At 45.0% G+C, this 57671-nt stretch carries 54 protein-coding genes and 1 pseudogene (2 of these 55 cut by a window edge); 27 read left to right on the top strand and 28 right to left on the bottom strand.

The features are described 5' to 3' along the window. The 5 genes from asnS to L4C42_RS01510 all read left to right on the top strand — a co-directional run. Positions 1-272 carry the final stretch of an asparagine--tRNA ligase gene (asnS, locus tag L4C42_RS01530; protein ID WP_353498483.1) on the top strand. Its footprint begins 1129 nt before the window's first position, so only the last 272 of its 1401 coding nucleotides appear in the window; its start codon lies off the left edge, out of view; it ends in the stop codon at positions 270-272. A gap of 205 nt (positions 273-477) precedes the next feature. After that, complete coding sequence (locus tag L4C42_RS01525) at positions 478-786, top strand: hypothetical protein (protein ID WP_353498482.1); 309 nt, start codon at positions 478-480, stop codon at positions 784-786. Between the two features lie 297 nt (positions 787-1083). Further along, on the top strand, positions 1084-2274 hold the full coding sequence (locus L4C42_RS01520) for an amino acid aminotransferase (RefSeq protein WP_418641535.1): 1191 nt from the start codon (positions 1084-1086) through the stop codon (positions 2272-2274). Between the two features lie 99 nt (positions 2275-2373). Next, positions 2374-4263 carry a putative nucleotidyltransferase substrate binding domain-containing protein gene (locus L4C42_RS01515; RefSeq protein WP_353498480.1) on the top strand — a complete coding sequence of 630 codons (1890 nt, stop codon included), beginning with the start codon at positions 2374-2376 and terminating at the stop codon, positions 4261-4263. An 8-nt stretch (positions 4264-4271) separates the two neighbouring features. Then, a complete protein-coding gene (locus tag L4C42_RS01510) occupies positions 4272-4988 on the top strand; it encodes a 3'-5' exonuclease (RefSeq protein WP_353498680.1) in 717 nt (238 codons plus the stop codon). 39 nt (positions 4989-5027) lie between these two features. Here L4C42_RS01510 and L4C42_RS01505 read toward each other — a convergent pair whose 3' ends face one another. Beyond that, positions 5028-5282, bottom strand: a complete 255-nt coding sequence (locus L4C42_RS01505; RefSeq protein WP_353498479.1) for a DUF1289 domain-containing protein — start codon at positions 5280-5282, stop codon at positions 5028-5030. Between the two features lie 291 nt (positions 5283-5573). Here L4C42_RS01505 and L4C42_RS01500 point away from each other — a divergent pair, with 291 nt between their 5' ends. The 5 genes from L4C42_RS01500 (at position 5574) to L4C42_RS01480 (ending at position 9056) form a co-directional block, all read left to right on the top strand. Beyond that, a complete protein-coding gene (locus tag L4C42_RS01500) occupies positions 5574-6032 on the top strand; it encodes an META domain-containing protein (protein WP_353498478.1) in 459 nt (152 codons plus the stop codon). A gap of 216 nt (positions 6033-6248) precedes the next feature. Beyond that, positions 6249-7118 (top strand): patatin-like phospholipase family protein, encoded by an 870-nt coding sequence (locus L4C42_RS01495; RefSeq protein WP_353498477.1) that lies wholly within the window; start codon positions 6249-6251, stop codon positions 7116-7118. A 61-nt stretch (positions 7119-7179) separates the two neighbouring features. Beyond that, positions 7180-7473: a Fis family transcriptional regulator gene (locus L4C42_RS01490; protein ID WP_353498476.1), complete on the top strand. Its 294-nt coding sequence runs from the start codon at positions 7180-7182 to the stop codon at positions 7471-7473. Between the two features lie 30 nt (positions 7474-7503). Next, positions 7504-7692, top strand: coding sequence for a DUF1289 domain-containing protein (locus L4C42_RS01485; protein ID WP_353498475.1), 189 nt, complete (start codon positions 7504-7506; stop codon positions 7690-7692). A 620-nt stretch (positions 7693-8312) separates the two neighbouring features. After that, a complete protein-coding gene (locus L4C42_RS01480) occupies positions 8313-9056 on the top strand; it encodes a hypothetical protein (protein WP_429759026.1) in 744 nt (247 codons plus the stop codon). Between the two features lie 90 nt (positions 9057-9146). Here L4C42_RS01480 and L4C42_RS01475 read toward each other — a convergent pair whose 3' ends face one another. The 7 genes from L4C42_RS01475 to L4C42_RS01445 form a co-directional block, all read right to left on the bottom strand. Further along, positions 9147-10040: a LysR family transcriptional regulator gene (locus L4C42_RS01475; RefSeq protein ID WP_353499489.1), complete on the bottom strand. Its 894-nt coding sequence runs from the start codon at positions 10038-10040 to the stop codon at positions 9147-9149. Positions 10041-10086: 46 nt separating this feature from the next. Continuing rightward, on the bottom strand, positions 10087-11010 hold the full coding sequence (locus tag L4C42_RS01470) for a LysR family transcriptional regulator (RefSeq protein ID WP_418642916.1): 924 nt from the start codon (positions 11008-11010) through the stop codon (positions 10087-10089). A gap of 123 nt (positions 11011-11133) precedes the next feature. Continuing rightward, a complete protein-coding gene (locus L4C42_RS01465) occupies positions 11134-12339 on the bottom strand; it encodes an OmpP1/FadL family transporter (protein WP_418642917.1) in 1206 nt (401 codons plus the stop codon). Positions 12340-12411: 72 nt separating this feature from the next. After that, the gene (locus tag L4C42_RS01460) at positions 12412-13401 is read right to left on the bottom strand and encodes an efflux RND transporter periplasmic adaptor subunit (RefSeq protein WP_418642918.1); all 990 of its coding nucleotides are present in this window, start codon (positions 13399-13401) and stop codon (positions 12412-12414) included. Next, positions 13398-13904 carry a magnesium transporter gene (locus tag L4C42_RS01455; RefSeq protein WP_418642919.1) on the bottom strand — a complete coding sequence of 169 codons (507 nt, stop codon included), beginning with the start codon at positions 13902-13904 and terminating at the stop codon, positions 13398-13400. The genes L4C42_RS01460 and L4C42_RS01455 overlap by 4 nt, the downstream gene beginning before the upstream one ends. A 122-nt stretch (positions 13905-14026) precedes the next feature. Continuing rightward, the gene (locus L4C42_RS01450; RefSeq protein WP_429759022.1) at positions 14027-14923 is read right to left on the bottom strand and encodes a 3-hydroxyacyl-CoA dehydrogenase; all 897 of its coding nucleotides are present in this window, start codon (positions 14921-14923) and stop codon (positions 14027-14029) included. A 128-nt stretch (positions 14924-15051) separates the two neighbouring features. Then, positions 15052-16473, bottom strand: a complete 1422-nt coding sequence (locus tag L4C42_RS01445) for a DUF1254 domain-containing protein (RefSeq protein ID WP_418642921.1) — start codon at positions 16471-16473, stop codon at positions 15052-15054. A 346-nt stretch (positions 16474-16819) separates the two neighbouring features. On the opposite strand from L4C42_RS01445, the gene L4C42_RS01440 reads away from it, so the two are divergent. Beyond that, on the top strand, positions 16820-17914 hold the full coding sequence (locus L4C42_RS01440) for a methyl-accepting chemotaxis protein (protein ID WP_429759020.1): 1095 nt from the start codon (positions 16820-16822) through the stop codon (positions 17912-17914). Positions 17915-18300: 386 nt separating this feature from the next. Here the strand turns inward: L4C42_RS01440 and L4C42_RS01435 are convergent. The 4 genes and pseudogenes from L4C42_RS01435 to L4C42_RS01420 form a co-directional block, all read right to left on the bottom strand. Then, positions 18301-18432 (bottom strand): annotated as a pseudogene (locus tag L4C42_RS01435) (IS5/IS1182 family transposase); the annotation flags it as partial. 346 nt (positions 18433-18778) lie between these two features. Then, the gene (locus L4C42_RS01430; protein WP_353498679.1) at positions 18779-19711 is read right to left on the bottom strand and encodes a class I SAM-dependent methyltransferase; all 933 of its coding nucleotides are present in this window, start codon (positions 19709-19711) and stop codon (positions 18779-18781) included. A 38-nt stretch (positions 19712-19749) separates the two neighbouring features. Continuing rightward, positions 19750-20436 (bottom strand): TIGR01621 family pseudouridine synthase, encoded by a 687-nt coding sequence (locus tag L4C42_RS01425; protein ID WP_353498473.1) that lies wholly within the window; start codon positions 20434-20436, stop codon positions 19750-19752. An 85-nt stretch (positions 20437-20521) separates the two neighbouring features. Continuing rightward, positions 20522-21865 carry a sodium-dependent transporter gene (locus tag L4C42_RS01420; RefSeq protein WP_353498472.1) on the bottom strand — a complete coding sequence of 448 codons (1344 nt, stop codon included), beginning with the start codon at positions 21863-21865 and terminating at the stop codon, positions 20522-20524. 472 nt (positions 21866-22337) lie between these two features. Between L4C42_RS01420 and cls the strand changes: the two genes are divergently transcribed. The 3 genes from cls to L4C42_RS01405 all read left to right on the top strand — a co-directional run bounded on the left by cls (position 22338) and on the right by L4C42_RS01405 (position 25485). Beyond that, the gene (gene cls, locus L4C42_RS01415) at positions 22338-23792 is read left to right on the top strand and encodes a cardiolipin synthase (RefSeq protein WP_353498471.1); all 1455 of its coding nucleotides are present in this window, start codon (positions 22338-22340) and stop codon (positions 23790-23792) included. 116 nt (positions 23793-23908) lie between these two features. Beyond that, the gene (locus L4C42_RS01410; protein WP_429759017.1) at positions 23909-25114 is read left to right on the top strand and encodes a cystathionine beta-lyase; all 1206 of its coding nucleotides are present in this window, start codon (positions 23909-23911) and stop codon (positions 25112-25114) included. A gap of 56 nt (positions 25115-25170) precedes the next feature. Beyond that, complete coding sequence (locus L4C42_RS01405) at positions 25171-25485, top strand: DUF6693 family protein (RefSeq protein ID WP_112461530.1); 315 nt, start codon at positions 25171-25173, stop codon at positions 25483-25485. Between the two features lie 47 nt (positions 25486-25532). Here the strand turns inward: L4C42_RS01405 and L4C42_RS01400 are convergent, their stop codons facing one another. Further along, the gene (locus L4C42_RS01400) at positions 25533-26168 is read right to left on the bottom strand and encodes an SDR family NAD(P)-dependent oxidoreductase (protein WP_429759015.1); all 636 of its coding nucleotides are present in this window, start codon (positions 26166-26168) and stop codon (positions 25533-25535) included. A gap of 145 nt (positions 26169-26313) precedes the next feature. Here L4C42_RS01400 and L4C42_RS01395 point away from each other — a divergent pair, with 145 nt between their 5' ends. The 4 genes from L4C42_RS01395 (at position 26314) to L4C42_RS01380 (ending at position 32834) form a co-directional block, all read left to right on the top strand. Further along, entirely contained in the window at positions 26314-26940 is a 627-nt protein-coding gene (locus L4C42_RS01395; RefSeq protein WP_429759013.1) for a DsbA family protein, read from the top strand. 134 nt (positions 26941-27074) lie between these two features. Beyond that, positions 27075-28838, top strand: coding sequence for an ABC transporter ATP-binding protein (locus tag L4C42_RS01390; protein WP_429759011.1), 1764 nt, complete (start codon positions 27075-27077; stop codon positions 28836-28838). Further along, complete coding sequence (locus L4C42_RS01385) at positions 28832-30619, top strand: ABC transporter ATP-binding protein (protein ID WP_353498466.1); 1788 nt, start codon at positions 28832-28834, stop codon at positions 30617-30619. Before L4C42_RS01390 ends, L4C42_RS01385 begins: the two co-directional genes overlap by 7 nt. A gap of 205 nt (positions 30620-30824) precedes the next feature. Continuing rightward, complete coding sequence (locus L4C42_RS01380; protein WP_429759008.1) at positions 30825-32834, top strand: methyl-accepting chemotaxis protein; 2010 nt, start codon at positions 30825-30827, stop codon at positions 32832-32834. Positions 32835-32895: 61 nt separating this feature from the next. On the opposite strand, the gene L4C42_RS01375 is transcribed toward L4C42_RS01380, so the two are convergent. After that, positions 32896-33462: a sugar O-acetyltransferase gene (locus L4C42_RS01375; protein ID WP_418641541.1), complete on the bottom strand. Its 567-nt coding sequence runs from the start codon at positions 33460-33462 to the stop codon at positions 32896-32898. 219 nt (positions 33463-33681) lie between these two features. Then, positions 33682-36315: a DNA topoisomerase (ATP-hydrolyzing) subunit A gene (gene gyrA / locus L4C42_RS01370; protein WP_353498462.1), complete on the bottom strand. Its 2634-nt coding sequence runs from the start codon at positions 36313-36315 to the stop codon at positions 33682-33684. Between the two features lie 390 nt (positions 36316-36705). Between gyrA and ubiG the strand changes: the two genes are divergently transcribed. The 6 genes from ubiG (at position 36706) to L4C42_RS01340 (ending at position 42757) form a co-directional block, all read left to right on the top strand. Beyond that, the gene (gene ubiG, locus L4C42_RS01365; protein WP_353498461.1) at positions 36706-37416 is read left to right on the top strand and encodes a bifunctional 2-polyprenyl-6-hydroxyphenol methylase/3-demethylubiquinol 3-O-methyltransferase UbiG; all 711 of its coding nucleotides are present in this window, start codon (positions 36706-36708) and stop codon (positions 37414-37416) included. 548 nt (positions 37417-37964) lie between these two features. After that, positions 37965-40253, top strand: coding sequence for a class 1a ribonucleoside-diphosphate reductase subunit alpha (gene nrdA / locus L4C42_RS01360; RefSeq protein WP_353498460.1), 2289 nt, complete (start codon positions 37965-37967; stop codon positions 40251-40253). 89 nt (positions 40254-40342) lie between these two features. After that, on the top strand, positions 40343-41476 hold the full coding sequence (gene nrdB, locus L4C42_RS01355) for a class Ia ribonucleoside-diphosphate reductase subunit beta (RefSeq protein WP_353498459.1): 1134 nt from the start codon (positions 40343-40345) through the stop codon (positions 41474-41476). Continuing rightward, positions 41476-41751 carry a class I ribonucleotide reductase maintenance protein YfaE gene (gene yfaE, locus L4C42_RS01350; protein ID WP_353498458.1) on the top strand — a complete coding sequence of 92 codons (276 nt, stop codon included), beginning with the start codon at positions 41476-41478 and terminating at the stop codon, positions 41749-41751. Before nrdB ends, yfaE begins: the two co-directional genes overlap by 1 nt. Positions 41752-42029: 278 nt before the next feature. Further along, positions 42030-42242, top strand: a complete 213-nt coding sequence (gene cspE, locus L4C42_RS01345; protein ID WP_353498457.1) for a transcription antiterminator/RNA stability regulator CspE — start codon at positions 42030-42032, stop codon at positions 42240-42242. A 305-nt stretch (positions 42243-42547) separates the two neighbouring features. Beyond that, on the top strand, positions 42548-42757 hold the full coding sequence (locus tag L4C42_RS01340; RefSeq protein WP_353498456.1) for a hypothetical protein: 210 nt from the start codon (positions 42548-42550) through the stop codon (positions 42755-42757). Between the two features lie 110 nt (positions 42758-42867). On the opposite strand, the gene L4C42_RS01335 is transcribed toward L4C42_RS01340, so the two are convergent. The 4 genes from L4C42_RS01335 to L4C42_RS01320 form a co-directional block, all read right to left on the bottom strand. Then, positions 42868-43740, bottom strand: coding sequence for a sterol desaturase family protein (locus L4C42_RS01335; protein ID WP_353498455.1), 873 nt, complete (start codon positions 43738-43740; stop codon positions 42868-42870). Positions 43741-43768: 28 nt separating this feature from the next. Beyond that, positions 43769-44788 (bottom strand): DUF2804 domain-containing protein, encoded by a 1020-nt coding sequence (locus L4C42_RS01330; RefSeq protein WP_429759003.1) that lies wholly within the window; start codon positions 44786-44788, stop codon positions 43769-43771. Between the two features lie 187 nt (positions 44789-44975). Then, positions 44976-45215 (bottom strand): hypothetical protein, encoded by a 240-nt coding sequence (locus L4C42_RS01325; protein WP_353498453.1) that lies wholly within the window; start codon positions 45213-45215, stop codon positions 44976-44978. Positions 45216-45406: 191 nt separating this feature from the next. Beyond that, positions 45407-46648: a CinA family nicotinamide mononucleotide deamidase-related protein gene (locus L4C42_RS01320; RefSeq protein WP_418641543.1), complete on the bottom strand. Its 1242-nt coding sequence runs from the start codon at positions 46646-46648 to the stop codon at positions 45407-45409. 164 nt (positions 46649-46812) lie between these two features. Here L4C42_RS01320 and L4C42_RS01315 point away from each other — a divergent pair, with 164 nt between their 5' ends. Then, positions 46813-47388, top strand: coding sequence for a TetR/AcrR family transcriptional regulator (locus tag L4C42_RS01315; protein ID WP_353498451.1), 576 nt, complete (start codon positions 46813-46815; stop codon positions 47386-47388). 58 nt (positions 47389-47446) lie between these two features. Here the strand turns inward: L4C42_RS01315 and L4C42_RS01310 are convergent, their stop codons facing one another. The 5 genes from L4C42_RS01310 to L4C42_RS01290 form a co-directional block, all read right to left on the bottom strand. Beyond that, a complete protein-coding gene (locus L4C42_RS01310; RefSeq protein WP_418641544.1) occupies positions 47447-48949 on the bottom strand; it encodes an arylsulfatase in 1503 nt (500 codons plus the stop codon). A gap of 18 nt (positions 48950-48967) precedes the next feature. Beyond that, positions 48968-49369, bottom strand: a complete 402-nt coding sequence (locus L4C42_RS01305) for a DUF4345 domain-containing protein (RefSeq protein ID WP_353498449.1) — start codon at positions 49367-49369, stop codon at positions 48968-48970. Positions 49370-49475: 106 nt separating this feature from the next. Continuing rightward, positions 49476-49943: a hypothetical protein gene (locus L4C42_RS01300; RefSeq protein WP_353498448.1), complete on the bottom strand. Its 468-nt coding sequence runs from the start codon at positions 49941-49943 to the stop codon at positions 49476-49478. Between the two features lie 113 nt (positions 49944-50056). Continuing rightward, a complete protein-coding gene (locus L4C42_RS01295) occupies positions 50057-50506 on the bottom strand; it encodes a hypothetical protein (RefSeq protein WP_429758999.1) in 450 nt (149 codons plus the stop codon). 93 nt (positions 50507-50599) lie between these two features. Continuing rightward, on the bottom strand, positions 50600-51778 hold the full coding sequence (locus L4C42_RS01290; RefSeq protein WP_418641546.1) for an iron-containing alcohol dehydrogenase: 1179 nt from the start codon (positions 51776-51778) through the stop codon (positions 50600-50602). Positions 51779-52186: 408 nt separating this feature from the next. Between L4C42_RS01290 and L4C42_RS01285 the strand changes: the two genes are divergently transcribed. After that, entirely contained in the window at positions 52187-52702 is a 516-nt protein-coding gene (locus tag L4C42_RS01285; protein ID WP_353498446.1) for a glycine cleavage system transcriptional repressor, read from the top strand. 112 nt (positions 52703-52814) lie between these two features. Here the strand turns inward: L4C42_RS01285 and L4C42_RS01280 are convergent, their stop codons facing one another. The 3 genes from L4C42_RS01280 to L4C42_RS01270 all read right to left on the bottom strand — a co-directional run bounded on the left by L4C42_RS01280 (position 52815) and on the right by L4C42_RS01270 (position 56134). Next, positions 52815-53495, bottom strand: a complete 681-nt coding sequence (locus L4C42_RS01280) for a DNA-3-methyladenine glycosylase I (RefSeq protein ID WP_429758996.1) — start codon at positions 53493-53495, stop codon at positions 52815-52817. A 24-nt stretch (positions 53496-53519) separates the two neighbouring features. Next, positions 53520-54125, bottom strand: a complete 606-nt coding sequence (locus L4C42_RS01275; protein WP_353498443.1) for a DNA-3-methyladenine glycosylase I — start codon at positions 54123-54125, stop codon at positions 53520-53522. Between the two features lie 125 nt (positions 54126-54250). Continuing rightward, entirely contained in the window at positions 54251-56134 is a 1884-nt protein-coding gene (locus tag L4C42_RS01270; protein ID WP_429758994.1) for a methyl-accepting chemotaxis protein, read from the bottom strand. A gap of 387 nt (positions 56135-56521) precedes the next feature. Between L4C42_RS01270 and L4C42_RS01265 the strand changes: the two genes are divergently transcribed. After that, positions 56522-57151, top strand: a complete 630-nt coding sequence (locus L4C42_RS01265) for a CatB-related O-acetyltransferase (protein WP_418641550.1) — start codon at positions 56522-56524, stop codon at positions 57149-57151. Between the two features lie 56 nt (positions 57152-57207). Here L4C42_RS01265 and L4C42_RS01260 read toward each other — a convergent pair whose 3' ends face one another. Beyond that, on the bottom strand, positions 57208-57671 hold the 3' end of the coding sequence (locus tag L4C42_RS01260; RefSeq protein ID WP_353498440.1) for a BCCT family transporter. It continues 1108 nt past the right edge of the window; 464 of the gene's 1572 nt are visible here — the last part of the coding sequence; its start codon lies beyond the right edge, outside the window; its stop codon occupies positions 57208-57210.

Here is a 57671-nt window from a genome sequence, read left to right as displayed (position 1 = left end):
TTGCAGCGATGGACGTTCTCGCACCAGGTATCGGTGAAATCATCGGTGGTGCACAGCGTGAAGAACGTCTAGACGTTCTAGATGACCGTATGCGTGCAATGAATATCGACCCAGAGCACATGAACTGGTATCGCGATCTACGTCGTTACGGCACAGTACCTCACGCTGGCTTCGGTCTTGGCTTTGAGCGTCTAGTGTCTTACGTAACAGGCATGGGCAACGTTCGTGACGTTATCCCGTTCCCACGTACACCACGTAGCGCGAACTTCTAAGCTGTTTCGTAGAACAGTTAGTCGCACAAATTAGCTATTTCAAAGGCCACCTCAACAGGTGGTCTTTTTTATTACTCGATATACCGTTTTAAAGTCACTATTAATGCGTGTTTAGTTTTCGTTTTCGAAGCACTTTTTACATTGGTAAACCATCAAAATCACACTACATTTAGATTAAAGAAAAACAACAACACGAGGTGTTTTGATGGGCAAGTTTACACAGAACGATATCCAATACTCCGGTGAAAGCAACGGCGTACATAAATGGGAGTCCACAAGCGGCCAGCCTTACTATTGGCACCCAGATTGGCTACATGTCGCAGAAGATGAAACAGGATTACACCCTAAACAAGACCTAGATGTTGGCAGTAGTGAAGAGGCGACGAAAGAGCATGCTGCAAGCGCAATACTGAAGCATCTTAATGATTGGGCGAAAAGTAAGTTCGATAAAAATCCCGATATCGAAACTCAAGCCGTTGAGTCGGAGCACCAATTGAAAGGCCACGACGACTAACCCGCTATCACTAACGTGTCTAGCTATAAGATTGGCAGATACTGCCATTCACATTCATCAGCGCAAAGCACGTTAGTGACACCTTTCTCCCCGTATGTTAGCGATAAACCCATACCTTTTCATACACAAACACCCAATTTGTTCCCTTTTCTGTTTCAAATCAAAATAATTTTCTGTTTTCTTCTTTAATGTGGTTGTCAGGTATAGCCTTGAAAGGTATAAATAGGCTGTTGTCACCAAGTAACCGTTTCGTTACCAATGGTTTTTCGCCCCCTTCAATTAACATGGATGAAGAATATGTTTGAAAAAGTTGTTGCAGCACCCGCTGATCCTATCCTCGGTCTAACAGAAGAGTTTAAAAAAGACGCTCGCGCTGAAAAGATCAATCTAGGTGTTGGTATCTACAAGAATGAGCAAGGTGAAACCCCTGTTCTAGCGACCGTAAAGAAAGCGGAAGCAGCACTTTTAGAAACGGAGAAAACCAAATCTTACCTAACGATTGAAGGTACAGCTGAATACAGTCTAGCGGTACAAAAACTGCTGTTCGGTGCAGATGCTGAAATCGTAACTGAAAAACGCGCAAAAACGGCTCAAGCTCCGGGTGGTACGGGTGCACTGCGAGTTGCTGGTGAATTCATCAAGCGCCAACTTGGCGATGCAAAAATCTGGATCAGTAACCCAACGTGGGCGAACCACAACGGCGTATTCAGCGCAGCAGGTATCGAAACCGCGCAATACCGTTACTACGATGCAGAAAGCAAAGACAAAGATTTCACTGGCATGGTTGCGGACCTAGAGCAGGCATCTGCAGGCGACATCGTTCTGCTACACGGCTGCTGTCACAACCCAACAGGTATCGATCCAACAAGTGACGAGTGGGAGCAACTAGCGAAACTTGTCGCAGACAAAGGTCTTATCCCTCTATTTGACTTCGCTTACCAAGGCTTTGCAAAAGGCGTAGAAGAAGATGCACAAGGCCTACGTACATTTGCTAAGTACAATACAGAAATCCTAGTGGCGAGCTCATTCTCAAAGAACTTCGGTCTCTACAACGAGCGTGTAGGTGCCTTCACACTCGTCGCAGCATCAGAAGAGATCGCAACAACGGCTTTCTCTCAAGTTAAGAGCATCATTCGCTCTATCTACTCTAACCCACCAGCACACGGCTCTGCGGTTGTTACTTACATCCTTAACGATGCTGCACTGCGCGCTGAATGGGAACAAGAAGTCGCTGAGATGCGTGATCGCATCCAAGATATGCGCGAACTGTTTGTTGAGACACTAAAAGCAGAAGGCGTTGACGCAGACTTTAGCTTTATCGAGCGCCAAAACGGCATGTTCTCTTTTTCTGGCCTAAGCAAAGAGCAAGTGAACCGTCTGAAAGAAGAGTTTGCTATCTACATCGTTGGCTCTGGCCGTATCAGTGTTGCTGGCATGACCAAATCAAATATGGGACCACTATGTAAAGGTATCGCTGCGGTACTTTAATGTCCTAATATCAAAATATTAACTCAAAGGTCAGCGTAAGCTGACCTTTTTGGTTTCAGCGTGTAGTATTAACAGATACTCCATTTGATAAGGCTCGTCATGGACGCTGAACTGATTGAAATCCAGAACTTTCTGGCCTCTCATCCCCCTTTCGATGAACTCCCTGAAGAAACGCTGATACACATCTCACAGCAAATCGAGATTGGCTACTATCGTGAAGACACCCCAATCATTCATTTTGGTGACGATATCCAAGATCTGTTTATGGTGCGCAGCGGCGTCGTCGAAATCTACCGCCGTAAAGGTGAGCTATACAACCGAATTGATGAAGGCGATCTGTTCGGTCAAATGGGTCTTCTTACCAACAACAAGGTACGTTTCCCCGCCAAAGCCGTCGAAGATACGTTGGTGTACTGCATTCCCGCTGAAGTGTTTCAGGAGCTATATGATGGCTTTGACTCCTTCGCTGACTTTGTTGAAGTAGAAGATACGGTTCGATTGCGCCAAACCGTCTCGAACAATGAGAACACCAACGACCTTACAACATCAAAAGTTCGAACCCTTTTGACCCGAGATGCACCGACTATTGAACGTAGCAGTAGTATCCAAAATGCCGCGCGCGTTATGGCGGATGAACAAGTGTCATCACTGCTCATTATCGACCCTGAAATCGTCGAAAGTGATGAAGATGACTCCTCTCCCGTCGTCGGTATTATTACCGACAGAGACTTGTGCACACGCGTTCTTGCGGAAAACCTAGATCCACAAGACGAAGTCTCCTCTGTCATGTCTACTGACGTAATTTCACTTGATCACAACGCGTACGTTTACGAAGCCATGCTCACCATGCTTCGTTATAACGTCCATCATCTACCGGTGCTTAAAAACAAAAAACCGTTGGGGATCATCGAAACCACCGATATCGTTCGTTACGAATCGCAGAACTCGCTGCTGCTAGTAAGCAGTATCTTCCAGCAACAGTCCATTGAAGAACTCAAAGCACTGTCTGAACAGGTTCGCGACAGTTTCGTGCGCTTGGTGAATGAAGATGCTAACGCCCACATGGTAGGCACTGCAATGTCGGTGATCGGACGAAGCTTTAAACAGCGTATCATTGAACTCGCAGAAGAAGAATTAGGCCAAGCACCGATCCCATATTGCTTCTTAGCACTGGGTTCTATGGGACGTGATGAGCAGCTCATAGTCACAGATCAAGATAATGCCATTATTCTTGATGACAGCTATGATAAAGCCAAGCACGGTAAGTACTTTGAAGCCTTCTCCAAATTTATCTGCGATGGTTTAGCGGACTGCGGTTACACCTACTGCACCGGCGATATCATGGCAACCAATCCCGAGTGGCGAATGACCCGCAAAGAATGGGAAGCCTGCTTTGCTGATTGGATTGATGACCCCAACCCGAAAGCCCTACTCAATGCCTCTATCTTCTTTGATCTAGATGGCGTATATGGCAAGCTAAAATGGGCTGAGCAACTCAACAGCTTCATTGTCAGACGCGCGAGACGCAACAACCGCTTCCTTGCCTGTTTGGCACGCAATGCGCTTAACCGCAAGCCGCCTCTAGGCTTCTTTAAAGATTTTGTGATGGAAAAGGATGGCCGTCATAACAACTCTATCAACCTTAAACGACGTGGTACGGCACCTTTGGTTGACCTTATCCGTGTGCACGCCCTCGCGGTCGGCTCACGCTCAACTAACTCGTTTGAGCGTCTAGATGACATCCACGAGGCAGGGATTTTACCCAAGGGTCGCGCACGTGATCTTAAAGATGCCCTCGAATTTATCTCAATGGTGCGTATCTCACACCAAGCGCTCGACGTCGAGCAAGGTATCGAGCCAGACAACAACGTCGAGCCAGAGAACCTGTCCGACTTTGAAAGACGCAATCTCAAAGATGCGTTCCAAATCTTGAGCAACGGTCAGAACTTCCTGAAGTTCCGCTATCAAGCCAGTAACAACTTTAAGTAGGTCATATGATAAAGAAGCTCCTTAAAGCTCCGGCAGTGCAATGGAACAGTAAGTTCGAACAACTTAGTGAGCGTGCCAAAGATGACAGGCTCAAAGCCTTTTATGCTGCAGGCTTACCGTCACCAGAAACCCCTTTGAATGAAGTGCCTTTTGTTGCCTTGGATTTCGAGACGACAGGACTTAACCCAGAAAAAGATGGGATTCTGTCGATTGGTTTAGTCCCATTTACACTCTCTCGAGTTAAACTCCGTCAAGCCGCTCATTGGACAGTAAGACCAAAAGCTAAACTCGAAGAAGAGTCTGTGGTCATTCACGGCATCACCCACAATGACTTGATTGATGCGCCTACATTGAATGAGATATTGGCCGACGTGCTCAACGCTTTAGCTGGAAAAATCATCGTAGTGCATTACCGCCCCATTGAACGCGGTTTTTTAAACTGTGCATTGAAGAAAATGCTCGGTGAAGGTATTGAGTTCCCAGTTGTCGACACCATGCAGGTAGAGTCGGACTATCAAGAGAAATTAACGGCGGGCATAGTCAATAAGCTCAAAGGTAAGCGTGCGGATTCGGTGCGTTTAGGTCAAACACGTCGCCGCTATGGGTTGCCAGACTACCCACCTCACCACGCTCTGATGGATGCTGTTGCAACAGCAGAGTTGCTTCAGGCGCAAATGGCCTATCAGGACAATGAAACCAAAGTACTTGGTGACTATTGGCTTTGACACCTCGGTCTTGCCTTAATTCTTGGGTTTAGGTGTTAGTTAAAACAAGTCCTGCTGCGGGCTTGTTTCCTCCTCGAGAACTTTATTTGGCACAGGGACTTTACCCTGTGCTAATTTACGACGATATCGCTGCCGACAAAGTTTGATAATATGCAGCTGCTGTGCCGACGTATAAGAAAGCCAATTAAAACGTTCTTCCCGCTTGCGCATACATCCTTGGCAATACCCCCTTTCATCCACCGTACAAACTCGAACACAAGGACTCGGCACGGTAAAAAACTCAAGCTGTTCCATTCACTTTCCTTGCTATCCAATCATTAATCTGGCTGGCAAATATTGCTCTGCCTCGCTATACCTCTGTTTTCGCCCTTCAATTACTCTAGCACCCACCTTACAAAGCTTAAAATTCAGAAAGTAAGAATAGTCTGAATTATCGGTCAGTAGCCATACCTGCAACATGGATATACAATAACTTCCACATCCTAGGTTGAAATCCCACTATACTAAAGATAACCTACTCCTGACAAAAAACAGTGTTTTATTAGATACGCTAGTCAGCAATTTCATTTAGTTGGAGCAATAAATATGAAGATTTTTTCTAAGAAGGTACTCGCAGCTGTTGCGCTTCCAGTTCTTATGACGGCTTGTGCCGCAAACGATGCTAAGCAGGAGGAGCCAATGAAAGCCGTTACCGCTCAGGATCTTCAGCACCATAACTGGAATCTGGTTCAAATTGATGGCAACCCAATTCAAATCGAAGAGCAAAGCGAAGCGCCACGCCTAGAAATCGGTGAAAAAATGACAGCCAACGGCAACGCAGGTTGTAATAACTTCTTCGGTCAAGGTGAGTTGAAAGACGGTCAGTTCCGCATTGAAAAAATGGGTATGACGATGAAAATGTGCCCAGGCGCGGCAATGGACATCGAAAGAACCGTTTCTCAAACCCTTTCTGACTGGAGTGAAATCACTGTCACTCAGAACGGTTTAGAGCTTAAAGGCCAAGCGCATACGCTAACATTTGAGCTAAAAGACTGGGTAAACTAAGCCAAACACATGATCTAGGAGGCCTCGCTTTATGCGAGGCCTTTTTGTATCCCTTCCCTACCCTCGGCTCTTACCCAACCTTTGCTTTACAACATTGGTTTTACAACATTGGTTTTGCCTATTGGAAGAATAACCACATCCAGTTATCTCTCGCACAGCAAAGCACGTATCTTATCGACATATTGAATTGCTATATTGAACCAAACGAGATTACCCATGACCACCAAAGCACTCATTGTCGAGGGAGGCGCCATGCGCGGCATTTTCGCAGCCGGCGTACTCGATGCATTTTTAGAGCAAGACTATCGCCCTTATGACTTTGTTCTCGGCGTCTCTGCGGGTGCTTCCAACCTACTTAGTTACTTAGGCAATGCACCAACTCGAAGCTATCAAGTCATTACTGAGTTGGCGACCAGCAAACAGTTCTACAACCCACGTCGATTTGTTTCTGGCGGCCATTTGGTCGATGTGAAATGGCTCTATGAAGAATCTAATCGCCGATTTCCTTTGGATCTGGAGCGCGTGTTTACATCGGCTCCTTTTATCGCTGCAGCCACCAATATCGCCACTGGCCGTCCCGATTACTACGAAATCACGCCAGACAATATCGCCAAGGCTATTGAAGCCACCGCTTCGCTGCCCCTTGCCTACAAAGAGACTCCTTGTTTTGATGGCGGCTGCTACACCGATGGCGGCGTGGCTGATTCGATTCCAGTACGTGAAGCTTATCGCCGCGGAGCAAGAGACATCACTGTGATTTTATCGCACCCTTTAAGCTATGAAATGCCAAAGCCTAAAGCAGGTTGGCTAATGAAAAAGTTATTCACGAAGCATCCAAACATTGGGCTAGCGCTGGCAAAACGTGCTGAAAACTACAATGACTCGCTGCTGTTTATTAAAAACCCACCCAAAGATTGCGTGGTTCGAGTCATCACCCCAACCGAGGACTTTCCTGTGCAGCGCTTAACGATGAAAAAAGCTCTACTCGATAAAGGCTATGAAATGGGTATGGAAGAAGGGCGAAGCCATGTCAATCATCTGACAGGTAAACTCGAGTATCGACAGGAAGAGTGTCACTTTTGCTAATAATGGATGAGTAAGTATGCCATCATAGTTACTCACCCACTATAAATAGGAAGTTTTCTTGATGCGTAAATCTGATAAGAAAATTGATAATCTAATCAGAGAAGTGTTGACCGAAGTTTGTGAAGGTACGCTAAAAAACTACGAAGGTTTTCTTTGGGTGACTCACACGGTCAAATTCCAGTCCTTCCCACAGAGCTTACAAATTATCTGTGTATTCGAATCGAACCAAGATAGAACCAACTTTTTGACAAGCGATGGCCAGCAACACGTTTCAACTAGCATCCAAAATGCGTTTAATCAGGTTGGCGTACAAATAAAAAACGTGGGTAAGCAAATCAATTACGAAACACGTTAAAAGTTAAATTACGCGAAAGAGACATACGGTATGAAGAAGCAACAAAGTCCCTGCATTGGCGTCTGTAATTTTTCAAGTTCCAAAGGATGGTGTTTGGGTTGCGGTAGAACTCGGGAAGAGTGCCAAAAATGGAAAAACATGAAGCCTTACGCAACAAAGGCACTTCAGAAGGAACTTAAAAAGAGATTGTTGCAAACGAATGCGAGTAGAGATAATTGAAAACTCCCAACTTAAATCTGCCCACATTCGAGTTCGCCAGCCTAACTCGAAAATGACCCAGCACCAATATTTCCGTCATTCCTGCACAGGCAGGAATCTAGTCACCGCGAGTAATTGCTTCGGAGTTAAACGTGGTTTTGCCCCAAACTTTGCTAAAGATGCTGCTCGTCAATATCCTCTCATAATATTTAGCATTGAAAAAACTAATGATAAATCTCCACTGAAAAGTAACCATTTTCAGTGGTTTTAATTTGTTGAGAGCGAATAAAAGAAAGCAGTACAGTCTTAATTCGTGCTTTGTGAGGTATTTTTCAGGAGGGAAACCGCTAACGGTTACTATGGCCACACTAAGTTTATGAATTTACCATACACATTAGAAGGGAAATAACTAGTGAATGAATTTCACTTCAGCCTGAAATCTAAGTAACTTTTTTCAATTAAATCAGAGAGCAATAATTGACTCATCAAGTTAAGTGTCACACGAAGACGCTTGAATAAAAATTGCAAATACTCTTGAGGGGTCATTATGAATCAATATAAAAAATCACTAACGCTCTTAACCTGTGGGGTTCTTCTAGCAAGCACACCATTAACAGTAATGGCAGAAGAAGAGTTTCACGATGCGGATCCACGAAACAGGCATAGGGGCTTCAAATGAGGGTGAGATAAAACTGGCTGTTGGTGGAGGTGGTTCAAATCTTTTTGATACTGACTATCAGACACAAACGAATGTTTTAATTGAATACTACACAGATTCAGAAAATGCCCGACTTCGTTCCGCACACTTTGATGAGCGATTTGGTGGTGTTTACATTGACTACAATCATATTAGCGATGCGATTGACTTCTATTCGGCAGGTTACATGCTTCCGTTGGATGCTGGCGATAACTTAATGCTTTTTCCGTCGGTCAATTACACTTATGTGGATTTCGATACCGATGGTTTAGCGAAAGTGGCTAATGAAGCATGCAATTTCGCAAACTCTTCTGTTGTGAATGCCTGCGGCACCCTTGAAGGACTTGGAGGAGCAAGTGCAACGTTGATTGAACAAGTGATCGGCAATGACGACTCGGCTCACATGGGGTCTGTGAACTTCTATGCTTTAAAGCCATGGAACGCTAACCACTATACTGTAATCAACGCCAATCTTGGGTCTTCGTTTGATGGTGTTGAAATGAATGTCGCTAACTTAATGTGGTTACAAGGTATCAAGACAAAGTTGGGTGACAACATTCTAAATATCTACTTTGAAGTAAAGTACGATGTAATTGAAATTGAGCCGACTGGCTATACTGCGATTAACAATTCAACATTCAAATCTGAAGAGACCACGGGTACCATCGGCTTTGATTTCCGTTTCTAATCACGGTGAAAATTTTCGCTTGCATGTCAATTTCATGTAAGCGAAACCGTTTCTTTGTTATTCACTTTTCTGCCGTGAACATTGAAAGATCTAGGCAAATGACTCTCTGATCACTCCCTTTAGCCACTGGACCCCCATATCTCTTTCCGTTGCGTTGTGATTGATTAAATAAAGCGGGAGAAGATCACAGTTAAACGGCAAGTCAAAACGTTGAACCAAGTTTAGCTCCTTGGTTTTATCATACAGGTACTCAGGAATGACACTGAGCCAGTCACTTTCGGAAACCATAAAAATAAGATTCATTGCAGCTGTTGAACCATATGTCACGTTTACATTAGGCACTTTATCCTGAATAAGCTCCTCAAATGTATTTCTATCAATATCTGGTCGACTCCAACCAACATGTTCTTCATTAAGGAATGTCTGAAGCGTCAGATGTCCATTGACTCGAGGGTGGTCCTTGTTGGCAATCGCAACCATTTTATCTGTCGCCACTTGTTCAACAACAAAAGAGCGATTTTCAGAGTTGACGAATGAAATAAGCACATCAGCCTTACGCATACTTAATGCGTTGTTAAAAATTTCTTCGCGGTTTTCACTTCTATACTTGACGATATTCACATTGGGTGCTGCGCGCTTTGAGATTTTTAATAATTTTTGAAAATACCAGAGGTCGAGGTCTGAATCTCCTGCGATAAAAAAGGTTCTATCACTTGTCTCTGGGTAAAATGTTTCAAATATTTTTTTGGTTCCTTCAAGAGCTGTGAGGTGTGGTGATACTTCTTTGTAGAGTTCCACTGCGTATGTTGTTGGCTTTAACCCTCTTCCCTCTCTGACGAAAAGCGGGTTGTTATACTCATTTCGTAATTTGCTGAGCGCATGACTGACCGCTGATGAAGTAATGTGCATTATTTCAGACGCACCTCGGACACTTCCCGTTTTATAAATTGCAGAGAATGTTTTGAGTAAATTTAAATCAACCATAGTACGACTCTACCGTTTCGAAGCTTTATTTAAGCGTGAATGAGGTTCATTTGACTTTTCCTGCAATCAGCTCTGAGACCATGTTTTTTAGCCAAACATGCAGGCTATGATTGCGGTTTTTTTGCAGCACAGAAATAGAGAATGGGACTTCAATCGTTTTTGAGAAACTCAGGTCTATTCTTTGAAGAAGATCAGGATAGCGAGCAAGATACATTTTTGAACCGACTAAAATCGTGTCTGAGGTTGATACGATATTCACCGCCGTTTGCAAGTCGCCACATCGTAGATCGATAACATATTCTCTCTCCGTTATCATTTCAGCTTGCGATTTAATCTTCATCCCATTTTCAACTTCAGTCCCTATGCAGACAGCAAGATCAAACTGATCGAGCTCTTGTGGCGTGTGGGCTCCATTGGCTAACGGGTGCTGTTTTCGTCCATACACGCAGAGCTCGTCAACAAACAGTTGCTTGCTGTATATCTCTTTAGGTTGGTCTAGGATTTCATGATTCAGTGACATGTGGATATTGCCATTGAGCAGGCCATTCATCGTGCCTGAATCGCAATTGTCGAGGCGGAGTTTTACATTAGGAGCTTCAGATTTTATTTTGGTATAAAGCTCGGTACCAATGAGTTCAAGCGCGGAAGGGTGCAGGGCAATGCGTAGCTCTTCAGTCAAATGAGCAGGGTTAAAAGACTCTTGGGGTTGGAACGTCAATAATAGAGCCTCAAGTGCATTAGGCATTCGAGAGTAAAGGTGATCAGCATACTCTGTTGGGGCTAATCCAGATTTTGTCTTAGTAAACAGAGGGTCGTCTAAGGTGTCTCGAAGTTTTTTCAATGTACGGCTAATAGCCGATTGACTCAACCCTAAACTTTCGGCGGTTTTAGTGGTGTTTCGTATTTGATACAACGAGATAAACACTTTTAGATGATGTATTTCCAACTGTTCTAATCTATTTAGATTCATAAAAACCTACAAAAAATCCGGCCTATTGAGTATAAAGCCAATGTGGGCCAAGTTGACCCACATTGGCGTTCATACGTTAATTTTTATCTGCAATACTTTCTATAGTATGGGCAATATCTTAGATTAAGTTTTGTAATTAAACAGCACACCAAGGTAATGAATCGCGGCATCATATTCACCTTTTAATTGGCTATTTGCAGGCCCATCAAGTGAATAAATGATGTCTGAGCTACCACCGTAATAGTACTCGTAATATAACTGCATGCGTAAATCCGTGGTTATGTCTTTGCTTGTACCAACCCCAAACTTCCACACTTCGCCGGTCGGGACATCAGGAGCCTGTAAAGTTGGATCATCTTGTGGCGAGCTCTCATAAGTGACCCCCGTCTCTAATCGCCATTGAGATTCAAGGTTATAGTGCATACCAAGGCTCAAAGAGTAGGTATCTTCCCATTGTCTGTTAATCGCGGCACTGGTGTTAGGCAAAGTGATGGTTGTTTCTTTAATTTTGCTAAAATCGCTCCAACTTGCGCTCCATAGGGCAGCCGTTTTTGTGGACAGAGCATGATAACCACTGATACTGATAATGTTAGGCATGACGATGTTAAAAGATGCCGGCTTGAGTAGGTTATCGCCTTTAAAATCACCATCCATATCATGACTGATTTCAGAGCGATAAAAAGCGCCAAATCGATGGGCTTCATTGAGCTCGTAAAAAGCACTCAAGGTATAGCCAAACTCGACACTTTCTCCGCTGCCTGTTAACTTTCGCTCATTGTTGCGAGAGGTCATGTTCTGTTCGATTTTACCAAACTCACTGATCAAGCCAACACCCACGGAGAGTTGCTCGTCGATTTTGAACGCAAGACTTGGATTAATCTGTACGGTCATTAACGAAGTATCGGTGACAAGTTGAGCACCCGAGAAGTTACTTCCGTAATCAAGCGCTGAACCACCCGCAGCGGCAATGGCCAGACCGAAGGAAACCGTATCATTGGCTGGTGTTACCCAGTAGAAAGAACCCGCAGGCATAGTCGTTCCAGCTTCGCTATAGTGCTCTCCACCAGCAAAAGCCCCCGTAGAGCCGGTATCGGTGTAGTTGATATCTGAAATAACCCCTTCAAGGTTAAATGCAATCGTGCTTTGCTCAATGTTAGTCATGCTTGCTGGGTTAGCAAAAGCCGTTTCAGCACCTTCGGCAATGGCTTGTGCACCTGCGCCTGCTGTGCTGACACTCATCATGCCCAGTTCAGGAAACACATAGGCGGCAGAATGGATATGCGTGGAAAGTAACGCCGAAATAAGCGCAGTTAAATATGTATATCTCATGGATAAATTTCTCAAAATTTGGGTGTAACTTAGCGCTGTATCGAGTGATATCAGCGCTTAAAATGGGGTTGGTTACAGAGCGTTTAGATACGACTTATACGAATGAAGCCGAACTGTTGCTGCTCCTATTACGTCAATAAAACCAAGTAAAGGGTGAGGCTTACTCGCGGCTATCCATGCTGAACCTGTTGCCCCAATAGGGATGACTTTCCCTTCTGGCTCAAATATTTCGAGTATGATCGTTCGTCCATGAGTACTGGTATTGGAACCGACATGCTGCCTAACACTCTGAGGGCCTTGAATCGGCGACACAGAGGCTTCACCTGTGCCGGCGGTAAAGCTATGAACTCTTGCTCGAAAGACTTCACCGGGGTACGCATCCACATAAAACTCAGCAAACTGTCCTGTTTTTACGTAACGGAAGGTTTGATCGGGAATGCGCATCTCCATAAATTTTCGCGAAGTATCATAAATGTGCATGTTACCGACACGGCTGCCATTAGCGATGTTGACTACCGATACTTGACCATCAAATGGTGCTGTCACGGTTTTACGATCTTGAGTGAATAGAGCTCGCTTTAAATCCGCGTGAAGTGAGGTCAATTTTGCTTCTGACACCCTCAATTGAGATTGATAATCTTCAATATCACGAGCCTTAAAAATAGAGGGAGATTGCTTACTACGCTCTATATCACGTTCCATTTGGGCAATGAGTTCATTTTGTTGAACGATTGCCGATTTAGTTTGCTCAATGATCGCCTCTGAGTCGGTATCAACGAGTGTATAAATGACATCACCCGCTTTTACCATTTGGTTATGGTCGACGTAAATTTGATCAACTTGCTCGCCAATAAGAGGGGATAAAATCGAGTGAGGTGCTTTGACCGTTGAAGAGTAAGAAAAGTCGACAGGAGCCCAGAGCCTTGAAACAATGCCAAGAAATACTAGGATGAAAGCACCGCCCGAGATGATCCAAAACGCGCTTTTTAATGTCCACCTAATAGCCCCTGTTGAGACAAGTATCCACATCAACAAAATATAAGGGATCATAATTTCTTTCATTGTGAGACCTCACTTTTTGTCGTGTTTGTATTTGATGTCACATCATTTGTACGTAGCCCATTTCGAATTATCTGGCTCAAAGAGGCGCTGATATATTTCCAATTTGCAAATGCAATGATGACGGCAACAACCCACCACGCTTTATGAATGAACAAGCCACATAAAGAGAGAGCGGAAACCAATTGGATATGGATGCTCTTATTGTTCTGCTCTTTGTGCACGGCAATTTCGTGCAATTGCCAGAATAGGTAACCGACAAAGCATACAAAAGTAATGGTGACAGCAAAGAGGTAGCCACTAAAGTACTCGCTATTGAGTAGTAGCATTATGGTTTCATTGGGGGTATTTGTGAAAAGTGACATTTCAATGTCTTTTGAGTTAACCCTCCCCATGGGAGCCAGTAAATACGCACCACCAAGCATGACTATCATGAATAATACGAATTTGGTTAATATTATTAATATTGTCGAGATGACAGTGAATATTTTCTTAATGATATTCATATTTTGCCCTTTATACCTAAAGACAGTTTAATTACTTAGTTGATCCATCCGATAATTTATGGTTTTCTCGTTTAGGCATACATTTAGGGATAAACGTCAGTACAGAAGTTTACCCCTAATGATTATCGAATAAAGTCCGCGTCCTTATAAGCAGGATTAGGGTATGTGTAAAAACCCTCATCTCCTTTAACACCTAAATTGTTCTGCTTAACATAGTTTTCATCTAGGTATTTTGCACGAGCGAGTGCAGCCTCGTCGTTGAGTTGCTCTCCCCATAACCTGTTAATATCAGCAGCAAGAGAGAGTCCAACGATATCCATCACGGCGAACGGGCCTCTTTCAACGTTGTGAGCCAGCATCCAGGTTTTATCGACGCTCTCAAAATCCGCCACTCCGTTCACGACTAAGTCAAGTGAAGCATTGATCCACGGAATCATGACAGCATTGATGATGTATCCGCTCTGTTCTTTATGCAGCGGAATAGTCACCATGCCCATTGCTTTGCTAAATTGACAGATAACTTTGTATACCTCAGGGCATGTTGTTGGGTGCCCCATCACCTCACCGATACGGCTGTCCCATACCGTATTACCGAAGTGTAAAGCTAGGAATTTTTTTGGGCGGTCAATGCTATCGACAATCTGGCTTGGAACCAAGGTTGAGGAATTCGTAGTGAAAATGGTTTTCTGAGGGGCAAGCTTAGACAGCTCTTTATAAAATGACTGCTTAATTTCAACAGACTCTGGAATGGATTCACTAATTAAATCTGCATCCTTCACTGCCTCTGATAGATCAGACGTATATTTTAGCCGAGCAAGTGCTTCATCAACTTGTTCTTGAGAGGCGCCACTCGTTGAAACAAATAACTCTGCGTACTCCTTATGGAGTGTTTTGCTCTTATCCAGTCCCTTATCAAAATAATCATAAACCGTGACTTCAAAACCGCTAAACGCGATCTGCCAAGCAACCTGAGAACCAAGAAGTCCAGCGCCAGCAATCGTTACATTGTTAATGTTCATAATATTATCTCTAATAACTCATCAATATAGCTTTAATATGGTGAGTCAATTCATGTGTCTGAAATAAAATAAGCCGATGGACAGTTATCGGCTTATTAATTAAAATTCGAACGGCTTATGGCTCGCGTTTACTTATTCTTTTCAATCGCTGGTGGAATCCATTCACCTGTTAGGATTGATTGCTCTGGCTCATAAAGACGCATGGTTACGCCAATTGCCCCTTTCTCAGGAGAAGGAAGCCAGTTAGACACTTTGTCTGCAGATGGACGCTCATGCTGCATGTACAGAGTTAGAGAACCGTCATCGTTGTAAGTCAGTTCATTGCGATCACCGATAGCAAAGCGGTCAAGCTCGTTATGAACCGCAAAGCCTTCTTCGTCGTACATGGTTACTGACCAGAACGCGCCTACAGGTGGCAGCTCATCTTTCTCAAAGTGAAGTTGATAGTTCTGTTCAGCCACCATCTTGTCGCCATCTGCATCCGCAATCGCCAATGGGTAAACGGCATCTTCTGGGTGGTTAGCACCAAGGCCGATTAGCGCAATCATCGCACGTCGAATGTAGTGGTTACCGTAAACACCCATGGTGTCTGATGGGATCAACCAACCGTTTTGAGGCGTCTCAAACTTAGGCACGTAAGATTTAATGTCGCGCTGACCTTTTGCTGCACCAGCTTCAAGTGTTGCGAGTTCAGACTTAGAGAGGTTATCTAGATCCCACCCAGTGTTTGCAGAGAAGCCGATACGTTCTAAACGCATCAATTGTGAGCCATCAGTAGCATGAGCACCGTACTTAACGATTAGGTCGCTAGCACGTTGGAAGAATTCTTTAGCATCCATTTGCGCAACTTGCTGTAGTGGCGGCGTTTTCATGTCAATGCTAGGGTCGATTGGTGATTTTGGCGCTACGTAGTCTGTACCCCACTTTGAAAGTGGTGTCATCTTAAAGCCGTCTTGGATTTTACCCACTTTGTCGTAATCGCGACCGTCGCTTTCCGTACGTGCGATCATCCAGTTCATTGTGGTTGGAGAAACGATGCGTGTTACGCCTTCTGGAAGTTCACCTTCCCAATCTTCAGAAACGATTGCAAATGCACCACCGTCTGTACCTGATGTACGAGAACCTGGTGAAGCATAGATGTCTGTCCACATGTCGTACATAGGAAGAAGGTGGTAGTGGCCGTTAGTATCTTCAGAAGAGATGATCACAGGCTCTTCAGATACGTCATACCAACCAACAGAGTACAGCGTATCAAAGTTAGGTCGAACTACCTCTTTAAACGATGCGTCTGGGTATGCGCGGAAGTGTTTAAAGCCACCATTCACAGGAACGCCTTTGTTGAGCTGTTGCTCGCGAGTCACATCCATTAGAACGATAGGGTATGCGTAAACGTACGCTTCTGAAGCGATCTGAAGTGCTTGATCTTGAGTCACTTCAGTTGAAAATACTTGTGCGTTCGTGCCAGCGATTGCAGGGGTAGCGGCTAATGAAGCAGCACCTAACGAAAGAGTCAACGTTAAGGCCAGAGCCAATTTATTCTTCTTTAACATATTTAATCTCCGAAGATTTATTTATGATTAATAATTGGTACGGGATTAATTTATGAACTTTTCCTGAGCATTAATAGAATTAGGATCGACTTAGAGTTAGTCGAAAATCGAATAACATCCATCTAGGGCGAAATTTAGATAATACACTCCATTTCTTTCTTGTTATAACCTGTTGAAAAATAATGTAAAAGCATAATTAATATACGCTTTAATTTAATTGTTCACTCTTGGTTTATTGGATGTTTGAATGCTATTAATTCTGTGCATCAAGGTTTGGTATTGTTCTTCATACTAAAACTGCTAAATTGCCTTCCCAAATAACTTTCCTACTTGTGATAGGCATTTTATGTTTGGAATTAAACGATTTAAATTAGAAAATGAACAACTCAAACAAGAGTTAGTAGATTTAAAAAAGAAATACAATGCGGATGTGAGCTCCCTCGAAAATCAGCTTCAAAAGTCCCAACAGCTCGTTCAATCAGTACAGGAAGAGCAACAAGACAGCAATGAAATGCTATCTGATTGTTTGAAAGGCGGAGATATGCTCAAAACTATTCAAACGGGAATGATTGAAAATGCTAGATCGATGGCTCGTGAAAACCTAGAACGTCAACAAATGGATGATATGTTTAAGCAAACACACCAAGCATTAGTCCGTCTAGACAATCGCGCTGTTAGTATCAGCACTCAAGCTTCTCAAAGCTTTGAGTCTGTGAATATATTAGATCACACTGCGGGGGCTATTTCGAGCCTTGTATATACCATTCAAGAGATTTCTGACCAAACCAATTTGCTTGCATTAAACGCTGCCATCGAGGCCGCACGCGCAGGAGATGCTGGACGTGGGTTTGCAGTCGTAGCAGATGAGGTAAGGACCCTTGCGGGTAAGGCAAGCAAAGCCAGTGAAAAAATTGATTCCTTGGTAAAACAAGTTTTAATCCAAGTAAGTACAATTAAAGCTTCTATTGATGAAAACCAAGTTTGTGCAGAAGAAGTTTCAGCATCTTCTGCTCAAATCAGCGCTATTGTGAATGAAGTCGTTGTAAAGTCGGAACATATGAAGCAAGTTATTTATATTGCTTCCACTCGCGCTTTCTTAGATTCAGTGAAGCTAGGCCACGTTTTATGGAAAGTTAACATTTATCGTTTGCTACAAAGTCGAACCTTTAACGAAACGCTCAATACTCATTCAGAGTGTCGCTTAGGTCAATGGTATTATCGTGGAGATGGCAGAGTTTACAACCACCTGAGAAGTTATCAATTGCTTGAAAAGCCTCATAAAGAGGTGCATGACAATGGTCGTAAAGCACTGAATCAAGCAGCATCTGGTGATGTTGAGGGGGTAAAAGCGTCAGTTAAAGCTATGGAAGACGCAAGTGTACAAGTTGTCTTTGGAATCGATCGTTTAATGAATGAAATTATCGAAACTGAAACGATATAACATTCATTTTTACTCATTCAGCCCAACCCTGACAGCTAAAAAATTTTTGCCTCCTTACTTATCAGTTCCAGCCTAAAATAATCCAGGTTGGGTCGATCTCTTTTGTTTAGTAAACGCCCCGTGGGTTTGGGTTCATGGGGCGTTTACAGTGTTGCCTCGTGTGTAGAAAGAAGAACGGCTTTCCAAAGATTTGGAGAGGGACTGTTACCGCCTTAATGAATTCATGGGGGAGCCAAACAAATTGATCAAGTTACAGTGCATCAATGAGTTCCTTTCGAAAGGTGTTGTTGCCTAAATCAGTTGAACCTTTTCCAAGTCGTGCGATCTGATCCTGGCTTTGTTGCGTAATTCAGTATAGAAACAGAGCCGCCCGTTTCGGGTGTTTCTTAGTCAATACGATCAATTTCAGGCATACCTAACCCAGTAAGCTTGTTCAACGCTTTTATCATCGCGTAAGTTTCACCCACCTGAGCATTGTAATCTCTTAAGCTCAATTGCCCTCCATACAAACTTTTAAGGTTTCAAGATACTTTTTCTAATCTGGTAGTACTGTTGTAGAACGACACACCTAAAACACTTTTGTCCAAAAGTGAGCTAGAAACCATGTGAGGCAATGTGAGGCAATGTGAGGCAATGACAGTCAACGGCAGCACCCAAATAACGTTTCGGTAAGCGTGTTAGGTAGATTCCGCATCGAGTGCGGAATGACGAGAATTTGGGCTGTACCGCCAATGTTAAAACGTTGCTATTCCTATCTCACTATTCGAGACATAGAAGCACAAATCTGAACCAACAATATTGTCCATCAACACCTACCTTCTAGTCTTCAGACCAAAAAATAGCACTCATAGAGTGCTATTTTCACTATTTAAACAGCAACACCTTCAAGGCTGCATCCGGGTCTACATCCGCGAACTCTTTAGGATTTGGTAAACGCTCGACAAAACTCAACTGCGGCGCTTCCTCAGCCATGCCTTCAATCAGAAAATCCGGAGTAACCGCTGGCGAGTTAACACACGCCATCACCTCACCATTAGGTGTCATCAGCTCATTTAAACGTCTTAAGATCTTCTTATAGTCTTTGGTTAGCGCAAAACTGCCCTTTTGAAATGACGGTGGATCAATCACGACAATGTCATACGGGCCATATTTTTTGATTTTCCCCCAAGACTTAAAAATGTCGTGGGCAAGAAAGCTCACTTGGCTAAGATCGTGGTTGTTCAGGCGATGGTTGTCGCGCCCTTTGTTGAGCGATGAACGCGCCATATCGACGTTAACCACATGCTCGGCACCACCAGCTATCGCCGCGACTGAAAAGCCACAAGTGTACGCAAATAAGTTAAGAACACGCTTACCTTCCGCTTTAGACTTCACCCACTCACGACCATTTCTCATATCAAGAAACAGACCGAAGTTTTGGTTGCGACCAATATCGAGTTGATACTGACAACCTAGCTCTTCAACCACAGGTTTGTTATTGAGTTCACCCCAAAGCACCTCTGAAGGCGCGCCATCGCTGTATCGGTGTTGCAGTACTATCGCTTTACCTTGCGCCTTTTCCCAAATAGTTGAAACCGCTAACTCCATTAAACCTTGTTGCAGTGTCGTTAGGAACATCTCATCAACAGGCTTAAACAAGTTCACCAACAACTGATTCGCTGCCCAATCACAAGTCAATTGCTCTAAACCAGGGAAACACTTACCACGGCCGTGAAACAAACGGCGAACCTCAGTTGGCGAAGAAGCTAAAGCGGACTTGACTTGTTCGAAGAACACCCCCAACTTTTCGGCCTGCATCACTTGACCTTGTGGCTCTTGATTGTCTTGTGATGAAATCATTTCTTCGGCCATACTAACTCCCACGGTTTAGACCATTGCTCAATTGCACTATTCAAAGCTGCGCTGTTCCATTTACTACCTAGTTTTGCGTTTCTTGGATCGCTGATAAACTCATACGCTTGATTAAAAAGGGTAAAGCGCAGCGCGTAAGCATGAAGATAGCCGCGATCAACGCCTGTGCTCTGGCCATAAATGGGATCACCCACAATCGCAGAGCCCACTGATTTAAGCGCCACGCGAATTTGATGAGTTTTTCCTGTTAATGGCCGACATAAAAATGCCCGCTCACCTTCTTCGCCTGCCGAGGAGAAGAACTGTGTCACTGCCGGGTTATTCTTACTTGCTACCAACTTCCAAGAAGCACGACGAGAACGTTCCATATCCCCTGAGATTGTACCCTGCTTTTTCTTCGGCTTTTTGCTGCCAATCGCCAGATAGAACTTGTCCATTTGACGTTGCTGGAACAGTTGCGAGAACTCGGCGGCCACCTCGGAGCGTTTGGCTAGGATAAGCAACCCCGAAGTCATTTTGTCGAGGCGATGCACCAAAAATAGAGGCGGACAACCAAGGAAGGTCGCCACTTCTTGCACCAGCATGGTATCCCCGTCATCTTTGTGAACACTAACACCCGGGTGCTTGTTGATGACCACAAAATCATCATTTTCAAACTGAATATCGAACATGAAAGGCGTAACTTTGAATTGTTTGGCTCGGATGATACACAAAAGCTGCCCGAAGAGCAGCTTTTGGTTTTCTGATAATAACTGATCAGAGGAAAGGATAAGCAAACACGATTAAGATTGCCGCCGGGCACACAAACTTCACATACCAAGGCCAAATTTTCCAGAACCAGGTCTGTTCAATTTCTGGGTTGCCTTGTCTGATTTCCTCAAGCAGTGAGTTACGGCTCCAAATCCAACCAAGAACCACAGCCCACACCACGCCAAGAAGCGGCTGCATATAAACCGTAGAGGCGGTCGCTACTAAGTCGAACAAAGCATTAAAGTTAGCAGCAATAATAGCGCTACATAGCAAAATAGTGCCGCCCAAGATCTTGGTTGCTTTGTTGCGAGACATCTTCGCTTCTTCTTGAAGGCAAGACACTGGCACTTCTAACATAGCAATAGAGGATGTTAATGCCGCGATAACCATAAGGGCGAAAAACGCAATACCAATGACTTCACCAGCGAGCCCCATGGAATCAAATAACGCTGGCAGTACCACAAACACCAGGTTACCAGAGCTAATAAGCTCACCAAGCTCATTGAAAATCTGCACGCCATTTTCTTTAGCAACAAACATAGCGGGAAGAATCAGCAAACCCGCCATAAACGCGACACCTGTATCGATGATCGCCACCTGCCCCGCCGTTTTCGGAATATTGATGTCTTTACTTAAGTAAGAGCCGTATACCATCATTGCGCCTACGCCAAGTGACAATGAGAAAAACGCCTGGCCCATTGCGTTAACCACAAGACTAGCATTTAAGTGGTTCCATTTCGGCACGAGATACATTTCCAGTCCGTCCATAGCGCCATCTTGGGTAAAGATGTAGCCAATTAGAGCAATGAAAAGCACAAAAAGAACTGGCATCAAACGAGATGACCACTTTTCGATCCCATCGGAAACGCCGCGTCTAACAACGAACACCGTCATCAACATGAACAGCACAGTTAAGCTTACGTTACGAGCTGTGCCGAACGTCACTAGCCAGTCAGCCACACCATTTAGCCCAATAACATCAGCAATCGGCGCAAGACCAAAACCGATTAGCCAGCCAGCTAGAATGGCGTAAAAGCTAAGAATCATGGAAGCAGTGAGCAGCGCGATAACACCGAACATGGCAGCCACCGGCTTATTTTTCACCCATATTTTGCGAAGCGATGCAATTGGGTTTGATTGACCATAACGACCAATTGTCAGCTCAGCGATCAACATTGGAAACGCCAACAGCGCCATCATAAACAGGTAAACCAGCAAGAATGCCGCTCCACCGTTGGTCGCCGTTTGGGTTGGAAAGCCCCACACATTACCTAAACCTACTGCACTCCCCGCCGCAGCCATTATAAAACCAAAGCGGGAAGTGAATTGTCCTCTATCGGAACTTGTCATTGTTTCGTACCAAACCGTCGCCCAGCGACGTGAAATGTAAAGTTGGCTGTCCTTGATACAAATAGCAACGCAAACCATCACTAACTAGCAATCATTGTTCCTTGTGCGAAGTCTTAGCAGCTCCCAAATTAAGACTGTACAATATAATTTACAGTGCATTTTTTATAGGAGTTTTGCGAATGGGTAGCAAGTAAAACAGGTAATCTTTACAATTGGAAGGCCAAAACTATTATCTGGCTATTTTGCATTCTATTTCACTATAGTTCGGCCACTAAACCATCGAATGTCAACGTAATGACCTCCCTAAGCCATACTTTGCTCTAATCAGTTCCATTGCTATAAACTTTTATCTCACGTTTGTTAACTCTTAGTGCTCACAGCAGTGACTAGTTATATTTGACAGACAGTTAACTATTCCAAATACTTGATTCTGAGATTATTATTTCCAAAACTGTCTTTCTATCGAGGCTAAATGGACAAGGTTTATCACTTTCTAACACTCGCAGGCATTGGCTTGTATTGGATACTCGTTGCCGGTGTGACATTGCGGGTCGTGCTCAAGCGGCGTGCAGTCAGTGTTTCTCTTGCGTGGCTAATGGTGATTTATATCATTCCAGTGGTCGGCGTGATTTGCTATTTCATGTTTGGTGAGCTCAACCTTGGCCGTAAACGCGCTGAACGCGCTCGCGTCATGTTTAAGCCCTTTGAAGAGTGGTTTTTTGAACTAAACCATTGTAATGCTCACGTACCCGACAATATGGGTACGCACATTTCTAAGATCGATAACTTGTGCAACAAGCGCATGGGTATTCCCGCTTTGTGTGGCAATGAACTGCAGTTGCAAACCACCCCACAAGAAATCTTGCTCTCGGTCATTGATGATATCGAGAACGCCAAGCACAGCATTCGAATGGTGTTCTACATCTGGTACCCTGGTGGGTTGGCTGACTCAGTAGCGGCGGCACTTATCCAAGCATCAAAACGAGGCGTAAACGTCAAAGTTTTACTGGATTCGGCAGGCAGTCCAACCTTTTTCCGCAGCCACTGGGCAACCATGATGCGCGATGGCGGCATTGAGTTAGTTGAGGGGCTTGAGGTTTCACCATGGCGTATTTTCTTGCGTCGTTTGGATCTGCGACAGCACCGTAAGATCATCGTTATTGATGATGAAGTCGCCTATACGGGCTCTATGAACATGGTCGATCCCGCATACTTCAAGCAAAGCTCTGGGGTTGGTCAGTGGATTGATATTATGGTTCGTATTGAAGGGCCAACCGTCAATGTGCTCTCTGCTATTCACTGTTGGGACTGGGAAGTAGAAACCGGTGACCGCCAACTACCTGTGCAGCCAGAATGCCAAATCGATATTCCAGAGGACTCGAAACCGGTTCAAGTCGTACCATCGGGACCAGGTATGCCAGATCAGTTGATTGGTCAGGTGCTCACCATTGCCATGCATCAGGCAGAAAAGTCCGTGCGCATCACCACGCCTTATTTTGTACCAAGTGCCGATCTATTAGAAACCATCAAAACCACAGCACAGCGCGGCGTTAATGTTGAACTGGTGATACCGAAAAACAACGATTCTATGATGGTGAAATGGGCATCACGCGCTTTTTACACGGATCTGCTTTCCTCAGGAGTGAAAATCCATGAGTTTGATGGTGGTCTTTTGCATACTAAATCGGTGGTGATTGATGAGCTATTTTGCTTAGTGGGTACCGTCAATATGGATATGCGCAGCCTTTGGCTCAACTTTGAGGTAACACTTGCGGTCGAAGACCCAGCCTTCACACTCGAAATGCATCAGCTGCAAAGCCACTACATCGAGAGCGCTGAGTTAGTCGACTACAACAAGTGGAAACAACGCAGTATCTATCACCGTTTCTTCGAACGACTGTTCTACCTGTTCAACCCACTGCTCTGATCATAAGGACAGAAGAAGGCCAAAGACTTGCAACTCTTTGGCCTTCATGGTTTATTGCTGTTATCTAAGCATTAATCTCAAACACATTGCGGTTTGAATACAGACAGGGATCCTTAATGTCAGAAAGCAAAACCACCAAATTTGTCACCGCTGGCCGCGATAAAAAGTGGACAAATGGCGTCGTGAACCCGCCAGTACAACGTGCCTCTACCGTTGTCTTTGATACTGTCGCTGAAAAGCATCACGCTACGGTGAATCGCGCCAATAAGACCCTGTTTTATGGTCGTCGTGGCACCAATACGCATTTTGCTTTCCAAGATGCGATGACGGAAATCGAAGGCGGTGTTGGCTGTGCGCTCTACCCATGTGGCACAGCGGCTATCTCAAATGCGATTCTTGCCTTTGTCGAGACCGGCGATCATATTCTCATGGTCGACACTTGCTACGAGCCAACTCGTGACTTCTGTGACAGCATCATGAAGAAAATGGGCGTAGAGACCACTTACTATGACCCAATGATTGGCCAAGGCATTAAAGATCTTATCCAGCCAAACACCAAAATTCTGTTCCTAGAATCCCCAGGCTCTATCACCATGGAAGTGCAAGACGTTCCAGGTATGGCTAAGATCGCTCATGAGCACGACGTGATTGTTATGCTGGATAACACGTGGGGAGCAGGCGTCAACTTTTCTCCATTTGAGCATGGTGTCGACATTTCGATTCAAGCCGCGACCAAGTACATCGTGGGTCACTCAGATGTGATGCTGGGTACCGCTGTTACTCACGAAAAATACTGGGATCAACTACGCGAGCAGAGCTACCTTATGGGTCAGTGTGTTTCTCCTGATGATGCGTATCTTGGCCTGCGTGGCATCCGCACGCTGGATGTGAGACTGCGTCAACACGCTGAAAACAGTTTAAAGGTCGCTGAGTGGTTAGCCACGCGTCCTGAGGTGGATCATGTTCGCCACCCTGCTCTTGATACTTGCCCTGGCAGCGAGTATTTCAAGCGTGACTTTACTGGCGGTAACGGCTTGTTCTCATTCGTGTTGAAATCGAGCTACCCACGAGCGACTACTGCGCTACTGGATGGCATGAAACACTTCAGCATGGGTTATTCCTGGGGTGGTTTCGAAAGCCTTATTCTCGCCAATGAGCCAAAGAGCTTTAACTCACTGCGCACCGTCGCCAACCCGAACTTTGAGGGGACTCTCGTTCGTCTTCATATCGGATTGGAAAGTGTCGAAGATTTAATAGAAGATCTAAAAACCGGTTTTGAGCGCTATAATTCGGTGATTCAAGAGAAAACCGTTACTCAATAATGTTTGTTTAAATGGCTTTCAGATTGAAAGCCATTTTTTTACTAAAGGAAATCCGAATGAGACTCAAAGCCGACGTCGCCATCTTAGATATTCTCGGTCATTTGTTAATTTGGTTGATATTAAGTTTCATCACTTTTGGTATCGCACTGTTCTTTTTCCCTTATTCTTTCTCCAAGTTCATTCTCAACCGCACCTATGTGGTCGATGATATGGGAAGAGAGCGAAAAATGGATTGCGATATCGATCTGTTTAGCGACCTCGGCCACGTGCTATTGTGGTTTGTGATATCGATACTGACGTTAGGCATTGGCTACATTTTCTATTTCTATCGTGTGTGGAATTATGCGCTCAACAACACCCGCGTAGACTAACCTCATTTTGGAAACACAAAAGGCAGGGATTCTCCTGCCTTTTCTCGTTAGTAGTAACTAACAGTTGGATCAACACATTGATAAATTTGACCGATACTTGCATCATTCAACAATAATTGGTGCACTAAGCGTGCAACTTCGCTGCGATGAATCGCACCATGAACTTCCACATGTTGAGACAATTCCCCTCGCTCTGTCACCTCACCATCTTTAAGTCCGCCCGGTCGTAGAATAGTGTAATCGAGTGAACTACTCGCCAGCCACGCTTCCGCTAACGATTTCTCTCGTACTGCAGATCCAAAGCCTACTCGCGCGCGCTCTGAAAGATACTGCCATGAATCTCCGCATCCTAACGAAGTCACTAATAACAGACGATTAATGCCCTGCCTTTCCAGAGCATCTACTAAATACCTATGTCCAATGTAGTCTACTGGTTTGTCTGACCGAAAACTGCCCATGGTAGACAACACAACAGCGTCCTTTGGCAATTGCGAGACCGCAGCTTCCACTGCGTTAACATCTGTGGCATCACAGGCAATAAGCTGTTGGCAAAGTGAGCCTAGGCTTTCTTCTTTCTGTGGATTTCTCGCTATACCAACAACATTGAAATCCTGACTCGCAAAATAACGCACCGCAGCAAGTCCCAGCCCACTGCTGGCACCAAAAATCACAATTGTTTTCATTTTTCACCCCTTTTGATAATGCGAACAATTTACATCATCATCAAGATAAATCTATAATCTGCATCAAACAACGCGCCTTTGTGCTCAAATCCATCCATGCTAAGGTAAGCACTTAGACATGGACACGTCGATTAGGAAACCCAATATGAACTCCCCTTCTCTCATTCTTTACTACGTTTACGATCCGATGTGTTCATGGTGTTGGGGCTATAAACCTACGTGGGAGGCTATCAAAGCTTCGCTGCACGACGACGTAGAAATCCGCTACGTTTTAGGTGGGCTGGCTGAAGATACTGATACGCCGATGCCCCTTCAGATGCGGACTCAGATAGCTGAGTACTGGCGCAAAATTGAGAGCTACTTGGGAACCGAGTTTAATCATGATTTTTGGACGCTCAACGAACCAAGGCGTGCTACCTATCCAGCTTGCCGAGCGATTATTGCTGCTCGTGCTCAAGATGCCGATTTTGAAATGTACGCGGCGATACAAAGTGCCTACTATCTTGAAGCGAAAAACCCGAGCGATAATTCCGTACTCATCGACATCGCGACCGAAATTGGTCTAGATAGGAACCGCTTTACGCGAGATCTCACCGCTCAAGAAACACAACAAGCTTTGCTCCAAGAGATCGCTTTTGCTCGCAGTATTGGCGGCAACAGCTTCCCTTCGCTATTTCTATCTAAAGGTAACGCAATTGTGGAGCTGCCAGTCGATTACCAACATCCTGAAGTCACTGTGTCACAGGTACGCTCTGTAGTAACCTCTCACTAACTTTTTATAGTTTGACCATCAATATTACAGTCTGCTGCTTTTTAGGGGTGTCACGTGTACACTTATTCATGCATGTGATTTGATGAGCCAAATTATTTCTTCACCCAACTGTTTCACCGACAAGAAAGTCTCAAATGACCAAAACCCAGTTTATTGCGTATTTTTTGCGTCTGAATCGCACCTCTTATCTGCTAGCGATTTTTTTCATTTTCCTCGTTAACTGGTTACAAGTAGAGATCCCACGCTACATTCAATTAGCGATCGATCTTCTTGATGGCATCAGCAGCGAAAGCTATGGCCAATTGCAATATTACGTTTCCATCGTCGTGGTTATGGCCATTGCGATGATCATTACGCGCATACTATCGCGTATTTATGGCCTCAACCCCGGGCGTATAACGGAAGCTGAGCTAAAAAACATCCTGCTGAAAAAACTTAATAGCCTCCCAAATGAGTTCCACAGTCAGTTTGCTTCGGGACATCTGATTTCTATTGTTAATAATGACTTAATGGGGATCCGATTGATGTTTGGTGTCGGATTTCTGCAGCTATTTAATACCCTACTGGCCTTGTCATTAACTCCACTATGGATGTGGCGCATTTCACCGGAGCTGACTCTATATTCGGTGATCCCAATTATCATTGCCTTTGTGATTTTTCGCATTGGTTTTACCAAGATGAAAGATCTGCACATGGAGCATATGCGCCGTCTACAAAAGTATTCTGCTGAACTGATGAGCTACCTTTCCGCCATTGATTTAATAAAAAGTCAGCAAATGGGAGCCTGGGTGCAAACCGAAACCGACGCGCTAAATCAAAAGCTACTCAGATGCCAAATGAAGCTGACTCGCATTCAGGTGTTCTACATGCCCGTGTTGGATTACGCCAACAGTGTTATGAAGATTCTCATCTTAGGTCTTGGTGGCTACATGTTGATGCAGCAAGAGCTGACTCTTGGCGAAATCACCGCATTTTTGACCTACTCAGTACTGCTCTCAATACCGCTAATGGCACTTGGGCGAATCGCAACAATCTATCAGCGCGGTATGGTTGGCATCACCAGCTGTCAAACTATCTTGAACGCCGAAGTGCCAGAGATTGACACCCAAGCCTTGCCAGAAGAAACGCTTAATACCCTTAAAGGCCAGGCTTTCTCGGTTCGCAATCTCACCTACCGTTATTCGCAAGACGATGCTCCTATACTTGATGGCATTAGTTTCGATATTCCACCAGGTAAAAAAGTGGGGGTTTTAGGAAGCATTGGCGCCGGAAAAACGACCCTAGTGAACTGTCTTAATCACCATCTCGATGTACCAAGTAATTCAGTTTTTCTAGGCGATCGCGACATCACCAGTTTCTCCCGAAATGATTTGAGACGCTTTGTAAAAACCATTACTCAAGATCCATATTTGTTCTCGGCAACCATCACAGAAAACGTCAAGTTCGGTAGCGGGAGTCGAACGATTAGCGACGACGATGTTCAAGGTGTACTGGATCTGAGTCAACTCGCTGGCGACGTGGAACGCTTTGAGCAAAAAGCGCAAACCGTGGTAGGCGAAAAAGGCGTTATGCTTTCCGGTGGGCAGAAGCAGCGCTTGAGTATTGCAAGGGCGCTGCTTGAGCCTTGCGATCTGCTTATTATGGACAATGTGCTCTCGGCTGTGGATTACGAAACAGAAAGGAAAATACTCGAAGGTCTGTTTGCTCGATTAGATCATCAATCGGTGCTCGTCGTCTCTCATCGCGTCAATGCCTTGGAATATATGGATGAGATTTTAGTGCTTAGCGAAGGCAAAGTACTCGCCAAAGGCGACCATGCGACTCTTTTAAAAACCTGTGATTACTACAAAGAGACCTGGCTACTACAGCAAACTGAAACGGAGGCAAACCCATGTTAAAAGGGTTAGATGTAAAGTACCTCAAACACTTCTTCCAGTTTGCTCAGCCTTATCGACGTACGGCGTGGATAGGTGTCGCCATGTTGCCGCTCTCCATCGCGTGCAGTTTGCTGTTTCCATGGCTGATTATCCAAGTGATCGATGGCTACCTGTCCCACAGTAACGTTGATGGGTTGCTCACCCCTATCCTCTACTTAGTTGCAGTGCTGATTGTCAGTTACATCGTTGATACCACCTATGCCTACAACTTGCGTAAAACTGGTCAACACACCATTGCCGACATGCGCTCTGTGCTGGTGTCACGAGTGCTTAAACTGCCGCGCAGTTACTTCGATAACACACCAATTGGTATCACGTTGTCGCGGTTAACCAGCGATCTAGAAACCATTGGTGATTCGTTTGTTCAAGCCGTTGTGGGACTAGTGAGAGACAGTCTAAATACCATTGCACTTTTGATCATGATGCTGGTTATCGATTGGAAGCTCACTATGGTGGTATTAGTGGTGATGCCACCTGTGATTTATTTAACCGTCTATGTGCGTAATCGCCTACGCCAAATGCATCAAATTACCCGTTCTGCCCTTGCGAGAGGTATTGGGTACCTGCAAGAAGTGCTGCTCGGTGTAAAAACCGTTCAGTTATATCGCGCCGAGCAAGAAGTAGAGGCCAAATACCAAAGCTATACTGATGAGTTTTTAGCTGCGCAGATGAAGGTGAACAAATACGATGCGATTTTGTTCGCGTTTATCTCTGGCGTCACCTCGATCACCATCGCACTAATGATTTGGTTTGGCTCTGGCCAAGTGCTTGAAGCCTCGCTTACGCTAGGTGTATTGATTGCATTTATCAACACACTTGAGAAAGTGTTCATTCCGATCCGAGACTTCACCTCTCAAATTGCGTCTATTCAAAGCTCCTTTGCCGCTTTTGACCATATTGAGGAGCTATTTGTAGAACCGCTTGAGGAAGAAGGACATACACTGCTACCAAGTGATGAGATAAAGCCAAAGCTCGCAGAGTTCCAAAGCTTAGAGTTTCGCAATGTCAGCTTTAGGTATAAACAGGATGGGCCTTATGTGCTCAACAAGGTGTCTTTTACCCTCAATAAAGGCCATCAAGTCGCATTGGTGGGCTCTACGGGCTCTGGAAAGTCAACCATCATGCGTTTGATCACGAAAACCTATCGCGATTATGAAGGCAGTATTTTGCTTAATGGTATTGAGCTGTCACATATCGCGGCAGAAGATTGTGCTCACCTATTCTCTATGATGATGCAGGATGTTCACCTGTTTGAACAAAGCATTGATTTCAATATTGCGCTTGGTAAGCAAAGCGTCGGACGCGAGCAAGTTGTAGAAGCTGCACGCTATGTTTATGCAGATCGCTTTATCGATCAGCTCCCAAATAATTACGACTTTAAACTCGACAAAAATGGCGCAAACCTATCGGTTGGACAAACGCAGTTGATCTCGTTCGCGCGGGCTATCGCTCAAGGCGGGCAAATCATGATGCTGGACGAGGCCACCAGCTCTGTCGATTCCATTACAGAGGATTTAATCCAAAAAGCAATGAGTCGTTTGTATCAAGACAAAACCGTCATTGCCATTGCACATCGCCTAAGTACCATTAAACACTCTGACATTATTCTTGTGCTCGACAAGGGCGAAATTGTCGAACGTGGCAATCATCAGCAACTCGTCGAATTTAATGGACTATACGCAAGTCTGCTAAATGAATCTAAAGGTGGCAGCCTAGATCAAATAAATGTGATTAATATGTAATCCAATTCCGATGATGTCATTAGTTAAAACTACATTTACTAATGACATCATTAATAAAACCCATCATTCTCATGACCGCAATGCCAGCTTTGGTTACTCTGCCTTATATTTTGTTTTAAATATTTTCTGTCTGTGTGAAAATAGCCGCCTATCCACTAGGACACCCAAAAATATACGTGCAATCTTCTAAATTTAAGGAGTATTTATGAGATTGATGGACTCGATCGCTAAGAAGTTAGTGCTAGCGATCGCCGCTATTATGGTAACGATATCGATATTCGCTTCCTATTTTATTGTTAATCAGCGCTCCGCTTCTGTAGAGAGTCAAGTAACTCAGGAAGTTCAGTTAGTTACTGAGAAAACCGTACGCTCCATTCACGAGTTCTTTCGCGAGCGCTCACGTGTGGTCACAACTTTGGCAGAAAACCCGTTTATTAACAACTGGTTTGCCAACTATACTCAGCGGGGTTCTAACATAGATAGCGACCCTACCTATCAGTCGATAGTTGATACCTTTCAATCTATTTCTAAGCACGATCCACTGATCAAGTCGGTCTTCTACGCTCCAGCCAATACTCATGAATATTTCGATCTCAACGGCCGTTATAACAACCTTGACTATTACACTACCAAGCGACCTTGGTGGTTTGAAGCACTAGAAAAAGACCGTCTTTTCATTACAAAACCACAAATTGATGCTAACGATAAGAGTATTGTTACTTCAATTAAAACCACGGTGCAAGATAATAAGCAGCAGCTTATTGGTGTCTTGGGAATTGATATTCTAGGGACAGAGATTAAGCAAGGCTTGATTGATAAGATGCGCTATCAAGGTGTTGGTACTGGCTTTTTAATTGCTTCGGATGGTGACATCATCGCATTTAACGATACTCAAGACCGTATTGACATGTCGACACTGCCGACGCTCGCCGACATTGACAAAGTGTTTGCCAATACCTCTGGATTTGCCGAGCTTCAAAGTCAAGTCAGCCGCCAGCTACAAACTATAGGTTCTGTATCATTTAACGGTGAGCCGCACCTAGTATTTGTCGAAGCCGTTACTGACCCAACTCTCGAACTTGATTGGCGTGTAGGCTTCATGGTGCCAGAGAGCTTAATTACCGATCCAATTCAAGCTACTTTTTGGGGAACCGTCACGGTAATTCTGTTGGTGCTGATCATCAGTGGCATTGCTATGTTAGTCATTATTAATCGCTTCCTAACTAAACCTTTAAATAATGTTGTCACCGCTATGGACAATATAGCTGTGGGCGAAGGCGATCTAACCCAGCGTTTGGAATACCAACATGATGATGAGCTAGGCAAGCTGAGTCGCTCGTTTAACCTCTTTGTCAACGATATCCAGCAGACCACGCAGCTTAGCCTTCGAACCACTGAGCAAGTCACTAACGACGCGATTGAACTGCATCGTATCGCTGAACACTTTGGCAACACCATCGCTAGTCAAAAAAGCTACATTGAGCAAATCGCCACAGCTTCGACGGAAATGTCACAAACGATCAGTGGTATTGCGGACAATGCACAGACAGCACAACAGCATGCTTCAGATGCGTCAACGAGCTCTCAGCAGAGTCAAACACTGACTCACGACGCAAGCAATCTGATGAATGACATCTACCAAGATGTCTCAAAATCAGAGGAAGTGGTTGCCGTTCTTAATGACAATGCTACCGCCATTACTAGTGTGCTTGAGGTAATTAAAGGCGTCGCCGAGCAGACGAACCTACTCGCGCTCAACGCCGCGATTGAAGCTGCTCGCGCTGGTGAGCAAGGGCGTGGTTTTGCGGTCGTTGCCGATGAAGTTCGTACCCTCGCCCAGCGCACTCAACAGTCTGCTGTTGATATTGAAGGCATCATCGCCACGCTACAAAGCTCTGCGGCTAACGCGGTAGATTCACTACGCATTGGCCGCTCTAAAACCGAGCAAGGCGTGGATATGATTGCTGAAGTCGACAATAAGCTACGCGAAATTCATCAAACGATGGAAATGATCGACTCTCAATCTCAAGAGATCGCCTCCATGGTGAATGAGCAAGCTATTGCCTCTGGCGAAATCAGTCAGCAGACCGTCTCTGTGGATCAGCTAGCCGAAGACAGTGTCGCAGACACACGCAAGATGCTAAGCAAAATCGACAAGCAGCTTGAAATGGTGGAAGAGCTTAAAAAGACGATTGGTAAATTTAAAGTAAGCTAAATCCTTTGCGATGAAACATCAAAAGGGCTCATTTGAGCCCTTTTTCTATACAAGAAAGACTCTAACTCTCCTGCTCATTTTCGTGAATCTTTCGAATAAACTTGGCGGGCGTGCCACCGTAAAGCGAGTCTGGTGGTACATCAGAATTAACCACAGAGTTCGCTGCAATCACTGAGCGAGCGCCAATAGTCACACCTTGGTTTATCACCACATTGCCCCCAATCCACACATCATCTTCGACGGCAATGGGGGTGCATTGTGTCGCCCAGCTGCGGCGTTTTAAGTAGTTTAAGTCGTGACTTGCACAGTAGAACTGGGTATTGGGACCAATCAACACGTTGTTGCCAATGGTGATTTTCGCGCCATCGAGTATGGTGACATTCATGTTGAGGAAGGTTTTCTTGCCAATCGAAATCGTTTTACCAAACTCACAGTAAAAAGGTGAACGAATAATGCTAGATCCATCCATACTCCCCATGAGTTGCTGAAACAGCTCACCACGTTGCGCTTCGTTAGTATTTTGATTGATGGCCTGTAGTAAATCCGCTGCATTTTGACGGATTTTATTAATGCTCTCCGAGCCACCATCAAACTCTTCGCCAGCAAGCATCTTTTCAAATTCGGTCATGTTATCTCTTTAGTTCTTAGTGAGTTATTATGAGCGGCATTGTAGCACTCTCCCACATCGCTTTTCATCCATCTCTACACGCGAGTAGAAAGCTAATCAAACCGAGTTTTCAGAAAGACTTTGGCATAAATACATGTAGCGATATCGATAACTAATTGAAGTGATTAGATCAAAAAAAAACCTGCCATAAGGCAGGTTTTCTATCATTCGAGTATCTGATTACTCTTCAGAAGCGTCGTCCGCTGCTGGTGCTTCAGGAGTATCGGTTGCTGCAGCATCTGCTACCGCGCCTTCGGTACCCTCTTCACCTTCAAGTTCCGCTAGCTCTTCCACTTCATCGATGCGTTGTAGACCCACTACAGACTCATCAGAAGCCGTACGGATTAGTGTTACGCCTTGAGTGTTACGACCGACTTGGCTCACCTCTGCAACGCGAGTACGTACTAGCGTACCTGCATCGGTGATCATCATCATTTCGTCGCCTTCTTCAACTTGGACAGCGCCAACCACAGGACCGTTTCGCTCAGAGACTTTGATTGAAACCACACCTTGCGTTGCACGACCCTTAGTTGGGTACTCTTCAAGCTCAGTACGCTTGCCGTAACCGTTTTGTGTCACGGTTAGAATGTCGCCTTCGTTTGAAGGAACAATCAGAGACACAACTTGGTCATCGTCAGCTAGCTTCATACCGCGAACACCTGCCGCTGTACGACCCATTGCACGGACTTTGTCTTCGCTAAAGCGAACCACTTTGCCCTGCTTCGAGAACAGCATCACATCGCTGTCGCCGTTAGTGATATCCACACCAATCAGCGAGTCATCGTCACGCAGGTTCACAGCGATTAGGCCGTTAGCACGTACGTTAGAGAACTGGTCTAGTGATGTCTTCTTCACTGTACCGTCGCCAGTCGCCATGAAGATGAACTTGTCAGCGCTGAATTCAGACACTGGCAGGATAGCCGTGATACGCTCACCTTCTTCTAGTGGAAGAATGTTAACGATAGGCTTACCACGAGCAGTACGGCTCGCTTGTGGCAATTGATATACTTTCAGACGGTAAGTCTTACCGCGAGTTGAGAAGCACAAGATGTTGTCGTGAGTGTTAGCAACAAGCAGACGCTCGATGTAATCCTCTTCCTTCATCTTAGTCGCACTCTTACCTTTACCACCACGACGCTGAGCTTCGTAGTCGCTTAGGTACTGATACTTTACGTAACCTTCATGAGACAGCGTTACTACTACGTCCTCACGAGCGATCAGCTCTTCCATATCAATGTCATGAACGGCAGCCGTAATTTCACTGCGACGCTCGTCACCGTAGGTCGCTTGAACTTCTTCTAGCTCTTCGGTGATCACTTCCATCAAGCGCTCTGTACTAGAAAGGATGTGCATTAATTCTGCAATCTCTTCTAGAAGTGCTTTGTACTCTTCTAGGATCTTCTCATGCTCTAGACCGGTTAGACGGTGTAGGCGAAGTTCTAGAATCGCTTGAGCTTGTTGCTCAGTTAGGTAGTACAGACCATCACGGATGCCGTATTGGTCTTCTAGCCAGTCTGGGCGAGCCGCGTCAGTACCGGCACGCTCTAGCATTGATGCTACGCTACCTAGTTCCCAACCACGAGAAACCAGACCAACTTTTGCTTCTGCAGGTGTTGGTGCGTTTTTAATCAACTCGATAACTTCATCGATATTCGCAAGGGCTAGGGATAGCGCTTCAAGGATATGAGCACGGTCTCTTGCTTTACGAAGTTCGAAGATAGTACGACGAGTCACAACTTCACGGCGGTGATCAACGAAGCACTTCAACATGTCCTTAAGGTTGAACAGCTGTGGCTGACCATTGTTTAGGGCAACCATGTTGATGCCGAACGTAGTTTGTAGCTGAGTCTGTGAGTACAGGTTGTTTAGAACCACTTCACCTACTGCGTCACGCTTACATTCGATAACAATGCGCATACCGTCTTTATCAGACTCATCACGTAGTGCGCTAATGCCTTCTACTTTCTTATCTTTAACAAGCTCTGCAATCTTTTCGATTAGGCGAGCCTTGTTCACTTGATAAGGGATCTCGGTAACAATGATGGTTTCTCTGCCATTCTTGTCTTCTTCGATCTCTGCTTTAGAACGCATGTAGACTTTACCACGACCCGTCTTGTAAGCATCGATGATGCCTTTACGACCACTGATCAGTGCCGCTGTCGGGAAATCTGGGCCCGGGATGTAATCCATAAGCTCATCAATCGAGATGTCTTCGTTCTTGATGTATGCCAAACAGCCATCGATAACTTCATTGAGGTTATGCGGTGGAATGTTGGTTGCCATACCTACTGCGATACCAGAAGAACCGTTTACTAGTAGGTTTGGAATCTTAGTCGGCAGAACCGCTGGAATTTGCTCTGTTCCATCATAGTTAGGAACATAGTCAACGGTTTCTTTGTCTAGGTCTGCTAATAGCTCATGAGCGATTTTAGCCATGCGGACTTCGGTATAACGCATTGCCGCCGCTGAATCGCCATCAATGGAACCGAAGTTACCTTGACCATCTACCAACATGTAGCGAAGCGAGAACGGCTGAGCCATACGAACAATAGTGTCGTATACAGCACTATCACCGTGTGGGTGATATTTACCGATTACGTCGCCGACAACACGGGCAGACTTTTTATATGGTTTATTCCAATCATTACCTAGCACATTCATCGCGAACAGAACGCGGCGGTGTACTGGTTTTAGGCCATCACGCACATCTGGAAGAGCACGACCCACGATAACTGACATCGCGTAGTCGAGATATGAGCCTCTCAGCTCATCTTCTATGTTTACGGGCGTGATCTCTTTAGCTAGATCGCTCATAGAGCCAATATCCCTCTATATTTTGATCGTATATTGATACGTATAAGGTGACAAAATATAACACAAGAATAGTGGGTTCGGCATCACTTTCCCTTCCCTTTTATTATGTTGTGACCTTGGTTGTGATTCAAACGTCCACAATTTGCACATTTTGAATCTATGGCTCTGAAAAATGGCGAAAAAACACTCAAAATGTTCGAGCTAAGTAGGCCGCAAGCCACAAATGCACCAATTATGCTCACTGGGTAGGTTTTCCCAATTGAAATTGCGGTATACTTCCGCGCCATACCGGTGTGAAAAATGGCCGGAGCTACGTTTGAACAGAACTACGCATGAACGGAGCTAAAGTTAATCGGAACACAGAATTGTCGGAACAGAGAATTGGCACAGATGGATAAGCAACAAAACGTCGATCTAGACGAAATCAGAAAATTTGAAGAGATGGCAAGCCGTTGGTGGGACCTAGAGGGCGAGTTTAAACCTCTGCATCAAATCAACCCACTGCGCCTTAACTATGTGTTAGAAAAAGCCAATGGCCTTTTCGGCAAAACCGTACTCGATGTGGGTTGTGGTGGCGGTATCTTGGCAGAGAGCATGGCCAAGCAAGGTGCTAATGTCACTGGCCTGGATATGGGCAAGGAGCCACTGGAAGTCGCGCGTTTACATGCCCTAGAGACTGGCACTAAGCTCGTCTACGTTCAAAGCACGGTTGAAGAGCATGCTGCCGAAAACGCGGGTAAATACGACGTAGTGACCTGTATGGAAATGCTTGAGCACGTTCCAGATCCAGCATCCGTTATTGCTTCTTGTGCCAAACTCGTCAAGCCTGGTGGTCAAGTGTTCTTCTCTACGCTTAACCGCAACCTACAATCCTACTTGTTTGCCATTGTTGGTGCTGAGAAGCTACTTAAAATTGTTCCAGACGGCACTCATAGCCATGACAAGTTCATCAAGCCTTCTGAGCTTATTAAGATGATTGATGCCACCGAGCTGATTGAAAAAGGCATCACCGGCCTCTCCTACAATCCGCTAACGGATAGCTACAAGTTAGGTAAACGTGTAGACGTTAACTACATCGTCTACACTGAAAAGTCTCTCTAAAGGCTGCAGTGTATTAGTTGGTCATAGACACGAACTAATCAAACACAATATCTAGTACCAGCACCAATTTGGCGAGCGGAAATTGCACGCCAAATTAGTGCTGCAAATCACGTTAACGAGCGGCCACAATTTGTTTACAAAAACAAGACACTTTCGTCGGTTTTGTGTACTGAAATCGCACTTTTAATCCCCTCATCAATAACAGCCAAAACTTGCCAAAGATCAAGGAATTTTTTTTCACATTGTTTAAAACGAAACCGATCTGCTAGCACGTGTTTTTGTACAACTAATACGGGTCTAACTTCCATGGTAAGTATCTACTAACGTATTTTTTTCTTTCCCCTAGTTATCCACAGTTTCCTCAAATCGCCGAACTTGAAAATCTCGCTATATAGCACTATCTTGTAACCCGTAAACCAAATGACCCCTATATCTTGTGTTGGAAGCCAATTTTCATAGGGTGACATTGATCACGAAGCCTTCGCTAAGACTCAACAAAATTTCATAAAAGCGAGGTTTCATATTGTTTTGTTAGGGAACACCTCAGAATGAACCAGCAACTTTCCGTTACTAAACGTAATGGCCGCAAAGAAAGTATTGATCTCGAAAAAATCCACCGCGTTATCGCATGGGCTGCCGAAGGCCTAGACAACGTTTCTGTATCGCAGGTGGAACTTAAGGCTCACATCCAGTTTTACGATGGCATTACAACGTCTGACATCCATGAAACTATCATCAAGTCTGCAGCAGACCTTATCTCTGAAGACGCACCAGACTACCAATACCTAGCAGCTCGCTTGGCTATCTTCCACCTACGTAAAAAAGCGTACGGTCAGTATGAGCCACCAGCGCTGTTCGACCATGTGTCGAAAATGGTTGAAATGGGTAAGTATGACGCGCACCTGCTTGAAGACTACACTAAAGCTGAGCTTGAAGAGCTGGACGATTACATCGACCACACTCGCGATCACGACTTCTCTTACGCTGCGGTCAAACAGCTGGAAGGTAAATACTTCGTACAGAACCGTGTAAGCGGTCAAATCTACGAAAGTGCACAGTTCCTATACATCCTTGTTGCGGCTTGTCTATTTGGCAAGTATCCAAAAGAGACGCGTCTTGACTACATCAAGCGCTTTTATGATGCAACATCGACATTTAAAATTTCTCTACCTACACCAATTATGTCTGGTGTACGTACCCCTACTCGTCAGTTCAGCTCTTGTGTTCTGATTGAGTGTGGTGACAGCCTAGATTCTATTAACGCGACGGCAAGCTCTATCGTACGCTACGTATCACAACGCGCAGGTATCGGTATCAACGCGGGTCGTATTCGTGCTTTGGGTTCTGAAATCCGCGGCGGCGAAGCGTTCCACACTGGCTGTATTCCATTCTACAAATACTTCCAAACAGCGGTTAAGTGCTGTTCTCAAGGTGGTGTGCGTGGCGGTGCGGCGACGGTGTTCTACCCTATGTGGCACGGCGAAGTACAATCACTAATGGTTCTTAAGAACAACCGTGGTGTTGAAGAGAACCGTGTACGTCACATGGACTACGGTGTTCAGTTGAACAAACTGATGTACGCACGTCTTGTTCAAGGCGGCAACATTACGCTGTTCTCGCCATCAGACGTTCCTGGTCTTTACGACGCATTCTTCGAAGACCAAGATGAGTTCGAGCGTCTATACGTTAAGTACGAGAACGATCCGTCAATTAAGAAAGAGACGGTGAAAGCGGTCGAGCTATTCTCGCTACTGATGCAAGAGCGTGCGTCTACCGGTCGTATCTACATCCAAAACGTCGACCACTGTAACACTCACAGCCCGTTTGACTCGAAGGTTGCACCAGTTCGTCAATCTAACCTATGTCTTGAGATTGCACTGCCAACTAAGCCACTGAAAAACGTGGAAGACGAATCAGGTGAGATTGCGCTATGTACGCTATCTGCATTCAACTTGGGTGCGATTAACGAGCTTGACGATCTGAAAGATCTGTCTGACCTAGTGGTTCGTGCACTTGATGCACTGCTCGATTACCAAGACTACCCACTACCAGCGGCATACCGTTCAACCATGAACCGCCGTACTCTGGGTGTTGGTGTGATTAACTACGCTTACTACCTGGCGAAAAATGGTGTTAAGTACTCGGATGGTTCCGCAAACAACCTCACTCACCGCACGTTCGAAGCGATTCAGTACCACCTACTGAAAGCGTCTGTCGAGCTTGCAAAAGAGCAAGGTCGCTGCCCATCGTTCCACGAGACAAACTACGCGAAAGGCTTGATGCCAATCGACACGTACAAGAAAGACATTGATCTCGTGTGTGACGAAGCACTTCATTACGATTGGGATGAGCTACGTGCAGAAATCATGGAGTTCGGTCTACGTAACTCAACACTGACTGCGCTAATGCCTTCAGAGACCTCTTCGCAGATCTCTAACGCAACCAACGGTATTGAGCCACCGCGTGGTTACGTATCAGTGAAAGCGTCGAAAGACGGTATCCTGAAGCAGGTTGTGCCAGATTTTGCCAACCTAAAAGAGAACTACGAGCTACTGTGGAACATCGGTGGTAACGATGGTTACTTGCACCTTGTCGGTATCATGCAGAAGTTTGTTGACCAAGCTATCTCTGCCAACACTAACTACGACCCTAGCGTCTACGATAGTGGCAAAGTGCCAATGAAGAAACTGCTTCAAGACCTGCTAACTGCGTATAAGTTTGGTGTGAAGACACTTTACTACCATAATACTCGTGACGGCGCGAAAGACGACCAGAACGACAAAGCAGCAGTGGTCGAGCAAGACGACGATTGTGCAGGCGGTGGCTGTAAGATCTAATGTGCAAAGCACACATTCAATACAGCATTTAAGATTAGATTTCTCTGCCCTTCCTTGTGAGGGAAGGGCTTAAAAAGGATTGCAGCATCATGGCTTACAGTACTTTTACCCAAACTAAAAATAACGCGCTTAAAGAACCTATGTTCCTGGGTCAACCAGTCAACGTTGCGCGTTACGACCAACAAAAATTCGAAATTTTTGAAAAGCTGATCGAAAAGCAGCTTAGCTTCTTCTGGCGTCCAGAAGAAGTGGACGTTTCAAGCGACCGCATCGACTACAACAAGCTTCCAGAGCATGAAAAGCACATCTTCATCAGTAACCTGAAGTACCAAACGCTTCTAGACTCGATTCAAGGTCGTAGCCCTAACGTCGCTTTGCTACCGCTTGTGTCACTGCCTGAGCTAGAAACGTGGATCGAGACATGGTCGTTCTCTGAGACTATCCACTCTCGTTCATACACGCACATCATTCGTAACATCGTTAACGATCCAGGTGTGGTTTTTGACGATATCGTTGAAAACGAGCACATCCTAAAGCGTGCGAAAGACATCGCACATTACTACGATGACTTGATTCAAGCGACAAACGACTACCACCGTTTCGGTGAAGGTACGCACAACATCAAAGGCGAAGAAGTTAAAGTTAACTTGTACGACCTGAAGAAAAAGCTGTACCTATGCCTGATGTCAGTGAACGCACTAGAAGCGATTCGTTTCTACGTGAGTTTCGCTTGCTCGTTCGCATTTGCAGAGCGTGAGCTGATGGAAGGTAACGCGAAAATCATCAAGCTTATTGCTCGCGATGAAGCGCTGCACCTAACTGGCACTCAGCACATGATTAACCTGCTTCGCAACGGTCAAGACGATTTCTCATTCATGCAAATCGCTGAAGAATGCAAGCAAGACTGTTTCGACCTATTCAAAGAAGCGGCAGAGCAAGAGAAAGAGTGGGCAGAGTACCTGTTCAAAGACGGCTCTATGATTGGTCTAAACAAAGACATCCTATGCCAATACGTTGAATATATCACCAACGTTCGCATGCAGGCCGTTGGTCTTGGTGCCGCTTACCCAGAAGCAACATCGAACCCAATTCCTTGGATCAATGCTTGGCTGTCTTCTGATAACGTACAGGTTGCACCGCAAGAAGCAGAAATCAGTTCTTACCTTGTCGGTCAAATCGACAACGAAGTAAGCGCAGACGACTTTGAGGGCTTCGAACTTTAATGCCAACCATCAAGATAAACTCTATCACCACGATCGAGTCTAACCCTTCCAACACCGTCCTAGAGACAATGGAACAAGCTGGGTTAGAGCCAGAGTATAACTGCCGAGATGGTCACTGCGGTGCCTGTCGCTGCACATTGGTCTCTGGCGAAGTGGAGTACGTAGGGTTTGCGATGGCTTACACACAAGCAAACGAGATTTTGCCTTGTATTTGTCGTGCGAAAACTGACATTCAGCTCGACAATATTGCGCATCAAATAAAGAAGCGTGCTTAGTTCAGCACCTCTCATAAAAGCGGCTCAATCGAGCCGCTTTTTACTTTTAACTACAAATTATTCCTTTACATCCGGTGAAGTAAGCCCCATACTGAGCCCCTTCTGCTGTTTAGCGGTATTAAGTGAAATCTTCAGTTGTAAAAGTAAAACTCTCAGAATCTCTTCGTTATTGTTGTAATCCTCAGTGTTTCCCTATGCTTCATCGATGTATTTAATAAGTCTAAACCCAGCAGTTCATGCAATTTTGCATCAATTTTTTAAGTAATAAGGGACACATCATGTCTAACAAAGTAAACGGCGTAGTAAAATGGTTTAACGAAGAGAAAGGTTTTGGCTTCCTATCTCAAGACGACGGCGGTGCAGACGTATTCGTTCACTTCCGTGCTATCGCATCTGAAGGCTTCAAAACACTTACAGAAGGCCAAAAAGTGTCTTTTGAAGTAGAACAAGGCCAAAAAGGCCTGCAAGCTGCAAACGTTGTAGCTCTGTAATAGTTCAAAAACAAGTGGAGCGGTTGCTGACTGTTCCACTTGTTTGCTTACCGCTCAGTAATTAATCGCTCCCGTACTGCAAGCCTCTCGAAATCTTCTAGCACAGTCCAACCTCTCTAAGTTCTCGCTACACATTTTTCAACAAGCAAGCTCACTGAGTTAATCTATAACACTGAGTGCACTACACCTATATTCAAACCAACTAATAAGGCAAATTATGTCTCGTTCCATCGGCAGAAAGCGCTTCTGGTTTTATCAAAATCGTGAAGCAAGCAAACATACCAGAAATTTAAAATCGGAGATTCATGAAAATAGTATTCAAATCCACCATCGATAACCACATTTGGGAAACCGAAACACATCAACTCAATAGCGATATCTTACTTAGACACTTTCTAAGTAAAGCGAGAACCAAAGACTTACATATAGACTTCAGCTACTGTGAACTTACCCAATGTGGAGTGATCACAGACCGACATGAACAGATTATTGGTCACTTTTCCCTGTTAACCTAGGGCATTCCTCACCCCAGATTCTTTAAGCTTTTCATGTGAATTCACTATAGCCAACTCGTACCGTTAGAAGGTGCCCTCGTTGAGCCGACTTCTATAGTGAGATTCAAACCTTACTTGACTATTTTACCCACATCTCTGTCTGTTGGTGGCGATAAGACAATCGTCATTTTTTGCTTGAAGCTCATGTCTCTTCGAGACAGCGCTCTCACTATTTCATTCCACTCACGAAACGTAACCACAAAAGGGTTAAAACTATTCACCGGCTTACTGATACCATATCGAACCTCTTCAACTTCTGGTTCAAACGTCCCAAAAATACGATCCCAAACAATTAATATGCCAGCATAATTCTTATCGATATACTGAGCATTGACCCCATGATGTACTCGGTGATGGGAGGGCGTGTTAAACACCCATTCTAAAGGGCCAAGTTTACGAATCCACTGGGTATGTACAAAGAATTGAAGCCCCAAGTTAAGCAAAACCACGAACACTACCCATTTAGGTTCGAAGCCAATAATGATGAGGGGCATCCAAAATAACCACATGCCAGCCAGCGGATACATTAAGCTTTGGCGAAACGCGGTGCTGAAATTCATGTTCTCTGAGCTATGATGAACGACATGAGCCGCCCACATCCAACGCACTCGATGACTGGCGCGGTGAAACCAGTAGTAAAAGAAATCTTGTAGCACCATGAGTAACAGGAACATCGTAAGCGACATTTCTATATCAAATAGTTTCCACCCAAACACAAGCAAATAAAGCTTAGCGATGAACAAACCCGCCAATAAGTCAGACAGTTGATGTAGTCCCGCTAGAGAAAAATTACAGACTAACTCTTTAACAGTGTATCGCGCTGATGCTGGTAGTTTGTCGCTTCTTTGCCCAAACCAATACTCCAGTCCCATCATGAGAATAAAAATGGGTGCTAGAGCTATTAATAACAATTCAGGTTTGTCGGCGAGGGTTTCCATACTCATCCTTTTTTCTACTCTCTCGGGTCAACGTTTACCATTTGGCGTAATGATCTTCCGTCAGACCCAATACGTTCTCGATCTGATAGGTCTTTTCGGTTGATAATGAAATAGTCCCAGAAAACATACCTATAAATTGGCGAAAGTTGCTTTTAAGTAACCACAGATTGAGTTGCTCCTTACGCACGGTCTTGGGGCTAAAGCGAAGGTCAATCTGTCCATTAGAATCATAAATTCGCCAGGCAGAATCTGGATTTTGACGGTCAAATTCAAACAGTACAGCAGGAAGAAGTATTCTTTGCCCATCTATCCATAAGGCATTTTCGTTCACTCCAGTTTCATTCACGCCTGCCGCGAGGTTTAACCCTATTCGGGTTCCGTTAGAATCTGCGCTGATACTCGCCCAACGCCAACTTGTCTCACGGCGCATAAACCCCGCAGAAAAGTCATAGCCAGCCCGCGCATTGCTCAGCGACACTGAACTGCCAGCTACACTCAAACTGCCAGAGACATCCAGCGCATTGTGCTTCTGAGTATAGGTCCAGCCTGAGTAACCAGTCGGTGAGCACACCATGATTGGAGCACTGTCATGACTGGGTGGCGTCAGAGTGATGTCCATAGAGAAATGCTTAGACTTAACGACTACACTCCAAACACCTTCTTCGATTTGCAAAGCGAGAGCACCACCGTTAAATACGGCTTTCCCTTGCCAAGGCGACGGCGTCATCGTGTAGCCGAGCCCCAAAGGCCGAAGCCAACTTTGTTCAAGCAACTCATCTCGCTTGATGTCATAGAGATAACAGAAGCTGTTGCCTACATAACGTATATCAGCAATGGCAAACCCAATGACATAATCTGGCGTAAACACGCTAATGAACTGGAACTGTTTGTAGTGGAAATACTTAGCGACCGAACTGCGCTGTTTGTCCATGGTAGAGAAATAGCGAAAACTCTCTACGTCCAGCTGCTCTGGTATTGAAGTGAGATATCCCTGCAATGGGCGACCAGTCTCATCGATTAAGGTTTTAATTTGCTGAATTGACGAGAGTTCCATACTCGAACACCTATAGTGTGGTGATAGATTGTACAAGTATGAGTCAAATTCTATGTTCTAGACGAGCGTTAGAGCAAAAGCACCAAAGCGATCACAGTTTCAATAAAATTCGTTAAGAACAACGTGAATAATGTGGCACAAAAAGAAAGGGCTGACGCATAGGTCAGCCCAAAAGGAATGAATTTTTTTAATCGACTGTCGACAAAATTGAATCGGCGGTACCCATAGATACGCTCTTATCGGCGACATGACGACCACCATCGTCATAAAGCGAGATTCGGAAACCATCGTCGGACAGGATTTCTTCCATAGGAGCCTTCAACCACATAGCTGCTATATCACCATACTTTTTACTGAACGCTTCACCAAGCATGATTTGCTCATTAGCTACTTGATAAAACACTCTTATTTTAGATTGTTGGATCATATCTCCCCCCTCCTGCACACCACCATATTTAGGGTGAACATTGATTCTAATCAATTGGAGAAAAACAGCTACTCTCAAAAATGAGAATTTGAAATTCCCTTTAGAGATCAGTTTATTGTGAGCTAGATCCAATTTTCATATATAAATAACTAAATAGCATATTCAACCAATCGCATTTCAGCACCAATGAATCAAGACAGCTTATCAAGCGGCAGGAATATGTCTTGGGTTCTAGTCAAGAACCCATAGTCAGGAAACATCGGTTGATTGTCTAGGTATCGACGTAGCATGTCGCCAGCTACCGTACTGATCACGGTTTTGACACTCTTTTGGTTATAGCTTCTTTGGAGTTTGAGTGTCTGCCCCCACTCTCCTTTTGGTGTTGAGATCGCAACAGAGAACTGCTCATTCTCTAGTTTACCAGTCGAGATGGCGATATCGGCCGAGCAGTTCCCTTTGGTCGCTCCAGCAAGCGCTAACGTTGCGCCCAATTGTTCGCTATCACGATCTAACGGAGACGCGGTTTTTGAACCTAAGATCCACGTCGCCCCGCAACACTGCGATACTTTCTCACTGTCTTGCAACCAAGATGCTAAACAACCCTTGGTGGAGTGTTCCGAGATAGCGATAATCGGTTTATGCAGCTCAACCAGTTGCCCAATACGATCCAACATAGGTTCATCAACACTAACCACATTGCTGTGTAGCAATTTCTCTATCATGGCGAGTACGCGGGCACCCGTTTCTAAATCATCAGACGGTCCAAACAACTTTACTTCAATGAACGGCAAGTAAGAGCGGTAACCAAGCTCATAATCGGCAGGAAGCTGTAAATTCGATAGCGTGTCAGCAATACCAGATTCAGACAGACCAAACGTATAGATACGTCGACATACTCTGCCCTGTTGATTCGGGAACTGAGTTTTTAGATCGGGAATGATCTGCTCGATAGCCATCTTCTTAAACTCGCTCGGCACACCAGGCGTGAAGTAAAACAGACAATCGTTAATCATCATTTTGAAGCCACAAGCGGTGCCGATTGGGTTATCCACTACTGAAGCATTCGCAGGCAACATCGCTTGTTTGATGTTGCTCTCAGGCATCAGTTTACCGCGTTTTACATAGAAGGATTTTAAGTTATCTAGCCACCCTTGATTCAATACCAAAGGCTCATCCGCTGCTTCCGCTGCTACCTCTGCACTCAAGTCATCCGATGTAGGTCCTAAACCGCCATTCACAATGACCACGTCTAAGTTGAGACTCAACATTACCAATTCTTGCAGCAAAGACGCTCGCTGATCGCCTACCGTTGAGCGCTTATACATGGAAAACCCATGCTCATAAAAGACACGACTGAGCCAAGCGGCGTTGGTATCCACAATGTCACCATATAGAACCTCTTCTCCAGTACTCAGCATCGCTATTTTAGGCATGATCTCTCCTTATTTGTTTTTCTTTAAGAATGACATGAGTAAAGGAAATAGCAATAGCGTTGACCAAGCAAATCATTGGATTAGCAGAACATTAACCTAACCATACTGTACGGTCGGTATGGGCATCGTTATAATATTGAATCAACTCGTATGGGAAGTGATACATGGCAGATCTAAAACAGACACTACTTGATGCTGGTTTTGAGCTTATCAGTGAGCATGGATTCGCTGGTATTGGCATCATGAAGATAATCCAACAAGCCAATGCAACCAAAGGCTCGTTCTATCATCACTTCAAATCGAAAGAAGACTTCGGACGCCAACTACTAAAAGACTACTTCGAGGATCATCTCACAACTGTGATCTCATACCTTAGTGATGAAAGTGTGCCGTTTGCAGAGCGAGTTTTAAAATACTTCGAATTTTGGTCCGACTCTAAAGTGACGAGCGAGTTTCAGGTCAAGTGCTTAGTAGTAAAACTCTCAGGTGAGATAGCTGGGACATCATCAAGCATGCAATCTGAGCTCGACAAAGGCGCAGAGAAAGTGATTAATCGTATGGCTGATTACTTTACTGAAGGTAATTCGCTAGGTGTCATGTCAGTCCCTGAGCCCTATGAGGCATCCCGTTCACTGTATGCTAAATGGTTAGGCGCAACCTTACTTTGTGCAATCCAAAAAGACCGATCGCATCTAGAACAGGCGATGCGTGAAACTGCGCAGTTAGTCGGTAGTAAATAGCTATTCCTAAGCACCATCAAATCTCTATAAGAAAGGGCTGTTTCCAGCCCTTTGTCATTTAACGTCCTATACCTGATGCATCGACGGCCTCAGGCTCAAATGTAAGTGGCGGCCACTCTTTAAAGGTCTCTAAGTGCTGCTTAACCGCAGCTTGAGCAGGCCCAAATGCCCACATTTTTTTACCCATCCAGTTGATGTACATACCCGACTCTTCCGCAGCTCGCTCGTAAGGATCTCGGCGAAGATTAAACAGCAGTGGCGCATTAAGCTCTTCTTTTGGACCGCCCCAACCATGGTTTTGAACGATAAAGTGCGCTTTCCAATCACCGACTCGCACCGCTTGCAACCTATCGCGCTCATAGTAGATGATCTCTTTACGGCTTGAAGATCCTTGCTCTGTTAGCATCGACATTTGGTTGTAACCGTCTAAGTGAGCTTTGTAACCCTCATACCCCGTCAACATCTGCTCTTTAAGATCACTCGGTCCACCAGCAGCGTCAACGAGCGTTGGCAACCAGTCCATACCGTCAAACATACCATTGTGAACTTTTCCAGCTGGAATTTTTCCTGGCCAACTCACAAGCAATGGCGCTCTCACCCCACCTTCCCAAGTAGAGCCTTTTTCACCATGAAATGGTGTCATGCCGCCATCCGGCCAAGTCATAATCTCAGGTCCATTATCCGCGGTAAAGATCACTATGGTATTGTCTGCAACACCCAACTCCTCGAGTTTGGCCAGCATTTCCCCTACATGATCATCAAGGTCTTTCATCACCACTTCTTGAAGTCCCCAGCCGTTTTGGCCAAGCATAGCTTCATACTCTGGTGACAAGTGAGTCCATACGTGACCTCTTGACGGGCAGTACCAGGTAAAGAACGGTTTGTCGTCTTTAACGGCTCGCTCAATAAAGTTGATGGCGTGTTTGTTCACTTCGTCATCTAAGGTTCGCATTCGATCTGTGGTTAATGGGCCATCATCGGTGATGGTTTGCCCTCCTTTACCATCAGATTTCGCATGAATCACATTTCTAGGAGCAAACTTCTGAAAAGCCTCGTCTTTAGGCCAGTCTGGATCTTCGGTGTACTCCATTGCGTTTAGGTGATACAACCATCCCCAATACTCATCAAAGCCATTCATCGTAGGCAGTACCGCATCCAAATCGCCAAGATGGTTTTTACCAAACTGGCCAGTGGTATAGCCGAGCGTTTTGAGTATTTCTGGTAGTGTTGGTGTATCAGGGTTAAGCCCTACCGGACTGCCCGGAAGCCCCACAGTATGCATACCGGTTCTAACAGGAAATTGCCCAGTAATGAATGCCGAACGCCCTGCGGTACAAGATGGCTGGGCATAATAATCGGTAAGTAGCATGCCCTTTTCAGCGATACTATCAATATTTGGCGTCTCACTGCTCATCACACCACGGTGATAAGCACTAAGGTTTGAAATACCGATATCATCAGTAAAAATAACAAAAATATTTGGCGGCTTATCCTCTGCATTTGCTAGCGCGGTAAACCCCAGAAATATGACCAATAGAGATCTAATTATGTGACGATGCATCCTGCCTCCCTTATACATTCATCCTACGTACTGTGTTTCCTGTTTGCTACTTCTAAGAAGAAATAGGCCTACTAAACCAAAGCCAATTTCCAATAATAAATACACCACGAGTAGCCAATGCGGCATACCATCGATAACAATGCTGAAAACTCTCCCAATGCCAAGCCCGAGCATAAAGACAACAAGACTTTGTAGCGCTGACCGAGCCAAAAACAGAGATCCGAATGCGCCCATTAACCAATAAATTACCAAAGCCAAGTACAGTCCCATCACCGCTCGAAATATGTGGCTAACATTGGTTGCACTAGCATCAATGTCGAATAAAAACGGCAATGAAAGGTTAGGCTTCAAGCCATAAGAGAGTGCTATTGGGGTTAAGCCAGCCGCTGCGAGAAGTAAAAACTTTTGTACGTTCGTCATATGTCGCCTCCTCTTTCACAAAAGACTAGAAGTTACATCCAGAAAATCAAATTTCTAACTGCACTCCAATCGGTTATATAAAATTGTGTCGAGAGTGGGTTTGAGATTAGAGACTCACTTTATCAAGTAATCCTTGAAGGTTTAGCTGTTCACCCAGTTCAAAAGCGCTGACCAAACCGTAGCTCAATCCACTCCACCACAATATTGATGCAGCCAGAAGGACAAAGGTTGCGGAATAGGATTGACGCAGACGTTTAGCGATCAATGTATAGAGGGGGATGCCAACCAAAACCGGAGCCAGCATGGCCATAGTGGTGTTGCCATAACGCTTCCATGCCTTAACAAAACGGCGCAACCTAGGCCGAAAAGGTCGCAAGTTTCTGCTCGAGTATAGAAGCAACGAATATCGTCCCACAAACCAACCAAAATAGCCTGCAACCAATGCAGGGAGTGCATTGAACAGCAGCATTTCCGGATAGCTAAACCCAACAAATGCCGCCAAAGCTGGCCCAGAATAGGTTTTCCAAATACTGAGTAATGCCATTGCTAAGCCCAGTAGCAGGTAACTTTCCATCACAATCTCACTCTAGCGGTTGGCAGAAACCTCAAGCCCATTAATGGAAAGTATATGCGTAATAATCGGGGCGATATGATGAAATATTTGTTGCCAGTCTTCACATAGATAATTCAATCCAGGGTTGCGTAAAGATTCACGTTGCCCATCTCAGCCTCCAAGCGTATTGCTATGGAAACGTCTGTTGCCCTTTTTTGCTCCCACCAGTAGCCCAAAGTCCAAAGCACCACCACAGTATCCATAACGCCTGCCAATATGAAGCCGTTGATATGTGGATTACCTAGGTTGGTTAGCAGCAAACTCACCATAAACCCCTTCTCAATCGCAGAGTAAAGCATAATGCTTTGACGCCATTGGGGCTTGAAGGCAGCACCTATCATCATGACGCCCATCATGCCGACCATAATTCCCCAGTGCTGATAGAAAATGAAATCTTGCTCGAGATAAGGCAACTGACCAATGTTGTTGACAGCCCATTGTGGGAAGAAAGCATAAGCTAACGCTGCAGAAGTACCGATACCTGTGATAAGCAGCATTTTTTCGACGTATTTTGTAAAAAACATAGTTAATCTCCAAGGTGTGTAAACCTTAGTTAAAGGCGCACGGTTGTAGGACATAGGTAAGAGAACCATCCTTGATACTGTATTGATTTCGAGTTAACAGATTGCCGCCAAGATTTGCTCAATCTTGTGCTTGGGAATCGCATAGAACTGGAAGCTCATGTCTTTCTCGATACCTTGCGCTATCTCGGATTGCGTATCTGTATTCAAACTCCAATTGTTAAAGGTTTGATGAGCCTTCACTTGTACTTGGAAAGCGCGCAAGGACAGTACGACTTCGCGATGCTTTTCCTCTGCAGTAAGCGTTTGAGACAGTCCAAAAATACTCGCGAGCTTATCAATACTTGGCAGATAGAATTCCGGTAGAGCCTCGATCACCGCTGGCAATAACACGCTGTTCGCATCACCATGAGGGATGTGAGCGATCGCACCAAACGCGTGCGCACAGTTGTGAATAGGGATGCCGCCTAATGAGGAGTAAAACGCCGAAATAGCCATAGTACTTGCTTGAAGTAGTTCCGTTCTCGCCTCGATATTATTGGGATCAGAGACCACTATTGGCAGGTTATCCAGTATCAGGCGACTCGCTTGTACTGCATACGCATCGGTAAACGCATTACTCATTGGAGATGAAGCCGCTTCAATGGCGTGAGTTAATGCATCCATCGCTGTCGACACCGTTAGCGGGATAGGCAAGCCAAGGGTAAGTTTTGGGTCTAGTACCGCAAGATCACATTCAAGGCCAGACACGACTAAGCTCGCTTTGATTTGCTCAACGTCATTGAAAAACACGGCAATGGGTGAGGCTTCAGCACCAGTTCCCGCTGTAGTCGGTACACCGATGTGTGGAATGGTAAAGGGCTTCACATGTGATCCAACATCAATACGTCCACCACCACGGATAGCTTCACGAATGTCATCAAGTTTGTGCTCTAGCGAGTACTTGATACCTTTAGAAGCATCAATCACGCTGCCACCTCCCAGCGCCACAATACTGTCTGCTTTCACTTTGTTGGCGTACTGAACGGCCTTGTTTATGTCATCACAGCCCGCGTCAGCCTTAATGTCGGTATAGACACCGACTAGCTCTACTTGCATGTTGTTTTCGAAAACGCCAATCAGCTTATTCACTAGACCAACCGTCTCTAATCCAATATCACTCAATAGCAGTACTCGATGAGCACCACGCGCTGCTAGTTGATCAGGAATGTCATTGATTGAGTCTTCACCAGACAAGATCACAGTTCGCATATTAAACATAAAGTTATTGTTCATAATTTCATCTCCAAACGATTAATTAGGCGCACAGTGAAGCAAGCACTGCACGTTTGAATTCATTGTCTTCTGGGCCAAGCAGCTGGCTAACGTTGTGAGCTTTAACGCCGGTTTTCATGTCAGTTCTCCTCAGGAAGTGATTACACATTAAATAAAACAAACCGGTCGGTCTAGTTAATAAGTGTCAGAGAACTGTCAATTGAAGTTATTTGAAAAATGATCTGCTGAATAACTGATTGTCAGCGCTGCAAAAACCATGAGTTTTGTGGAGTTAATTGCACTTCCCTAAACTCATGGAGGTTTTTTGGTGTGAACCTTGAGGTCAATCATGCGTGGCGAGCGTTTTAGATCTAAACTGGAGTTAACTAATCAATTAGTTATTGGTTTTGTACCTGTGGAGGGAAATGTATGAGCAGTAGTACCTTTATCGTCAACTTTGTTGGCCAAGCGACCCCAGCCACCATTAAAAACCTCGCATCAGTGACCCACGAAAACGGGGGGAAATGGCTGGTGAGTAAAGTGAACTTTATTGAAGACAACGTCGCCGCTGTCATCAAAGTCGAGCTTCCGAGCGACAATGCGCAAGTTGTCAAAGATGCCTTCAACAATCAACAAGGTTTGCTCGTCCAGATTTCAGATACGGATCCGCATCGTCATGAGCAGGAGACAGTTTTCCAGCTAAGACTCGACGCCAATGACAGAGCGGGTATCGTCAATGAAATCACTCAATTCTTAGATGGACAAGATATTCGTATTTTAGATATGGATTGTCACCGCGTGTTTCTTGCCGGCGGCGGTGGTATCGGCTCTAGCCTGTTTACCGCCAACATGGCTCTAAAGATCCCGCCTGCGATGCAAATAGAAGATGTAGCGAGTGAACTTGAAGCGTTGAGCGAAGATACTCGTGTGATTCTTGAGTCCTAAAATGATTCGCTATTGGGCTGATTTTTACAGTCAGCCTTAATGAATTGCATCTACATGTTATCGTCACCCCTGCGCCAGGCAGGGGTCTACTTACAATGCACACCAATCCAATCTAAACGCGATTGTCTCCAAACCCATAAGCAATGATTTGGCTAACCTCAGACAGCGAACGACCTGATTGCTGGTGCCATTCCATGAAGGCTTTGTTTGCAGCAGTCATAGCACGTTTAGTACCTCTTCCAGAATCAATAATGTTGGTATTACGAAGATACCCTTCCACATCATTAGACAAAATGAAGGTATCTACACCCAATTGTCGTAACGCATAAGGTCCGGTGTTTCCTCCCAGACGAGCGCCGTGTTTTTTCAGATGTGCCCATAAATCCGTTATCGACTCCTTCGGCCAATCTGCCACCATTTGGGCGAAAGAATCATGTTCAAAGCGTGCTCGCTGAATCATCGCTGCATTGGCTGGTATGGACATCACCTTGGTCATATGACGAATAATTTTAGGATCTTGCGCTTTTTGTTCCCACTGTTCTTCAGAAAGCATGAGCAATGGGTCAATACGAAATTGGAAAAAGTGCTCTTCAAAGTTTGGCCATTTGTTTCTAACTACTTTCCATGAGATGCCACTTTGGAACACCTTCATAGAAAAAGCAGACAACCAACGATCCTCAGGAATGGCGGCAACTTCGTCTCGCGTAAGAGGCTTGGAAACAATAGACTCAAGTCCCTGCTCTCCCCCTTTGCGCTCTGCTGCTCTCGCATAAATCGAATCAAACTTTTCCATAAATTTCCATTACCTACTGAAAAATCAAACTAACTCGTATTCTAAACCTGACGCTTGGTAGCTATCGATGACCTCTTGGCGTCGATAGCAGTCGAGGCTGTGGTCATTGATAAGCCCTGCGGCTTGGAGAAACGCATAGATGATAGTAGAGCCAACAAATTTAAAGCCACGCTTTTTAAGGTCTTTACTGAGCGCGTCCGATACCTTCGAGGTCGCAGGATAGTCCTCAAGTTCCTTATAACTGCTGACTAATACCTTGTGATCGGTAAACGACCACAGATAGTCGCTAAAGCTACCAAACTCTTTTTGAATCTCTATAAAGTATTGAGCGTTGGTAATCGTCGAGCTGATTTTTAGCTTGTTACGAATGATGCCGGTATCTTGCTGTAAGCGCAGCCCATCCTCTTCGGTAAAGGCCGCCACTTTCTCTACATCAAAATTGGCAAACGCACGTCGGTACCCGTCACGCCTTTTGAGAATGGTGTACCAGCTTAATCCTGCCTGAGCAGACTCTAACACCAGAAACTCAAACAAGGTTCTATCATCAAGAACGGGCACGCCCCACTCTTGATCATGATATTCCACATAGTATTGTTTAGTTTCATCCAACCAAGGGCAGCGATTAGCCATGTTCGGTATCTCCGTTACAATCCATTTTCACTAGAGTTCAGCATACTCCTAACAAACGGCCTGTGCCAGTAAGGTACTGACACAGGCCGTGATTTTCTAAAAGCAGTGTTTAGATCTACAGTTGATTAGATCTTGAATCGACCAATCTCACTTTCTAGCTTCTGCGACAAGTCTGAGAGTTCAACCGCTTGCTGAGCCGCTTCTTGCGCTTCTTCTGCCAGCTCATCAGAGACGTCGCGAATGCCTTGCGTATTGCGGGTAATTTCAGACGTAACCGAAGCTTGCTCTTCGGCAGCGGTAGCTATTTGCGCAGCCATATCACTAATTTGCTCAACTGCGGCGTGGATCTGCGTCAAACTTGCTGCTGCGCTATTGGCATCATCAACACTGGTTACTGCCAACGCTTTGCTGTCGCCCATAATACCAACAGCCTTCGCTGTTGTGCCTTGTAAGGTCTCAATCGTGCTTTGGATCTCTTGGGTAGAAGCATGAGTGCGCTGACTCAGCACACGAACTTCATCTGCCACAACCGCAAACCCGCGGCCTTGCTCTCCTGCGCGAGCAGCCTCAATCGCAGCATTAAGTGCTAACAAGTTAGTTTGCTCAGCAATATCCTGAATCGTCGAAAGAATGGTATTGATGCTATTACCATGAACTTCAAGCTCTTGGATAACGGATGTAGCGACATCGACTTCAGCAGCCAAGTTCTGAATAGAGTTTTGAGTTTGCGACACCTGACCCGCACCATGAGTGCTTGCTCCTACCGCCTCAGACGAGTTCGACGCAGTCATGTCTGCGTTGTTCGCAATCTCTTGTGTCGCGGCGGCCATCTCATTGATTGCGGTCGCCACCATGTTAATTTCATCTTGCTGAGTTTGAATACGCTGACTTCGAACACGAGCATGCGTTGCCGTGTCTTTAGCTTGTTCAGACAATGCGATTGAGACATCTTTCAAGTGCATAATAGTCTCGTGCATATAGCTGACGAAGGTATTGAAGTTACGCGCTAGCTGACCCACTTCATCTTTGCTTCTCGGCTCCAATCGCTGAGTTAGGTCACCTTCACCAGACGCAATTTCCTTGAGCGCCTTCGATACGCGAGCCAGATCGTTTACCAAGAAACTCATTAGCCATGAAGCAATTAGCGCGACCAACACCAAAATAATCAATGAAGTGATAACAAGTTGCGTTAATGCCGTCTTATGTCCGGCAAGCTCGGTAGCCTTGTCTAGTTCAATTGCAAATACCCAATTGGTACCTGGAACTTGCGAGAACAACATAAGCTTCTCAGAGCCACCTAGGGTTAGTTCCAAGATTGAGCGGTCCGCGACTTTCTGCTCAATAGTACGAGTCGTAAAGTTTTGGCCTAGCGCCGTGACCGGTTTCAGCAGCAGTGACCTTTTTGGGTGCGCGAGAAACGTGCCGTTAGTCAGGTCAATCAGCATAGCACTGGCATTGTCACCCACGTTTAGGCTGATCACATCATCGACTAGCTGATCAATCAGCACGTCAGCGCCCACAATGCCAGCCATTTTGCCATGTGTACGTACAGGTTCAGCAATCGTGACTAGTAACGCATTGGTAATCGCATCTTGATACGCCTCTGTAATAATCTGTTTGTTGGCGGCTTTTGCGTCTTGATACCAAGGGCGGGTTCTTGGATCGTAATCTGCACGGTTGCGCTCTGGATGAGAGCGATACATGTCACCTTCAGGCGTACCAAAGAAAATGTCATCGAATCCACCAGCAATACGCGCTTGTTGCAAGTAAGGTACGTTGTCCTCTTGGTCAGCAAAACCATTAAACGCGCTAGCGATGTCTTTACGAATATCAATCCAATTTTTGATACCTTCAACGGCGGCAAACGATACATTATTTGCACGCGCAGTGATCGCGGCATTGGTTTGAGAAGAGAGTTGATTGGCAGAAAGGATGGTCAAAGCCAAAGCCATAATGATCACTGCGCTCAACGTAGCGGCAATGAGCTTTTGTCTTAATGATAGGTTCATAAGTTATTATTCTGTTATTTATAGGATTTACTGACCATTCACTTAAATTATGAATTGGCAAATGGCGGTCGAATAATATACATATTTAAAGGCAAAATCGAGAGGCAATATATTGACTTAAGATGATGTAACAACGTCATATTCTTGACTACCCGCAAATAACAAACATTTATTCCATTTTTGGTACGACCAAACACACCTGATAAAAGCTATACTTGCGAGCTCCTACCCTTATTTGGACGCAAACATGCCTGAACACCTTTTTCAGTTTCCTCTGGTTGCTGTCATCATTGCTTACCTCAAACGACCCTTTATCCATTAGCTGAAGGGCTATCTAACACCATTACTCCATTTGGAGTAATCCACTTAGACAACCTAAGGTAAACAATGAAGAATAAACACTGGACACAATTTGAACTTCTCCATCAAACCGTCAAAAACCAGAACATTCATATAAAAGGGTCACATAGCTATTACAGTGATGCTTACGATGATGGTTTTGAAGCATCAGTCGTGCGCTATTTACATGGTGATGAACACACCAAAGACCGCGATCCGCGTTGGCCTATCGACCAGTTATATATTGGAGACTATGTCTGTATCGGTGCGGAAGCCGTCATTCTGATGGGTGGCAATCATACCCATCGCAGCGATTGGTTTTCGCTCTACCCTTTTATGGAATCTATTGATGAGGCCTACCAATCAAAAGGCGATACTTACATTGGAGATGGCGCATGGATAGGTATGAGAGCAATGCTGATGCCGGGAGTGACATTGGGAGAAGGCGCCATCGTCGCGGCAAATAGTATCGTAACCAAAGATGTCCCACCCTATGCGATTGTTGGTGGAAACCCAGCCGCCATTATAAAATATCGGTTCGATGAAACGACAATTCACAGGCTTATAGCGCTCAAGATATACGATTGGAGTCCCGAGAAGTTTGATGCGTTAAAACCATTGATTTGCGCATCCAACATAGACGCACTAGAAGCGGCGAGTCGCGATTTCAAAGCATAAAAAAGAGCGGTCATCGACCGCTCTTTTTAGTTTTATTTGATAGTCAGCTTAGCTGCTTAGTAACGCTCTGTCTTCATACCCATTAGCAAGCTCACACACATCATGAGCAAGATAACAGTAAATGGTAGTGCGGATGAAATAGCACCTGCTTGCAGAGCCGCAATCGCCTCTGTGCCACCAATCCAAAGAAGCGCAACCGCAATAGCACCTTCCATGAACGCCCAGAATACACGTTGAATAACTGGCGCATCGACTTTACCACCCGCTGTGATGCTATCGATAACCAAAGAGCCAGAATCTGACGAAGTAATAAAGAATACCAATACCAAAATCACAGCAATGATCGAAAGCAGCGTGCCCATTGGCAACGCATCGAACATTTCGAACATCGCCAGCGGTACATCACGTAGACCATTAGCACCAAGCGTACCTACTTGATTCACAACTTGATCGATGGCCAAACCACCGAACACAGACATCCAGATCACAGTCACAGTGGTTGGGACAATCAGTACTGCTG

Source organism: Vibrio wakamikoensis, from assembly GCF_050337275.1.
GTDB classification, from domain to species: domain Bacteria; phylum Pseudomonadota; class Gammaproteobacteria; order Enterobacterales; family Vibrionaceae; genus Vibrio; species Vibrio chaetopteri.
Note: the sequence above shows the minus strand (reverse complement) of the source record. Positions and strands in the feature narration are given on the sequence as shown.

What these genes read in the sequence shown, in the direction of transcription:
- L4C42_RS01525 (WP_353498482.1), top strand. Translation starts at nt 478, where the DNA reads ATGGGCAAGTTTACACAGAACGATATCCAATACTCCGGTGAAAGCAAC.
- L4C42_RS01520 (WP_418641535.1), top strand. Translation starts at nt 1,084, where the DNA reads ATGTTTGAAAAAGTTGTTGCAGCACCCGCTGATCCTATCCTCGGTCTA.
- L4C42_RS01515 (WP_353498480.1), top strand. Translation starts at nt 2,374, where the DNA reads ATGGACGCTGAACTGATTGAAATCCAGAACTTTCTGGCCTCTCATCCC.
- L4C42_RS01505 (WP_353498479.1), bottom strand. Translation starts at nt 5,282, where the DNA reads ATGGAACAGCTTGAGTTTTTTACCGTGCCGAGTCCTTGTGTTCGAGTT.
- L4C42_RS01500 (WP_353498478.1), top strand. Translation starts at nt 5,574, where the DNA reads ATGAAGATTTTTTCTAAGAAGGTACTCGCAGCTGTTGCGCTTCCAGTT.
- L4C42_RS01495 (WP_353498477.1), top strand. Translation starts at nt 6,249, where the DNA reads ATGACCACCAAAGCACTCATTGTCGAGGGAGGCGCCATGCGCGGCATT.
- L4C42_RS01490 (WP_353498476.1), top strand. Translation starts at nt 7,180, where the DNA reads ATGCGTAAATCTGATAAGAAAATTGATAATCTAATCAGAGAAGTGTTG.
- L4C42_RS01485 (WP_353498475.1), top strand. Translation starts at nt 7,504, where the DNA reads ATGAAGAAGCAACAAAGTCCCTGCATTGGCGTCTGTAATTTTTCAAGT.
- L4C42_RS01480 (WP_429759026.1), top strand. Translation starts at nt 8,313, where the DNA reads ATGCGGATCCACGAAACAGGCATAGGGGCTTCAAATGAGGGTGAGATA.
- L4C42_RS01475 (WP_353499489.1), bottom strand. Translation starts at nt 10,040, where the DNA reads ATGGTTGATTTAAATTTACTCAAAACATTCTCTGCAATTTATAAAACG.
- L4C42_RS01470 (WP_418642916.1), bottom strand. Translation starts at nt 11,010, where the DNA reads ATGAATCTAAATAGATTAGAACAGTTGGAAATACATCATCTAAAAGTG.
- L4C42_RS01465 (WP_418642917.1), bottom strand. Translation starts at nt 12,339, where the DNA reads ATGAGATATACATATTTAACTGCGCTTATTTCGGCGTTACTTTCCACG.
- L4C42_RS01460 (WP_418642918.1), bottom strand. Translation starts at nt 13,401, where the DNA reads ATGAAAGAAATTATGATCCCTTATATTTTGTTGATGTGGATACTTGTC.
- L4C42_RS01455 (WP_418642919.1), bottom strand. Translation starts at nt 13,904, where the DNA reads ATGAATATCATTAAGAAAATATTCACTGTCATCTCGACAATATTAATA.
- L4C42_RS01450 (WP_429759022.1), bottom strand. Translation starts at nt 14,923, where the DNA reads ATGAACATTAACAATGTAACGATTGCTGGCGCTGGACTTCTTGGTTCT.
- L4C42_RS01445 (WP_418642921.1), bottom strand. Translation starts at nt 16,473, where the DNA reads ATGTTAAAGAAGAATAAATTGGCTCTGGCCTTAACGTTGACTCTTTCG.
- L4C42_RS01440 (WP_429759020.1), top strand. Translation starts at nt 16,820, where the DNA reads ATGTTTGGAATTAAACGATTTAAATTAGAAAATGAACAACTCAAACAA.
- L4C42_RS01430 (WP_353498679.1), bottom strand. Translation starts at nt 19,711, where the DNA reads ATGCAGGCCGAAAAGTTGGGGGTGTTCTTCGAACAAGTCAAGTCCGCT.
- L4C42_RS01425 (WP_353498473.1), bottom strand. Translation starts at nt 20,436, where the DNA reads ATGTTCGATATTCAGTTTGAAAATGATGATTTTGTGGTCATCAACAAG.
- L4C42_RS01420 (WP_353498472.1), bottom strand. Translation starts at nt 21,865, where the DNA reads ATGACAAGTTCCGATAGAGGACAATTCACTTCCCGCTTTGGTTTTATA.
- cls (WP_353498471.1), top strand. Translation starts at nt 22,338, where the DNA reads ATGGACAAGGTTTATCACTTTCTAACACTCGCAGGCATTGGCTTGTAT.
- L4C42_RS01410 (WP_429759017.1), top strand. Translation starts at nt 23,909, where the DNA reads ATGTCAGAAAGCAAAACCACCAAATTTGTCACCGCTGGCCGCGATAAA.
- L4C42_RS01405 (WP_112461530.1), top strand. Translation starts at nt 25,171, where the DNA reads ATGAGACTCAAAGCCGACGTCGCCATCTTAGATATTCTCGGTCATTTG.
- L4C42_RS01400 (WP_429759015.1), bottom strand. Translation starts at nt 26,168, where the DNA reads ATGAAAACAATTGTGATTTTTGGTGCCAGCAGTGGGCTGGGACTTGCT.
- L4C42_RS01395 (WP_429759013.1), top strand. Translation starts at nt 26,314, where the DNA reads ATGAACTCCCCTTCTCTCATTCTTTACTACGTTTACGATCCGATGTGT.
- L4C42_RS01390 (WP_429759011.1), top strand. Translation starts at nt 27,075, where the DNA reads ATGACCAAAACCCAGTTTATTGCGTATTTTTTGCGTCTGAATCGCACC.
- L4C42_RS01385 (WP_353498466.1), top strand. Translation starts at nt 28,832, where the DNA reads ATGTTAAAAGGGTTAGATGTAAAGTACCTCAAACACTTCTTCCAGTTT.
- L4C42_RS01380 (WP_429759008.1), top strand. Translation starts at nt 30,825, where the DNA reads ATGAGATTGATGGACTCGATCGCTAAGAAGTTAGTGCTAGCGATCGCC.
- L4C42_RS01375 (WP_418641541.1), bottom strand. Translation starts at nt 33,462, where the DNA reads ATGACCGAATTTGAAAAGATGCTTGCTGGCGAAGAGTTTGATGGTGGC.
- gyrA (WP_353498462.1), bottom strand. Translation starts at nt 36,315, where the DNA reads ATGAGCGATCTAGCTAAAGAGATCACGCCCGTAAACATAGAAGATGAG.
- ubiG (WP_353498461.1), top strand. Translation starts at nt 36,706, where the DNA reads ATGGATAAGCAACAAAACGTCGATCTAGACGAAATCAGAAAATTTGAA.
- nrdA (WP_353498460.1), top strand. Translation starts at nt 37,965, where the DNA reads ATGAACCAGCAACTTTCCGTTACTAAACGTAATGGCCGCAAAGAAAGT.
- nrdB (WP_353498459.1), top strand. Translation starts at nt 40,343, where the DNA reads ATGGCTTACAGTACTTTTACCCAAACTAAAAATAACGCGCTTAAAGAA.
- yfaE (WP_353498458.1), top strand. Translation starts at nt 41,476, where the DNA reads ATGCCAACCATCAAGATAAACTCTATCACCACGATCGAGTCTAACCCT.
- cspE (WP_353498457.1), top strand. Translation starts at nt 42,030, where the DNA reads ATGTCTAACAAAGTAAACGGCGTAGTAAAATGGTTTAACGAAGAGAAA.
- L4C42_RS01340 (WP_353498456.1), top strand. Translation starts at nt 42,548, where the DNA reads ATGAAAATAGTATTCAAATCCACCATCGATAACCACATTTGGGAAACC.
- L4C42_RS01335 (WP_353498455.1), bottom strand. Translation starts at nt 43,740, where the DNA reads ATGAGTATGGAAACCCTCGCCGACAAACCTGAATTGTTATTAATAGCT.
- L4C42_RS01330 (WP_429759003.1), bottom strand. Translation starts at nt 44,788, where the DNA reads ATGGAACTCTCGTCAATTCAGCAAATTAAAACCTTAATCGATGAGACT.
- L4C42_RS01325 (WP_353498453.1), bottom strand. Translation starts at nt 45,215, where the DNA reads ATGATCCAACAATCTAAAATAAGAGTGTTTTATCAAGTAGCTAATGAG.
- L4C42_RS01320 (WP_418641543.1), bottom strand. Translation starts at nt 46,648, where the DNA reads ATGCCTAAAATAGCGATGCTGAGTACTGGAGAAGAGGTTCTATATGGT.
- L4C42_RS01315 (WP_353498451.1), top strand. Translation starts at nt 46,813, where the DNA reads ATGGCAGATCTAAAACAGACACTACTTGATGCTGGTTTTGAGCTTATC.
- L4C42_RS01310 (WP_418641544.1), bottom strand. Translation starts at nt 48,949, where the DNA reads ATGCATCGTCACATAATTAGATCTCTATTGGTCATATTTCTGGGGTTT.
- L4C42_RS01305 (WP_353498449.1), bottom strand. Translation starts at nt 49,369, where the DNA reads ATGACGAACGTACAAAAGTTTTTACTTCTCGCAGCGGCTGGCTTAACC.
- L4C42_RS01300 (WP_353498448.1), bottom strand. Translation starts at nt 49,943, where the DNA reads ATGGAAAGTTACCTGCTACTGGGCTTAGCAATGGCATTACTCAGTATT.
- L4C42_RS01295 (WP_429758999.1), bottom strand. Translation starts at nt 50,506, where the DNA reads ATGTTTTTTACAAAATACGTCGAAAAAATGCTGCTTATCACAGGTATC.
- L4C42_RS01290 (WP_418641546.1), bottom strand. Translation starts at nt 51,778, where the DNA reads ATGAACAATAACTTTATGTTTAATATGCGAACTGTGATCTTGTCTGGT.
- L4C42_RS01285 (WP_353498446.1), top strand. Translation starts at nt 52,187, where the DNA reads ATGAGCAGTAGTACCTTTATCGTCAACTTTGTTGGCCAAGCGACCCCA.
- L4C42_RS01280 (WP_429758996.1), bottom strand. Translation starts at nt 53,495, where the DNA reads ATGGAAAAGTTTGATTCGATTTATGCGAGAGCAGCAGAGCGCAAAGGG.
- L4C42_RS01275 (WP_353498443.1), bottom strand. Translation starts at nt 54,125, where the DNA reads ATGGCTAATCGCTGCCCTTGGTTGGATGAAACTAAACAATACTATGTG.
- L4C42_RS01270 (WP_429758994.1), bottom strand. Translation starts at nt 56,134, where the DNA reads ATGAACCTATCATTAAGACAAAAGCTCATTGCCGCTACGTTGAGCGCA.
- L4C42_RS01265 (WP_418641550.1), top strand. Translation starts at nt 56,522, where the DNA reads ATGAAGAATAAACACTGGACACAATTTGAACTTCTCCATCAAACCGTC.